Source organism: Flavobacterium sp., from assembly GCF_027484205.1.
Lineage (GTDB): Bacteria > Bacteroidota > Bacteroidia > Flavobacteriales > Flavobacteriaceae > Flavobacterium.
Genome location: NZ_JAIXUB010000015.1, coordinates 1 through 57,671 on the forward strand (window position 1 = coordinate 1; position 57,671 = coordinate 57,671).

The 57,671-nt window shown below is 30.4% G+C and carries 55 protein-coding genes and 1 tRNA gene (1 of these 56 running past the window's edge); 21 read left to right on the plus strand and 35 right to left on the minus strand.

Annotated features, from left to right (window positions below):
- On the minus strand, positions 1-686 hold a 686-nt coding region (locus Q0049_RS05960; RefSeq protein WP_298117614.1), incomplete at its 3' end, for a choice-of-anchor J domain-containing protein.
- A 187-nt stretch (positions 687-873) separates the two neighbouring features.
- On the opposite strand from Q0049_RS05960, the gene hflX reads away from it, so the two are divergent.
- The gene (gene hflX, locus Q0049_RS05965; RefSeq protein ID WP_298117616.1) at positions 874-2,100 is read left to right on the plus strand and encodes a GTPase HflX; all 1,227 of its coding nucleotides are present in this window, start codon (positions 874-876) and stop codon (positions 2,098-2,100) included.
- Positions 2,101-2,152: 52 nt separating this feature from the next.
- Here the strand turns inward: hflX and Q0049_RS05970 are convergent, their stop codons facing one another.
- The 6 genes from Q0049_RS05970 to Q0049_RS05995 all read right to left on the minus strand — a co-directional run bounded on the left by Q0049_RS05970 (position 2,153) and on the right by Q0049_RS05995 (position 6,102).
- Complete coding sequence (locus Q0049_RS05970) at positions 2,153-3,040, minus strand: DUF3078 domain-containing protein (protein ID WP_298117618.1); 888 nt, start codon at positions 3,038-3,040, stop codon at positions 2,153-2,155.
- Positions 3,041-3,134: 94 nt separating this feature from the next.
- Entirely contained in the window at positions 3,135-3,644 is a 510-nt protein-coding gene (locus tag Q0049_RS05975; protein WP_298117620.1) for a DUF2480 family protein, read from the minus strand.
- Position 3,645: 1 nt separating this feature from the next.
- Positions 3,646-3,969, minus strand: coding sequence for an SUF system Fe-S cluster assembly protein (locus Q0049_RS05980; protein WP_298117622.1), 324 nt, complete (start codon positions 3,967-3,969; stop codon positions 3,646-3,648).
- Between the two features lie 6 nt (positions 3,970-3,975).
- Positions 3,976-4,395: a SufE family protein gene (locus Q0049_RS05985; RefSeq protein WP_298117624.1), complete on the minus strand. Its 420-nt coding sequence runs from the start codon at positions 4,393-4,395 to the stop codon at positions 3,976-3,978.
- Between the two features lie 7 nt (positions 4,396-4,402).
- On the minus strand, positions 4,403-4,876 hold the full coding sequence (locus Q0049_RS05990) for a hypothetical protein (protein WP_298117626.1): 474 nt from the start codon (positions 4,874-4,876) through the stop codon (positions 4,403-4,405).
- 11 nt (positions 4,877-4,887) lie between these two features.
- Complete coding sequence (locus Q0049_RS05995; protein WP_298117628.1) at positions 4,888-6,102, minus strand: aminotransferase class V-fold PLP-dependent enzyme; 1,215 nt, start codon at positions 6,100-6,102, stop codon at positions 4,888-4,890.
- A gap of 286 nt (positions 6,103-6,388) precedes the next feature.
- Between Q0049_RS05995 and Q0049_RS06000 the strand changes: the two genes are divergently transcribed.
- Together Q0049_RS06000 and Q0049_RS06005 are read left to right on the plus strand one after the other, a co-directional pair.
- Complete coding sequence (locus Q0049_RS06000) at positions 6,389-7,738, plus strand: serine hydrolase (RefSeq protein ID WP_298117630.1); 1,350 nt, start codon at positions 6,389-6,391, stop codon at positions 7,736-7,738.
- A 57-nt stretch (positions 7,739-7,795) separates the two neighbouring features.
- The gene (locus Q0049_RS06005) at positions 7,796-8,506 is read left to right on the plus strand and encodes a hypothetical protein (protein ID WP_298117632.1); all 711 of its coding nucleotides are present in this window, start codon (positions 7,796-7,798) and stop codon (positions 8,504-8,506) included.
- 49 nt (positions 8,507-8,555) lie between these two features.
- On the opposite strand, the gene sufD is transcribed toward Q0049_RS06005, so the two are convergent.
- The 4 genes from sufD to Q0049_RS06025 all read right to left on the minus strand — a co-directional run bounded on the left by sufD (position 8,556) and on the right by Q0049_RS06025 (position 12,617).
- The gene (gene sufD, locus Q0049_RS06010; protein ID WP_298117634.1) at positions 8,556-9,872 is read right to left on the minus strand and encodes a Fe-S cluster assembly protein SufD; all 1,317 of its coding nucleotides are present in this window, start codon (positions 9,870-9,872) and stop codon (positions 8,556-8,558) included.
- 69 nt (positions 9,873-9,941) lie between these two features.
- A complete protein-coding gene (gene sufC / locus Q0049_RS06015; protein ID WP_298117636.1) occupies positions 9,942-10,691 on the minus strand; it encodes a Fe-S cluster assembly ATPase SufC in 750 nt (249 codons plus the stop codon).
- 137 nt (positions 10,692-10,828) lie between these two features.
- Positions 10,829-12,277, minus strand: a complete 1,449-nt coding sequence (gene sufB / locus Q0049_RS06020; protein ID WP_298117638.1) for a Fe-S cluster assembly protein SufB — start codon at positions 12,275-12,277, stop codon at positions 10,829-10,831.
- Positions 12,278-12,287: 10 nt separating this feature from the next.
- Positions 12,288-12,617 carry an iron-sulfur cluster assembly accessory protein gene (locus Q0049_RS06025; protein WP_298117640.1) on the minus strand — a complete coding sequence of 110 codons (330 nt, stop codon included), beginning with the start codon at positions 12,615-12,617 and terminating at the stop codon, positions 12,288-12,290.
- Between the two features lie 166 nt (positions 12,618-12,783).
- On the opposite strand from Q0049_RS06025, the gene Q0049_RS06030 reads away from it, so the two are divergent.
- The 9 genes from Q0049_RS06030 to Q0049_RS06070 all read left to right on the plus strand — a co-directional run bounded on the left by Q0049_RS06030 (position 12,784) and on the right by Q0049_RS06070 (position 22,325).
- A complete protein-coding gene (locus Q0049_RS06030; RefSeq protein WP_298117642.1) occupies positions 12,784-13,644 on the plus strand; it encodes an MBL fold metallo-hydrolase in 861 nt (286 codons plus the stop codon).
- Between the two features lie 68 nt (positions 13,645-13,712).
- The gene (locus tag Q0049_RS06035; RefSeq protein WP_298117644.1) at positions 13,713-15,311 is read left to right on the plus strand and encodes a S8 family peptidase; all 1,599 of its coding nucleotides are present in this window, start codon (positions 13,713-13,715) and stop codon (positions 15,309-15,311) included.
- Positions 15,312-15,375: 64 nt separating this feature from the next.
- Complete coding sequence (locus tag Q0049_RS06040) at positions 15,376-17,256, plus strand: M1 family metallopeptidase (protein ID WP_298117646.1); 1,881 nt, start codon at positions 15,376-15,378, stop codon at positions 17,254-17,256.
- Between the two features lie 85 nt (positions 17,257-17,341).
- Positions 17,342-17,746, plus strand: a complete 405-nt coding sequence (locus Q0049_RS06045; RefSeq protein WP_298117648.1) for a hypothetical protein — start codon at positions 17,342-17,344, stop codon at positions 17,744-17,746.
- A gap of 8 nt (positions 17,747-17,754) precedes the next feature.
- Positions 17,755-18,135: a ribonuclease P protein component gene (gene rnpA, locus Q0049_RS06050; RefSeq protein ID WP_298117651.1), complete on the plus strand. Its 381-nt coding sequence runs from the start codon at positions 17,755-17,757 to the stop codon at positions 18,133-18,135.
- Between the two features lie 40 nt (positions 18,136-18,175).
- Complete coding sequence (locus Q0049_RS06055; RefSeq protein WP_298117653.1) at positions 18,176-19,045, plus strand: DUF4349 domain-containing protein; 870 nt, start codon at positions 18,176-18,178, stop codon at positions 19,043-19,045.
- On the plus strand, positions 19,038-20,672 hold the full coding sequence (locus Q0049_RS06060) for a S41 family peptidase (protein WP_298117655.1): 1,635 nt from the start codon (positions 19,038-19,040) through the stop codon (positions 20,670-20,672). Before Q0049_RS06055 ends, Q0049_RS06060 begins: the two co-directional genes overlap by 8 nt.
- 1 nt (position 20,673) lies before the next feature.
- A complete protein-coding gene (locus tag Q0049_RS06065) occupies positions 20,674-21,489 on the plus strand; it encodes an OmpA family protein (RefSeq protein WP_298117657.1) in 816 nt (271 codons plus the stop codon).
- Positions 21,489-22,325, plus strand: a complete 837-nt coding sequence (locus Q0049_RS06070) for an OmpA family protein (RefSeq protein ID WP_298117659.1) — start codon at positions 21,489-21,491, stop codon at positions 22,323-22,325. Before Q0049_RS06065 ends, Q0049_RS06070 begins: the two co-directional genes overlap by 1 nt.
- On the opposite strand, the gene Q0049_RS06075 is transcribed toward Q0049_RS06070, so the two are convergent.
- From Q0049_RS06075 to Q0049_RS06100, 6 genes are all read right to left on the minus strand, one after another.
- Positions 22,322-22,771 (minus strand): GNAT family N-acetyltransferase, encoded by a 450-nt coding sequence (locus tag Q0049_RS06075; protein WP_298117661.1) that lies wholly within the window; start codon positions 22,769-22,771, stop codon positions 22,322-22,324. The two genes, Q0049_RS06070 and Q0049_RS06075, sit on opposite strands and share 4 nt — an antisense overlap.
- 1 nt (position 22,772) lies before the next feature.
- Positions 22,773-23,756: a DUF4837 family protein gene (locus Q0049_RS06080; protein ID WP_298117663.1), complete on the minus strand. Its 984-nt coding sequence runs from the start codon at positions 23,754-23,756 to the stop codon at positions 22,773-22,775.
- Positions 23,757-23,955: 199 nt separating this feature from the next.
- Positions 23,956-26,289, minus strand: coding sequence for a LysM peptidoglycan-binding domain-containing protein (locus Q0049_RS06085; protein WP_298117665.1), 2,334 nt, complete (start codon positions 26,287-26,289; stop codon positions 23,956-23,958).
- 104 nt (positions 26,290-26,393) lie between these two features.
- Entirely contained in the window at positions 26,394-27,581 is a 1,188-nt protein-coding gene (gene pgk, locus Q0049_RS06090; RefSeq protein WP_298117667.1) for a phosphoglycerate kinase, read from the minus strand.
- Positions 27,582-27,653: 72 nt separating this feature from the next.
- The gene (locus Q0049_RS06095) at positions 27,654-27,830 is read right to left on the minus strand and encodes a hypothetical protein (protein ID WP_298117669.1); all 177 of its coding nucleotides are present in this window, start codon (positions 27,828-27,830) and stop codon (positions 27,654-27,656) included.
- Positions 27,820-29,622 (minus strand): hypothetical protein, encoded by a 1,803-nt coding sequence (locus Q0049_RS06100; RefSeq protein WP_298117671.1) that lies wholly within the window; start codon positions 29,620-29,622, stop codon positions 27,820-27,822. The genes Q0049_RS06095 and Q0049_RS06100 overlap by 11 nt, the downstream gene beginning before the upstream one ends.
- Positions 29,623-29,858: 236 nt before the next feature.
- Between Q0049_RS06100 and Q0049_RS06105 the strand changes: the two genes are divergently transcribed.
- Both Q0049_RS06105 and Q0049_RS06110 read left to right on the plus strand, forming a co-directional pair.
- The gene (locus tag Q0049_RS06105; protein WP_298117673.1) at positions 29,859-31,007 is read left to right on the plus strand and encodes a DNA polymerase III subunit delta'; all 1,149 of its coding nucleotides are present in this window, start codon (positions 29,859-29,861) and stop codon (positions 31,005-31,007) included.
- A gap of 58 nt (positions 31,008-31,065) precedes the next feature.
- Positions 31,066-31,449, plus strand: coding sequence for a DoxX family protein (locus Q0049_RS06110; protein WP_298117675.1), 384 nt, complete (start codon positions 31,066-31,068; stop codon positions 31,447-31,449).
- 3 nt (positions 31,450-31,452) lie between these two features.
- Here the strand turns inward: Q0049_RS06110 and Q0049_RS06115 are convergent, their stop codons facing one another.
- The 6 genes from Q0049_RS06115 to Q0049_RS06140 all read right to left on the minus strand — a co-directional run bounded on the left by Q0049_RS06115 (position 31,453) and on the right by Q0049_RS06140 (position 41,400).
- Positions 31,453-33,723 (minus strand): helix-turn-helix domain-containing protein, encoded by a 2,271-nt coding sequence (locus tag Q0049_RS06115; protein ID WP_298117676.1) that lies wholly within the window; start codon positions 33,721-33,723, stop codon positions 31,453-31,455.
- A gap of 99 nt (positions 33,724-33,822) precedes the next feature.
- The gene (locus Q0049_RS06120) at positions 33,823-34,404 is read right to left on the minus strand and encodes an OmpH family outer membrane protein (protein WP_298117678.1); all 582 of its coding nucleotides are present in this window, start codon (positions 34,402-34,404) and stop codon (positions 33,823-33,825) included.
- A 274-nt stretch (positions 34,405-34,678) separates the two neighbouring features.
- Entirely contained in the window at positions 34,679-35,515 is an 837-nt protein-coding gene (locus Q0049_RS06125) for a class I SAM-dependent methyltransferase (RefSeq protein WP_298117680.1), read from the minus strand.
- Between the two features lie 124 nt (positions 35,516-35,639).
- Entirely contained in the window at positions 35,640-37,511 is a 1,872-nt protein-coding gene (gene mnmG / locus Q0049_RS06130) for a tRNA uridine-5-carboxymethylaminomethyl(34) synthesis enzyme MnmG (RefSeq protein WP_298117682.1), read from the minus strand.
- 78 nt (positions 37,512-37,589) lie between these two features.
- Entirely contained in the window at positions 37,590-38,009 is a 420-nt protein-coding gene (gene ybeY / locus Q0049_RS06135) for an rRNA maturation RNase YbeY (protein ID WP_298117683.1), read from the minus strand.
- Complete coding sequence (locus Q0049_RS06140; RefSeq protein WP_298117685.1) at positions 38,002-41,400, minus strand: DUF4175 family protein; 3,399 nt, start codon at positions 41,398-41,400, stop codon at positions 38,002-38,004. Before Q0049_RS06140 ends, ybeY begins: the two co-directional genes overlap by 8 nt.
- Positions 41,401-41,613: 213 nt before the next feature.
- On the opposite strand from Q0049_RS06140, the gene gltX reads away from it, so the two are divergent.
- Positions 41,614-43,128, plus strand: coding sequence for a glutamate--tRNA ligase (gene gltX, locus Q0049_RS06145; protein WP_298117687.1), 1,515 nt, complete (start codon positions 41,614-41,616; stop codon positions 43,126-43,128).
- A gap of 41 nt (positions 43,129-43,169) precedes the next feature.
- On the opposite strand, the gene Q0049_RS06150 is transcribed toward gltX, so the two are convergent.
- The 4 genes from Q0049_RS06150 to Q0049_RS06165 form a co-directional block, all read right to left on the minus strand.
- Positions 43,170-43,862, minus strand: coding sequence for an outer membrane beta-barrel protein (locus Q0049_RS06150; protein ID WP_298117689.1), 693 nt, complete (start codon positions 43,860-43,862; stop codon positions 43,170-43,172).
- Between the two features lie 10 nt (positions 43,863-43,872).
- On the minus strand, positions 43,873-44,454 hold the full coding sequence (locus Q0049_RS06155) for a hypothetical protein (protein ID WP_298117691.1): 582 nt from the start codon (positions 44,452-44,454) through the stop codon (positions 43,873-43,875).
- Positions 44,454-45,170, minus strand: coding sequence for a hypothetical protein (locus tag Q0049_RS06160; protein WP_298117693.1), 717 nt, complete (start codon positions 45,168-45,170; stop codon positions 44,454-44,456). Before Q0049_RS06160 ends, Q0049_RS06155 begins: the two co-directional genes overlap by 1 nt.
- A gap of 83 nt (positions 45,171-45,253) precedes the next feature.
- On the minus strand, positions 45,254-45,913 hold the full coding sequence (locus tag Q0049_RS06165; protein ID WP_298117695.1) for a PorT family protein: 660 nt from the start codon (positions 45,911-45,913) through the stop codon (positions 45,254-45,256).
- Positions 45,914-45,988: 75 nt separating this feature from the next.
- On the opposite strand from Q0049_RS06165, the gene Q0049_RS06170 reads away from it, so the two are divergent.
- Positions 45,989-46,975, plus strand: coding sequence for an SPFH domain-containing protein (locus tag Q0049_RS06170; protein WP_298117697.1), 987 nt, complete (start codon positions 45,989-45,991; stop codon positions 46,973-46,975).
- A 48-nt stretch (positions 46,976-47,023) separates the two neighbouring features.
- Here Q0049_RS06170 and Q0049_RS06175 read toward each other — a convergent pair whose 3' ends face one another.
- From Q0049_RS06175 to Q0049_RS06190, 4 genes are all read right to left on the minus strand, one after another.
- A complete protein-coding gene (locus tag Q0049_RS06175) occupies positions 47,024-47,278 on the minus strand; it encodes a DUF6327 family protein (RefSeq protein ID WP_298117699.1) in 255 nt (84 codons plus the stop codon).
- A 3-nt stretch (positions 47,279-47,281) separates the two neighbouring features.
- Complete coding sequence (locus Q0049_RS06180) at positions 47,282-47,632, minus strand: competence protein (protein WP_298117701.1); 351 nt, start codon at positions 47,630-47,632, stop codon at positions 47,282-47,284.
- Positions 47,632-47,961: a YtxH domain-containing protein gene (locus Q0049_RS06185; RefSeq protein ID WP_298117703.1), complete on the minus strand. Its 330-nt coding sequence runs from the start codon at positions 47,959-47,961 to the stop codon at positions 47,632-47,634. The genes Q0049_RS06180 and Q0049_RS06185 overlap by 1 nt, the downstream gene beginning before the upstream one ends.
- A 277-nt stretch (positions 47,962-48,238) precedes the next feature.
- Positions 48,239-49,924, minus strand: coding sequence for a glutamine--tRNA ligase/YqeY domain fusion protein (locus Q0049_RS06190; RefSeq protein ID WP_298117706.1), 1,686 nt, complete (start codon positions 49,922-49,924; stop codon positions 48,239-48,241).
- Between the two features lie 116 nt (positions 49,925-50,040).
- Between Q0049_RS06190 and folB the strand changes: the two genes are divergently transcribed.
- Both folB and Q0049_RS06200 read left to right on the plus strand, forming a co-directional pair.
- Positions 50,041-50,400, plus strand: coding sequence for a dihydroneopterin aldolase (gene folB / locus Q0049_RS06195; protein ID WP_298117708.1), 360 nt, complete (start codon positions 50,041-50,043; stop codon positions 50,398-50,400).
- 105 nt (positions 50,401-50,505) lie between these two features.
- Positions 50,506-50,576, plus strand: a tRNA-Cys gene (locus tag Q0049_RS06200).
- A 474-nt stretch (positions 50,577-51,050) separates the two neighbouring features.
- Here Q0049_RS06200 and Q0049_RS06205 read toward each other — a convergent pair.
- From Q0049_RS06205 to rnr, 4 genes are all read right to left on the minus strand, one after another.
- Complete coding sequence (locus Q0049_RS06205) at positions 51,051-51,701, minus strand: GldM family protein (protein WP_298117710.1); 651 nt, start codon at positions 51,699-51,701, stop codon at positions 51,051-51,053.
- Positions 51,685-52,392, minus strand: coding sequence for a LysE family transporter (locus Q0049_RS06210; protein WP_298117712.1), 708 nt, complete (start codon positions 52,390-52,392; stop codon positions 51,685-51,687). Before Q0049_RS06210 ends, Q0049_RS06205 begins: the two co-directional genes overlap by 17 nt.
- An 89-nt stretch (positions 52,393-52,481) precedes the next feature.
- Positions 52,482-53,150 (minus strand): head GIN domain-containing protein, encoded by a 669-nt coding sequence (locus Q0049_RS06215; RefSeq protein ID WP_298117714.1) that lies wholly within the window; start codon positions 53,148-53,150, stop codon positions 52,482-52,484.
- 76 nt (positions 53,151-53,226) lie between these two features.
- Positions 53,227-55,407 (minus strand): ribonuclease R, encoded by a 2,181-nt coding sequence (gene rnr, locus Q0049_RS06220; RefSeq protein ID WP_298117716.1) that lies wholly within the window; start codon positions 55,405-55,407, stop codon positions 53,227-53,229.
- A gap of 110 nt (positions 55,408-55,517) precedes the next feature.
- Between rnr and Q0049_RS06225 the strand changes: the two genes are divergently transcribed.
- From Q0049_RS06225 to Q0049_RS06235, 3 genes are all read left to right on the plus strand, one after another.
- Positions 55,518-55,751, plus strand: coding sequence for a DUF2007 domain-containing protein (locus tag Q0049_RS06225; RefSeq protein ID WP_298117718.1), 234 nt, complete (start codon positions 55,518-55,520; stop codon positions 55,749-55,751).
- 662 nt (positions 55,752-56,413) lie between these two features.
- Positions 56,414-56,845 (plus strand): ribose 5-phosphate isomerase B, encoded by a 432-nt coding sequence (gene rpiB, locus Q0049_RS06230; protein ID WP_298117719.1) that lies wholly within the window; start codon positions 56,414-56,416, stop codon positions 56,843-56,845.
- A gap of 335 nt (positions 56,846-57,180) precedes the next feature.
- Positions 57,181-57,671, plus strand: partial view of a Tex family protein gene (locus Q0049_RS06235; RefSeq protein ID WP_298117721.1) — the beginning only. 1,636 nt of this gene lie beyond the right edge of the window; only the first 491 of its 2,127 coding nucleotides appear in the window; it begins with the start codon at positions 57,181-57,183; its stop codon lies off the right edge, out of view.

Here is a 57,671-nt window from a genome sequence, read left to right on the forward strand (position 1 = left end):
GTTGGGTCTAAACACTTTTGAGCAATTCTAACATTGTCTAAAAGCCATCTATCACCACTAATTCCAGTTGTAGTTTGAGTATATTTCATTACAAAGGCAACATAAACTTGTTGACCAATTAATGAAGCAGGAAAATCAATTACTTTCTCTGTGTAAACATTAAAAGCGTTTTGAACTCCGTTAGGATCGAGAGTCAATTGATCTTCATTATATTCTGCAAGTAAAGTTGTGTATGCAGCAGGTAAATTTTGTACTCCTGTTGCTGGTGCGATTTTAACTTGATATAAAGTTCCTGTATTTCCATTTGAGAATGTACGTGCAAAAAAACGTAATTGACCATTAGTTGGAACGGTTAATAATGGAGTTGCTAAATAATCTTCAGATGTATTTCCAAGACCAATATTTTCTCTATTGATGTAAGCAGCATTTGTTCCTGCATAAACAATTGGTGGAGAAGCAGTTGCGTTGTTAATTCCCCAACGTTGCCCTAAACCAACACCGTTATCAAAAACGGCCCATTGGTTTCCTGTAACTCCTGTTCCAAGTGTCCATGGAGTCGGAGTTGTTGGCGCAGCAAGATCTGCACCTGTTGTTCCTTCAAAACCTTCAGTTCCAGGTGTAGGAAATTGAGCATATCCGACAAGTGAAAGAAATAATGAAAGGACTAGTAAAGTAATTTTCTTCATTAAATAAGGAAATTTAAGTTAATTATAATTTGAGTTTGTTTGATTTTAATCTTCAAATTTAACAAATTTTACAAATAAAGCTATAAAATTGCAGTTTTTAACTAAATAAAATTATGTTTCAGATTTTAATTTGCAGATTGTCGATTATTTGTGCGTTTTGTCTATTTTTGTGCTAGATAATTTAATTATGTTAGAAAAAGAAAAAATAGATTTTGAAAAAACAGTCATTGTTGGTATTATAACTCAAAATCAAAATGAAGAAAAACTTGTTGAATACCTCGATGAACTTGAGTTTTTAACTTTTACAGCTGGAGGTGAAGTGGTGAAAAGATTTTGGCAAAAAATGGAACGCCCAAATCCAAAAACATTTCTTGGAACTGGTAAAATGGATGAAATTGCACTTTACACCAAAGAAAATGAAATTTCTACTGTAATTTTTGATGACGAATTATCACCTTCTCAACAAAAAAACATTTCAAAAATCCTTGATTGTAAAGTTTTAGATAGAACTAATCTTATTCTAGATATTTTTGCTCAACGTGCAGAAACTTCTTATGCCAGAACACAAGTAGAATTAGCCCAATGTCAATATCTACTTCCAAGACTTTCAGGAATGTGGACACACCTTGAAAGACAAAAAGGTGGTATTGGTCTTCGTGGTCCAGGTGAAACCGAAATTGAAACTGATAGACGTATCGTTAGAGATAGAATTGCTTTATTGAAAGATAAAATTAAAACTATTGACAAACAAATGTCTATTCAAAGAGGAAATCGAGGCGCAATGGTTCGTGTAGCTCTTGTTGGCTATACAAATGTTGGGAAATCAACATTAATGAACGCAATAGGCAAAAGTGATGTTTTCGTCGAGAATAAGTTATTTGCAACATTGGACACAACTGTTAGAAAAGTTGTAATTAGAAATTTACCTTTCTTATTATCTGATACTGTTGGATTTATTAGAAAACTACCTACACAATTAGTAGAATCATTTAAAAGTACATTAGATGAAGTTCGTGAGGCTGACTTATTACTTCATGTGGTTGATATTTCTCATCCTGATTTTGAAGATCATATTGAATCTGTAAATCAAATTTTGATGGATATCAAAAGTAATGATAAACCTACAATTATGGTTTTCAATAAAATTGATGCTTATAAACATCTTACTATTGAAGAAGATGATTTAATGACTGAAAGAACAACTAAACATTATACTTTAGAGGAATGGAAACAGACTTGGATGAGTAATGTAGGTGAAAAAAACGCTCTGTTTATTTCGGCAACAGAAAAAGAAAATTTTGAGCAATTTAGAGAAATAGTTTATGAAGCTGTAAGAGAAATTCATATTACAAGATTTCCATATAATAAGTTTTTATATCCAGATTATAAAGATGCTGTTGAGAAAGAAGAATAAAAAAATGCCTTTAGAAATTCTAAAGGCATTTTTAAAATATGTTTATTAAGAATTAAAATCCATAATTCACACCTAAACCAATAACTTGTCTTGTTTGAAAACCTCTAAAAGCATTATCATCATAAATAGTTTGGAAAGCTAAATTAGTTGATAAAGCTTTATTAATTTTCATGGCAACATTTAAAGTATAATCAATATCAACATTTTGTGGATCTTCTAAATAGTTTGAATATAAATTTAAGATGTTTTCAACAGAAACATTTTCCATTAAATTAAATTTATAATAACCATTTACAGCTGCTCCAAATTCAAAACGAGAACTATCACCTTGCTCAACTCCAAAAGATGGTCCTAAATCAGTAAAGTGAGGATGAACAATGATTAACTTAGAAGTTGCAGGAGCAATATTTACTTTCAAATTATCACTTTTTTTCCACATCATACCTGGTCCAAATTGAAAAAATGCAGGTGAAAAGAAATGAGAAGTTTTTATACCAGAAGCTAAATCAACACCTGAATCAAATTGTGTTTTGAAGTTAAAAAATGCAGAATAAAACCAGTAACCTGAAGCTTTTTTTCCTAATAATGAATTGAATTCTAATCGATCATCAGATTTTTGCATTTCTTGATCTTTTATTTTTGTAAGACCATAAGCAGCCAATAATCTGTTGTCCCAATTCCAATCTCCGCTTTTGTAATTGAATTCATAATTTAATCCCACATTTCCTGAGATATTACTTTGTCCACCTGCTAACCAATTGTTGAAAGATGCTTGATTTGCTAAAAATGTAAAAGTGCCTTTTTTAACCCATCCATTAGGTTTATCAGCACCAACTTTAGCAGCTTCTTCTGTCTTTTTTAAGTTCTCTTTTTCTGTAGTTTGAGCCGTTGATAAACTCACAGTCATTAAAAAAACTATTGAAAGTAAAATTTTCTTCATTTTGTTTTGTTTTAAAATTTTCGAGTGCAAAGGTATAAATACATTTCACTTTAACAAATTTTAACCAAAATGTAAGTCGTTGGTTTTGTAGAATTTAAACTACTTTTTTAAAAAGAGGAACAGCAGAACAAGCTTCGCCATACATGACACTTTTTGCGACCCGTTGTAGTTTTTGAATTGCAATGATGTAAGCGCTTTCGGGAACAGGTTTTTTAGAACAACCTTTTAAAATGACTGGCTTATCTTGATATATAGAATAATCAATATCTGTCAAAACCTCTTGATATAATAGTGTATCCAAATCAGATAAATTACCCAAAACAACTTTCCTTGCTAAAGGCGAAACATAAACTGTAACCAAAATACTTGCCCAAGCTGGAATTATAGCATCAGTAGAACAATTAACTGCAACTAAATGTCCTTGATATTGTGACCAATCATGATTTTTTAATGCTTCACGAAAATCTTTTTCTTTCAAAAGAAATCCTTCATAAAGCCATTGTGAAATGTCTATTTGTGTTCGAACTCCATTTGGATAATAATCTTCTAAATCGAAAACTTCGAGAACAGAATTGGCAACTTTATTTATTATTTCCTCCGACATTTTACAACATTCCTAACTCTAACTTTGCTTCTTCACTCATCAAATCTTTACTCCATGGTGGATCAAAGGTGATTTCAACTTCGCATGATTTTACAACATCAATTTTAGTAACTTTTTCCTCAACTTCACGAGGTAGCGTTTCTGCAACAGGACAATTTGGTGAAGTTAATGTCATTAAAACTTTAACTTCATTGTCTTCATTAATCATCACATCGTAAATCAAACCCAACTCATATATATCAACAGGTATTTCAGGATCGTAAATACCTTTTAAAACCTTAACAACGTTTTCTCCTAAATTAATTTCGTCTTTAAATTCTTCCATAATTATTTAATTTTTAGCACTAAAAGCTAAAGCATACATTTTTATTTGTTTTATCATTGAAACCAATCCGTTGGCTCGAGTTGGTGATAAATGCTCCTTCAATCCAATTTCGTCAATAAAATCAGTATTTGCATCTAAAATATCCGACGCTTTTTGATTTGAAAATGCCCTAATTAAGATAGCAATTATTCCTTTTGTCAAAATAGCATCGCTATCGGCTGTAAATACAACCTTTTCATCATTTTGCTCTGCATGAACCCAAACTTTTGATTGACAACCTTTTATAACATTATCTTCAGTTTTAAATTGTTCTTCGATTATTGGAAGTGATTTGCCTAACTCAATTATATATTCATAGCGTTGCATCCAATCGTCAAACATTGAAAACTCATCAACTATATCGTCTTGTATTTCTTTAATTGTCATTCTTTAATTATCTTTTTGTTCCGAATGAGGTTATTTTATTTACCAAATTTTGAATTTCTAAAGGTGGATTTCCGTGGTCAAAATCAACCGTTTGATATTCTTTCCCATTTGAAATAATTTTCAAATTTGCAATTGCAGCACCATCATAAAATCGTTTTTGAGTTGGATCTTTGTATGTTGCTAACTTGTCAAGATTTACAGAATTCAAATAACTTGATAATTCTTTATTTACATCATCAGGAATTTTTGTTTCCTCACCATTTGTCTTGTCTTCACGATTGTTTGTAACCCATACTGATTGATTTTCTATGGTTATTTTTTCATAAAAACCTCTAGTATTTGCTACATACTCTATTTTTGGTAAATTATATTCTTTAACATTTGAAGTTGTTTCTTTTTTTGGTTCCTCAACAATTTTCTTTTGACAATTACACCCAATAATTGCAAAAACAACAGATAACAAAAGTGAAAATTTTTTCATGTTTTTATGTTTTAAGACAACATCATTTTAGCTTTCTTAACGGCTTCGACAAAGATATCAATTTCTTCTTTAGTATTGTAAAAAGCAAAACTAGCTCTAATTGTTCCTGGAATACAGAAAAAATCCATAATGGGTTGAGCGCAATGATGACCTGTTCTTACCGCTATTCCTAATTTATCTATTATCGTGCCAATGTCGTAAGGGTGAATTCCTTCGATATTAAATGAAATCACCGAAGCTTTTTCTTTAGCTGTTCCATAGATTTTTAATCCTTCTATTTCTAAAAGTTTTTTTGTTCCGTAGTCTAGTAATTCTTGTTCATATACAGCAATATTGTCAAAACCAATTTCATTCATGTAATCAATGGCAGTTCCAAGTACGATTCCTCCTTCAATATTAGGTGTTCCTGCTTCAAATTTATGAGGCAAATCGGCATAAGTAGTTTTTTCAAAAGAAACCGTAGCGATCATTTCGCCACCACCTTGATATGGAGGTAGTTTTCGAAGCCATTCTTCTTTTCCATATAAAATTCCAACTCCTGTTGGCCCACAAATTTTATGTCCTGAAAACACATAAAAATCACAATCTAAAGCTTGAACATCAGGTTTTAAATGTGGAGTAGCTTGAGCGCCATCAATCAAAATAGCAGCTCCAACTTCATGCGCTTTTTTTATCATATATTCAATAGGATTAATCGTTCCTAAAGCATTTGAAATATGATTTACAGTTACAATTTTAGTTTTATTTGAAAGCAAATTGTCATATTCTGATAGTATTAATTCACCAACTTCGTTCATCGGAATCACTTTCAAAACAGCTCCAGTTTTTTCACACAACATTTGCCAAGGCACAATATTACTATGATGTTCTAAAGCAGAAACCAAAACCTCATCACCTGTTTTCAAAATTGAAGCAAAACCATTCGCCACGGCATTTATAGCATGTGTAGTTCCTGAAGTAAAAATTACTTCGTATGGAAATTTAGCGTTAATATGATTTTGAATTTTACCACGAGAAACCTCATACGCATCAGTAGCGTCTTGACTTAATTTATGTACACCTCGATGAATATTCGCATTCAAATTTTCATAATATTTTGTAATAGCATCAATCACCACTTTAGGCTTTTGAGATGTAGCACCATTATCAAAATAAATCAACGGTTTACAATAAATCTGTTGCGATAATATTGGGAAATCAGCTCGTATTTTATTTATATCTAACATTTCTTTATTTAGAATTTTTCTAAATACAAAAGTAATAAAATTGAAACTGATTTCTACCAAACAGATGTTAATAATTATCCAAGATTTTTAACCCGCATTTTCTATTTGAAACCACATAGAAACATAGATTATAAAGTATGAAAAGATTGAATACAGAAAACTTTGTTTTTAAACATAGCTATGTATACTTTGACAAAACGAAGTGACTACAAATTTTAAAATCAAAATCTATGTTTCTATGTGGTTAAAAAAATAATTTCCTAAATTGCATCAAAATCTATTTAAAATGAAAAAAATCTTCAAAATATTCGCGATTTTACTAGTGTTAGTTTTAGTTTATCTTCGAATAGAAATTTATCCGCAACTTGATTTAATCTCGGGTTTCTCTGCTAAAAGTGTTACTTCTGGACATTTTTTAGACAATCGTTCGCTGGAAACTATTCAACAAGGTGATAATGATATTGATAAAATAGATTGGGCAACCAACGAAATTAATGATAAAGAACGATTTGTAACTTCAAAAGTTTATGGTTTTAAAGAACGAAAAGCCATCTATCGTGAAGGTTTGGGTGCGACTTTAATCAATGATGATTTTGATGTTTCAAAACCGTACAATGTTCCGAAAAGAACTAAAATTAACACTAATTTACCTTTTCCTTATGGAAATTTAGAACCAAAAGACACTGTTTTTTCAAACATTGATTATGCCAAATTAAACGCTGTTGTTGCCAATGCTTTCGACAAAAAAGGTCAAAAAGAGAAACGAACTCGTTCTGTAATTGTAATTTATAAAGACAAAATTATTGCTGAAAAATACACTGATGGTTTTAATAAAAACTCTAAAATATTGGGTTGGTCGATGACAAAAAGTTTGACGGCAACTTACTTTGGAATTTTGCAAAAACAAGGCAAATTCGACATTATGAAACCTGCGCCAATTGCAGAATGGGCAACCGATGAACGTTCAAAAATTACCACAAACGATTTACTTCACATGAATTCTGGTTTGGAATGGGAAGAGAATTATTCTAAAATTTGTGATGCTACCAAAATGTTATTTATTGAAGAAGACATGACCAAATCGCAAATCAACAAACCATTAGTTGGAAAACCGAATAATACTTGGAACTACTCTTCTGGAACAACCAATTTATTAAGTGGTATTTTGAGAAAACAATTCAAAACGCATCAAGAATATTTAGATTTTTGGTACAGCAGTTTGTTTGATAAAATAGGCATGAATTCAGCTATCGTTGAAACCGATATGGCTGGAAATTTTGTAGGTTCTTCTTATGGTTGGGCAACAACTCGCGATTGGGCAAAATTTGGCTTATTATATTTACACAAAGGCAATTGGAATGGCGAACAAATTTTTGATGAAAGTTGGGCAAAATACGTTGCAACTCCAACCAATTCTTCTAACGGACAATATGGTGGGCAATTTTGGTTAAACGCAGGCGGAAGATTTCCAAATGCTCCTAAAGACATGTATTACGCAAGTGGTTATCAAGGACAAATGGTTGCTATTTTCCCAAGTCATGATTTAGTAATTGTTCGAATGGGTTTAAAAGAAGATCCTGAATTTGATTTTAATGGATTGTTGAGTGGCGTTGTTGGGAGTTTGAAGAAGCAATAAACCCAATAAAACAACGTTTTCCTTTTAAATATTTATACTTTTGCCAAAATTATTAAAATGAAAAAATTCAACATGAAAAAGACTACACAATTTATTTCGATTCTTTTACTATTTACATCATTGTTTTTAACTTCTTGTAGTAGTGATGATAGCGGCGAATCTAATGGAACTACTACCGGAGATTATTTTCCAATGAAATTAAATAACGTATGGAATTTTAATGCCAATGGAAACACGGAACAACTAAAAATGATTGGAACAGATGAATTCGGCGGAACTACTTATTATGAACTTCAGGATGAAGGTGATGATTCTGGTTTAAATACTCAAAATTGGGTAACCAAAAAAGGAGCTACTTATTATCAAAAAATTGCTGATATAACGACAGTTCAAAGTGGAGTTACCATAAATATTAAAGGTTACCAAATGCCTATGTTTAAAGATGATTTAGCTGTTAACGAAACATGGTCTGGAACACTTCGTCCTAAAGTAACTTTTAGTTATAATGGCAACAACGGTTCACTGCCAACAACGGTTACATATACAGGTAAAATAACTGCAAGAGATGTTACAGAAGTAATCAACGGTGTAACTTATACGAATGTAATCAAAACGACAATGGATGCAGAAACAAATGTTGATGGAGAAATTAATAGTGTATTTTCAGAATATTGGTTTGCAAAAGATATTGGTCCAATAAAAGAAATTCAGATTTTAAATGGAGGTGTTTCAAATGAGAGAACATTAATTAATTATGTTCTTAATTAAGAAAAACTAAACTTTACAAAAAAAGGTTGTCAAAATTGACAACCTTTTTTTATAAATCAAACCCTAAATTAACACCTAATTTGTTGGCGATAATCTTAGTAATTCGTTGTTTTAATTCGGGTATTTTGATACTTTCTATTACTTCGTTGGAGAAAGCATACATCAATAACGCTTTGGCTTCTTTCTTTGGAATACCACGTTGTTGCATGTAAAACATGGCACTTTCGTCTAATTGACCAATGGTGCAACCGTGCGAACATTTTACATCATCGGCAAAAATTTCTAATTGTGGTTTGGCATTGATTGTGGCTTTATCACCTATTAAAATGTTGTTGTTTTGCTGAAAAGCATCGGTTTTTTGCGCTTCTTTTTCTACAAATATTTTTCCGTTGAAAACTCCTGTTGAACTATCAGCAAGGATAGTTTTATAGTTTTGATGGCTTTCGCAATTAGGCGTTGCATGATTTACCAATGTGTAATGATCAACATGTTGCTTATCACCAATAATGGTAATTCCTTTTAAAGTCGAGTCGATTCTTTCACCAAAATGATAGAAATTCAAGTTATTTCTAGTGATGTTTCCACCAAAAGAAAACGTATGAACTGAAACTCTACTTTCTTGTTTTTGAGAAATATACGTATTATCAATCAAATTTGCCGATAGCAAATCGTTTTGAATTTTATAATAATCTACAATGGCACGTTTTTGAGCAAAAATCTCCGTAACCGCATTGGTCAACACCGGGTTTTCATTCAGTGATTGATGTCTTTCAATAATTTGAACGTGAGCATTTTCGCCTACAATTACCAGATTTCGAGGTTGAACCATCAAAGCGTTTTCAACTCCAGTAGAGAAATAAATGATTTCAATTGGTTTTTCAACAACTTTACTTTTCGGAATGTTGATGTACGCACCTTCATTTGCGAAAGCGGTATTCAACGTAGTTAAAGTCTCGTCTTTGCTCGCAATTTTGTTGAAATACTCATCAATAACCATTTTGTATTTTGGTTTGGTCAATGCCGATGACATTAAGCAAACATCAATTCCATCATGAGTAGTTGCCGATAAAAACGAAGAGAATTTTCCGTCCACAAAAATCACTTTATACGTATCTATTTCGTGCAAGAAGTATTTTTTAACGGCAGCAAATTCAATCGCATTTTCGTGTTTTGGAAAAACGGTGAAGTCATTTTTTAAGATGGGGTTCAACGAAGTATATTTCCATGCTTCCTCTTTTTTAGTTGGGAAACCTTTATTTTCAAAGTTTTTTATAGCCGAAGTACGCACATCATGCAACTGCGAAGTCACATCGATTTGCTCTTCAAATGCCATGAAAGACGATACTAATTTTTCTTTTAAATCCATAATTTTGTTGTCGGTTGTCAGTTGTTTTTGTTGTCAGTTTGAAACCGATAACAGACAACTGATAACTTTTTAAACTAATTCACTTTTAATCCAATCGTATCCTTTTTCTTCCAACTCGTAAGCCAATTCTTTTCCTCCTGATTTTACGATTTTTCCGTCCATTAAAACGTGAACGAAATCTGGAATGATATAATCTAACAAACGTTGGTAGTGCGTAATTACTAGAACAGCGTTGTTTTCATTTTTCAATTTATTTACACCATTGGCCACAATTCGTAGCGCATCAATATCCAAACCTGAATCGGTTTCATCTAGAATCGCGATTTTTGGTTCCAACATTGCCATTTGGAAGATTTCATTACGTTTCTTTTCTCCGCCAGAAAAACCTTCGTTTAACGAACGTGATAAGAACTTTCTGTCCATTTCCAATAATTCTGATTTTTCACGAATTAATTTCAACATTTCGTTGGCAGGCATTTCCTCTTGTCCGTTAGCTTTTCTCTTTTCGTTAATCGCTGTTTTGATAAAATTCGTAACAGAAACTCCAGGAATTTCTACTGGATATTGAAACGACAAGAAAACTCCTTTATGAGCTCTTTCTTCTGGTGCTAATTCAGAAATATCTTCGCCTTCTAAAAGGATTTCGCCTTCAGAAACTTCATAGTTTTCATTTCCTGCAATTATGGAAGAAAGTGTTGATTTTCCGGCACCATTTGGTCCCATAATGGCATGAACTTCTCCTGCTTTTATCTCAAGATTAATTCCTTTTAATATTTCTTTGTCTTCAACTGAAGCGTGTAAATTTTTTATTGATAACATGTTTTATTTTGTTTCAGGTTTCAAGTTTCAAGTTTTTTACAACTTAACGTTGAAACATTCATTATATTAAAATTTTAATTTATTCAAAGTTTATATCAGTTTAGGAATCAACTTGAAACCTTAAACTTGAAACCAATTTATCCAACTGATCCTTCCAAGGAAATTTCTAATAATTTTTGTGCTTCAACCGCAAATTCCATAGGCAGTTTATTCAAAACTTCTTTACTAAAACCATTTACAATCAATGCAATAGCTTTTTCGGTTGGAATTCCTCTTTGATTGCAATAGAATACTTGATCTTCACCAATTTTAGATGTGGTTGCTTCATGTTCGATTTTGGCACTTGAATTTTTACTTTCGATGTACGGAAAAGTATGTGCACCACAATTATTTCCCATTAAAAGAGAATCACATTGCGAGAAGTTTCTAGCATTATCTGCATTAGCACTAATTCTAACTAATCCTCTATAACTATTTTGCGATTTTCCTGCAGAAATTCCTTTAGAAATAATAGTTGATTTAGTGTTTTTTCCTAAATGAACCATTTTAGTTCCTGTATCGGCTTGTTGGAAGTTATTAGTTACTGCTATTGAATAAAATTCTCCTATAGAATTGTCTCCTTTTAAAACCACTGATGGATATTTCCAAGTTACAGCCGAACCTGTTTCTACTTGCGTCCATGAAATTTTTGCATTTTTTTCGCAAATTCCTCTTTTTGTAACAAAGTTAAAAACACCACCTTTTCCTTCTTTATTTCCAGGATACCAGTTTTGAACCGTTGAATATTTTATTTCAGCATCGTCCAATGCGATTAATTCTACAACTGCTGCGTGTAATTGATTCTCGTCACGACTTGGCGCTGTACAACCTTCTAAATAAGAAACATAACTACCTTCATCGGCAATAAGAAGTGTTCTTTCAAATTGACCTGTTCCTGCTTGATTGATACGGAAATAGGTTGATAATTCCATAGGACAACGAACGCCTTTTGGAATATAACAGAAACTTCCGTCAGAGAAAACTGCTGAGTTTAGAGCTGCATAAAAATTATCTCTTTGTGGCACAACTGTTCCTAAATATTTTTGAACCAGTTCCGGATATTCGCGAATAGCTTCGGAAATACTCATGAAAATAATTCCTTTTTCTGCCAATGTTTTCTTGAAAGTAGTTGCTACAGAAACAGAATCTACTACAATATCCATTGCAACATTGTTCAATTTCTTTTGCTCGTCAATAGAAATTCCTAACTTTTTATACATTTCTAAAAGGTCTGGATCAACATCGTCAAGGGTTTTGTTTGGATCCGCTTTTTTTGGAGCAGAATAGTATGAAATTGCTTGAAAATCTGGTTTTTCATAATGCACATTTGCCCATTCTGGCTCTATCATTTCTTGCCAAGCACGAAAAGCTTCAATACGCCAATCGGTCATCCATTGTGGTTCCTCTTTCTTTTTAGAAATAGCACGAACAATGTCTTCATTCAATCCAATAGGAAACGTTTCAGAATCTAAATCGGTATAAAAACCATATTCATATTCTTTGTTTTCTAATTCGACTTTTAAATCTTCTTCTGTGTATTTTGACATAATTTTTTATCTAAAGTGAGAATGATTCTCCACAACCACAAGTTCTTGATGCGTTAGGATTATTGAATACAAATCCTTTTCCATTCAATCCGCCTGAAAATTCTAAAATAGTTCCTGCTAAATACAAAAACGATTTCTTCTCAACTGCGATTTTTACATTATTATCTTCAAAAACTTTGTCGTTTTCACCTAATTCTTTGTCAAATTTTAATTCATAAGATAAACCAGAACAACCACCACTTTTTACGCCTACTCTAACGTAATCTTTGGCAGCGTCAAAACCGTCATCTTTCATCATATCGATGATTTTTTTGCTTGCTGTGTCAGAAACTTTAATCATTGCTTATTTTGATTTTGTCTAAATTAAGCGCAAAGTTACTACAATTATCGATTTTATCAACAAACACTAACATTTTTATAACTAATGTTTTCATAGAAAAAATTGATTTTATCGTTTATCAAATCAACCTATTTAGTAAATTGCAACGTTTTAAAAAATAAAAATCATGAAACTTTACCCAATTGAAGCTGGTAATTTTAAATTAGATGGTGGAGCTATGTTTGGTGTAGTGCCAAAAACCATTTGGAATAAAACTAATCCTGCTGACGAAAAAAACCTCATTGATATTGCAGCTCGTTGTCTTTTAATTGAAGAAGGAAATCGGTTAATCCTTATTGATACTGGAATGGGAAACAAACAATCGGAGAAATTTTTTAGTTATTATTCGCTTTGGGGAAATCATTCGTTAGATAAGTCATTAGCTAAATATGGATTTCATCGTGATGATGTAACTGATGTTTTTATGTCGCATTTGCATTTTGATCATTGTGGTGGAAGCGTAAATTGGAACAAAGACAAAACAGGATATGAAGTTGCTTTCAAAAATGCTAAATTTTGGACCAATGAAAACCATTGGGAATGGGCAACCAAACCAAATCAGCGTGAAAAAGCTTCTTTTCTTTCAGAAAATATCATGCCGATGCATGAGAGCGGACAGTTAAATTTCATAAAAAGACCTGATAGTGATTTCTTAGAAAAGTCGGAACTTGATTTTGGAATTTTCTTTGTTGATGGACACACCGAAAAAATGATGATTCCGCATATTCAATACCAAGATAAAACAATCGTTTTTTGTGCCGATTTAATTCCAACAGCTGGTCATTTACCTTTGCCTTATGTCATGGGTTATGATACGCGACCACTTTTAACAATGCCCGAAAAATCAAAATTTTTAGAAAACTGTGCCGAAAACAACTTCTATTTATTACTAGAACACGATGCACATAACGAAATCATAACGGTAGAAAAAACAGAAAAAGGGATTCGATTGAAAGAAATTTTTAAATGTGAGGATATCTTAATCTAATGTTAAATAAAATATACCTTTGTAACTAAACTAAATACTTTTATACCAATTTTTTAAAAATAAAAATAATGAAATTAATAAAACCAATTTTTGTATCTGCTTTTGCTACACTTATCTTGTCAAGTTGTAATTCTGCATTAGCACCAATGGTAACAACAAATCCAGCTAATATTGATAAAACTCCATTAAAAACTACTCCATTAAAAGAAGAAGATTTGAAAAGATGGAGTCATTTAGATTTAGTGAAAGATACTATTCCAGGAATGAGTGTTGATAGAGCTTACGCTGAATTATTGAAAGGTAAAAAAGGAACAAAAGTAATTGTAAGTGTAATTGATTCTGGTGTAGATATTGACCACGAAGATTTGAAAGGTAAGATTTGGATAAACAAAAAAGAAATTGCCGGAAACAAAAAAGACGATGACAATAATGGATTCGTTGATGATGTAAACGGATGGAATTTCCTTGGCGAATCAACTGATGAAAATCTTGAATTGACACGTATTGTTAAAAAAGGTCCGTCTGATCCAAATTATACTGTTGCAAAAGCAGAACTTGATGCAAAATTAGCAGAAATGATGCAATACAAACCTCAAATGGATATGATTGCTAAAGCTGATAAAGAAATTAAAACTCATTTGAAAAAAGAAACATATACTATTGATGATTTGAAAAAAATTGTTACCACTGATGCTGCTTTAAATCAAAACAAAATGATAATGTTGAGCGTTGCGACACAAATTGGTCCAAATTTTCAAGAGGATATGAAAGGTCAAATAGATTATGTCTACGATCAAATTAACTATAACTTGAATGTAAATTTTGATGGAAGAAAAATAGTTGGAGACAATCCTGATGACATTAACGATAAAAAATATGGAAACGGAAATGTAAAAGGTCCAATCAGCGGTGACATTGAACACGGAACACACGTTTCTGGAATTATAGCTCAAGTTCGTGGAAATGGAAAAGGTGGCGATGGAGTTGCTCCAATTAATGTTGAAATCATGGCAATTAGAGCTGTTCCAAATGGTGATGAATATGATAAAGATATTGCTTTAGCTATTCGTTATGCTGTTGATAATGGAGCAAAAGTAATTAATGGAAGTTTTGGAAAAGATTATTCACCACATAAAGACTGGGTTTTTGAAGCAATTAAATATGCTGAAAGCAAAGATGTTTTAATAGTTCACGCAGCAGGAAATGATGGTAAAAACATTGATGTTGAACCAAATTTCCCAACCGATGAAGTAAATAATGTTGAATTTGCAACTAACTTCATTTCAATTGGTGCTATTGGGAAAGAATATGGTGTAAATATGGTAGCTGATTTCTCTAATTTTGGCTCATCAAATGTTGATATTTATGCTCCAGGAAAAGAAATTTATGCTACTGTTCCAAATAATAAATATAAATATGAACAAGGAACTTCAATGGCATCACCAAATGCTGCTGGTGTTGCTGCTATGATTCGTTCATATTACCCAAATCTAACAGCGCCACAAGTGAAAAAAATCCTTATGGATTCTGGAACGCCATTATCATCTCTTGAAGTGGTTTTAGGTGAGAAAAAAGAAAAACGTCCTTTTTCAAATGCATCTAAATCTGGAAGATTTGTAAACGCCTACAATGCTCTTTTGATGGCTGAACAACTGTCAAAAAAATAAAAAATAAACTGTTTACAAAATGGAAGGTTCGTTTGTTCCTTCCATTTTTTATTTAATAAATACTATGAGAAAATTACTTTTTTTATCAATTTCATTTTTATGTTTTTGCAATGTTTTTGCACAAAGTTCTACTTATTGGCAACAACATGTTGACTATAAAATGGAAGTTTCCATGGATGTAAAAACCTATATTTACAAAGGAAAACAAGAGCTTATTTACACAAATAATTCAAATGATACCTTAAAAAAAGTTTATTATCATTTATTCAACAATGCATTTCAACCAGGAAGTGAAATGGATATGCGATTGCAATCTATAAAAGATCCTGATGGCAGAATGTTTACCAAATTGAACAAAGATGATAAAGAAAAACAAAGCAGAATTGCTAATTTAAAACCAAATGAAATTGGGTATTTACATGTTACTAATTTTAAGCAAGATGGCGTTTCTGCAACTTCAAAAGAAATAGAAACCATTCTCGAGGTCGTTTTAAATCAACCGCTTTTACCAGGAAAATCTACTGTATTAACTTTAGATTTTGAAGGTCAAGTTCCTGTTCAAATTCGTCGTTCAGGAAGAAATAATAAAGAAGGTGTTGCTTTATCTATGAGTCAATGGTATCCAAAAATGGCCGAATTTGACTTTGAAGGTTGGCATGCTGATGCTTATATTTCTAGAGAGTTTCATGGCGTTTGGGGAAATTTTGATGTAAAAATTACTATCGATAAAAATTACGTACTTGGTGGTACAGGTTATCTTCAAAACCCAAACGAAATTGGATATAATTATCAAGAAAATGGTGTGAAAGTTGTTCTACCAAAAAAACAAAAAACACTTACATGGCATTTTAAAGCGCCAATGGTTCACGACTTTACTTGGGCTGCAGATAAAAATTATATTCATGATGTTGTAAAAACCGATTTTGGAACAACTTTGCATTTTTTGTACAAAAACAATACCGATATTGTTGAAAATTGGAAAGCTGCACAACAAAAAACAGTCGATTTAATGAAGTTTTATAACTCGTTTGTAGGTAAATATCCATACGAGCAATATTCAGTAATTCAAGGTGGCGATGGAGGAATGGAATATGCTATGTGTACACTAATTCTTGGCGAGGGAAAATTAGACGGTTTAGTTGGCGTAATTGCTCACGAAATGGGACATTCTTGGTTCCAACACATTCTTGCAAGTAATGAAAGTAAACACGGTTGGATTGATGAAGGTTTTACCACATTTATTGAAGATACGGCACTTTATGAATTATCTGATAAAAAAGGAGAAAATCCTATTCTTGGTTCGTATAAAGCATATACTAAATTGGTCGATTCAGGAAAAGAACAACCACTTTCTACACATGCTGATCGATTCGATGAAAACAGAAGTTATAGCGTTGCATCTTACATTAAAGGCGAGTTATTTTTGTCGCAATTAGAATATTTAATTGGACGTAAAAACCTTGAAAAAACCATTAAACGTTTCTATAATGAATTCAAGTTTAAACATCCAACGCCAAATGATATTAAAAGAACTGCTGAACGTGTTTCGGGCGCAATTTTAGATTGGTATTTAGTAGATTGGACGCAAACCACAAACACAATTGACTATGCCATTACAAATGTTGAAGGTGCAACCGATGGTGTTCAAAAAACAGGAGTTTCTTTAGAAAGAATTGGTAGAATGCCAATGCCAATTGAAGTTGAGGTTGAATATACTAATGGTACAAAAGAAAACTTTTACATTCCGTTGCGAATGATGAATTTTGAAAAAGAAAACCCAACACCAAATATTAAAAGAACAGTTTTGAAAGATTGGGCTTGGGGAAATCCGAAATACTTTTTTGAAATAGATAAAAGTAAAACTACCATCAAGAAAATAACCATTGACCAAAGCGGATTAATGGCTGATGTGAAAAGAGATAATAATGTTTATGAAATAAAGTAAATGAAAAAAAGCGTTCTCAAAAATAAGAGAACGTTTTTTTTGGAATAGAATTTGTAGTTTTACAACCTATTAAAATCAGAAACATATGAAAGCAATTCGATTCGTATTATTTTTCTTTTTGTTGAGTTTTTCGGCTATTTCAAATGCACAAGCCATTCGAATGAAAACAAGTTCAGTAAGCTACAGCGAGAAAAGTCAAACAGGAAAATGGTCAAATTGGTCAGAATTTGTTAAAGCAGATATCATCATTACCATCGACGGAAAAAAGAATAGAATTGTTGTAAATTCACCTGAATTACAAGTTTTTACTATAAAAGCTTATGGTGAAAAAATAGAAAACGATGACGAAAAAATTGTTCCTTTTGAATGTGTCGATCACAATGGTTCAAAATGTAATATTTTAGTAATTACTAGAAAAAAAGAAGATAACAGAATGCAATTTTACATCAACTATTCTGAAGTGAAATTTGTTTATAACATCTACAATTAAATCTTTTTATGGATTTTTCTTATCCGAAAAACGAAAAATTAAAAAGTAGAAAAACGATTGATTTACTTTTTACGGAAGGAAAATCGGTTTCGAAATTTCCATTGCGTTTAGTTTACATTCCTTTACAAGAATCGGATGAAAAAATAAAGTTTGGCGTTTCCGTTTCAAAAAAACATTTTAAAAAAGCTGTTGACAGGAACTATTTTAAAAGAGTTTTAAGAGAATGTTATCGATTGAATAAAAACCTCATCCTAGATAAAATCAATCAACCTTTTGCAGTAATGTTTTTTTATCAAACAAAAGACCGACTGAGTTATCAAGAAATCAATGAAAAAACAATTTTGCTTTTTGAAAAGTTCATTACGGCAATACATTCGGAACAACAATAATTTTATCATTGTAAACGTTTTATTGTTAAAATTCTTTATTATGAAAAATTACTTTTATTCATTGTTACTTGTTTTTTCAATTATAAGTTGTAAAAATGATGCTTCGTCTGAAGCATCTGAAGACAGATTTATGTCTGTTCAATTGCCTGCAAAAGAAATAAATTATAATGCTGTAGCAGTTGATTCTGCAGCAGTAGCTCTTGAAGAACCTTCATCAAATACTTCAGATGATGGATTGGATAAAATCAAACCACAAATAATTAAAAATGGTGATTTACGTTTTGAAACAGAAGATTTAGAAAAAACCTATGAAACTGTTCAAAATGCAGTTAAAAAAAATAGTGGAAATATTCAAAATGATAATGAAGGCAAGGATTATCAAACGCATTTTAGAAATTTAACAATTAGAATTCCTAGTAAAAATTTTGATGCTTTCATTAAAGAAATTTCAACTGGAGTAAACTATTTTGATAGAAAAGAAATTTCATCAGAAGATGTAACCGAGGAATATATTGATGTTGCAAGCAGAATAAAAACTAAAAAAGCATTAGAAGAACGTTACCTAGAACTACTTAAAAAAGCCACAAAAGTATCTGAAATGCTTGAAGTAGAAAGACAACTTTCAGAAATTAGAGAAGAAATAGAATCTAAAGAAGGACGATTAAAATATATTAAAAATAGAGTTTCAATGAGTACAATAACTCTTGAAATATATAAAACCGATGCAGAAAAAAGTGGTGCAACTGTATCATTTGGCTCAAAAATTGTTAATGCTATAAAATCAGGTTTCAATGCAATATCAACTTTCTTTATTTGGTTAATAGAAATTTGGCCTTTTATTGTTATTTTAGTAGCCATTATTTATTTCGTTAAAAAACGATTCAAGAAAAAAACACAAAAAGATGTTTAAATACTTAAAAAAAAGATATGTAATTCCTGTTCTTGCGAGCGGATTTTTCTTTGTTGCGGTTAGTTTTAAAAGCGATTTTTTTGAAATTGCTAAACAAATAGAAATTTTTACAACACTTTTTAAAACCGTTAATACTAATTATGTTGATGAGGTAAATCCTGCAGAATTAATGGATAAAGCCATCAAAAGTATGCTTGCCGATTTAGATCCATACACCAATTATTTCAATGAATATGATGTGGTGAAATTCAAAATCAATAATACTGGCGAATACACCGGAATTGGCGCAATGATTACTCGAAAAGAGGATAAACTAATCATCAAAGAACCATACAAAGGTTATCCTGCTGACAAAGCTGGACTAAAAGCTGGTGATGCTATTGTTCAAATTGGCGATGTATTACTTTCTGATTTTAAAGAAGATGCCTCACAACTAATGAAAGGTGCAAAAAACACTAAAGTTGAAGTAAAATATATTCGTCAAGGAAAAACATTAACGGCTCAAATTATTTTAGACGAAGTAGATATCAAAGCAGTTCCTTATTTTGCTAAAATTGACGATAAAACAGGTTATATTGTCCTGTCTGCCTTTAACAGAAAAACCACTCAAGAAATGAAGGAAGCACTTGAAGCATTAAAAGCTGATGGCGCGGAAAGAATTATTCTTGATTTAAGGGGAAATCCCGGAGGTTTATTGAATGAAGCGGTAAATGTTTGCAACCTTTTTGTGCCAAAGAACGAAGTCATTGTAACTACAAAATCTAAAAACGAAAAGTATAATAACGTTTATAAAACTACAAGAGAACCTGTCGATTTAGAAATTCCATTAGCCATTATTGTTGATGGAAAAAGTGCCTCTGCATCAGAGATTGTTTCTGGAGCTTTGCAAGATTTAGATAGAGCAGTTGTCATTGGAAGTAGAAGTTTTGGAAAAGGATTAGTGCAACGACCATTTGATATGACTTATGGAACACAAGTAAAAGTTACTATTTCAAGATATTACACACCATCTGGAAGATGTATTCAGGCATTAGATTATTCTAAAAAAGATAAAGACGGAAAAGCGATAAAAACAGATGCTTCAAAATATAATGCTTTCAAAACCAAAAAAGGAAGAACGGTTTATGATGGTGGTGGAATTTTACCCGATATTGAACTTGATGAAACAAAAACAAGTACGATTGCTCAAGCATTGCAAAAAAATGATGGAATTTTTAATTATGTAACTTACTATTATTATAAAAATCCAAACCTTGGCGATAAAATTCCAACAATTACTGATGCTGATTTTGCTGATTTTAAAGCTTTTTTAAAAAGAGAAAATATTTCATTTGATACTGAAACTGAAGTGGCATTAAAAACGACTTTAGAAAAAGCTCAAAAAGAAAAAATTGATGAAACCATTAGTGCTCAATATGAACAATTGATGGCTGCAATCAAAAAAAGTGAGGAAGTTCTTTTAGATAAAAATCAAAAAGAAATCAAGAAATTAATACTAGATGAAATTATTAAACGTTATCAATACAAAGAAGGATTGTATAAATATTATACAAAAAATAACGCCGAAATTATAAAAGCTACCTCTATTTTAGCTAATTCATCTGAATATAATAAAATTTTAAACTAAGATGTTTCGTATTATAAAGTTTACACTATTATTTTTCTGTGGGTTTATTTTTGCTCAAGAAGAAGCTGTTCATTCTGTTTATTTTGAATTTGATAAATACTCATTGGACGAAAAACAAGCAAAAGAAGTGGTTGATTTTATCAAAAATGCCGATTCTACTCGAATAGAATCCGTTGAGATTTTTGGATACACTGACGATATTGGCAAAGATGATTATAACTTTAAATTATCTACTAACAGAGCAACAACCATTCAAAATCAATTATTAGAAAATGGTATAAAAAACAAAATCATTGTTACTATTGAAGGAAAAGGTAGAATTTTAATTGATGATGATATTGTTGATAATCTTCCAGAAAAACGTTCGAAAAACCGAAGAGTTGATGTCGTTTTAAATTTAAAAGAATTACCAAAAATAGTTCTTCCTGGGTTTTATAATACCATTCAAAAAAACCATGTCGTAGGTGATCATGTTTATCTAGATAACATTCTTTTTGAAAAAGGAAGCAGCAAATTAACTTCTAAAGCTAAGGCTGAATTAGATAAAGTTGCATTACTTCTTGTTCGTTATAAAAACATACAATTTGAAATTCAAGGTCATGTTTGTTGCACGCCAAGAAATCAAAAAGAAGCTATTGACAAAGACACAAAAAAACGTCAACTTTCAACAAACAGAGCACAATCCGTTTACAAATATTTAGCTTTTAGAAGGGTTTTAAAAACAAGAATGACCTTTAAAGGTTATGGAAACACCGTTCCGCTAGGAAAAGATCCACAATATGACCGAAGAGTGGAATTAGTAATTACGAAGATTTAATGAAAAAAGTTATATGCTTTTATTTAATTATTTCTTCTTCATTGTTTGGACAAACAGCAAAATATTCATTAATAACTTATTTTGAAACCAACAAATCTGAACTATCGAATAGAGATATCGAAAAATTATCTGATTTTTTAATAATGCATTCTAATTGTGCAAAAAAAATATCGATTAATGGATTTTGTGATGATGTTGGAACCAAAGAGAGTAATTTAATCTTATCATCTGAAAGAGCAAAAAATGTATTTCAACTTGTAAAAAATAAATATCCCAAAGAAAAAATAAGTGTACGAGGAAATGGAGAAATTTCTTTGATATCAAACACTAATATTGAAGAACAAAGAGCAAACAACAGAAAGGTAATTTTTGAAATAGATTGTTCATTTGTTTCTGAAATAAAGGAAGCTGAAAACAGAATTATTGACAGCAACACTGTTAGATACAAAACACTCAGTGATAAGCTTGAAATAGGCGATAAAGTTATTATCAAAAAACTTCAATTTGAAGGTAGCAAAACCAAATTTGTAAATGAAGAAGAGGCGATTGCTGAGCTTGAACAAATTGTTGATTATTTAAAAAATAATCCAAACACAAATATTGAGATTCAAGGTCATGTTTGTTGTATAAAGAACAATAACAGTGATGCCTATGATAAAATTTCTGGGAAATTAAACTTATCTCACACTAGGGCTAAAAAAGTTTTTGATTATATAGTTTCAAAAGGAATTTTGGCAGAAAGAATGTCATATATGGGTTACGGCAGAAAATTTCCTATCCCAAACGGAAATGAGCCTGAAAATAAACGCGTTGAAATTTTGATTACAAAAATTTAATTTCTTTTCATTTCGATATGTGGAATGTCATCTTCAAGATACATTTCACTCGTTTGGATAAAACCATTGGTTTCATAGAATTTCTTTAAATACAATTGCGCCGAAATGGTTATTTTGCTTTCGCCAAAATACTTTTCAATACCTTCAATGGCGTTTTTCATCAAATCATGTCCAAATTTTTTATCTCTATAATCAAGATGAACAATTACTCTACCAATGGAAGCATTTTCAAAATAATCTGCTTTATTAAATAATCTTGCGTAAGCAACAATTTTTCCTTGAAACTCACCTAGTAAATGCAATGCTTTTTCGTCTTTACCGTCAATGTCTTGATAAACGCAATTTTGTTCCACTACAAAGACTAAAGAACGCAATTGCAATAAAGAATATAATTCAGCAGTAGAAAGTTCGTTAAATCGCTTTATTTTCCAAATTATAGTTTCCATTTTATTTCTTTTTCAAAAATTGAACCGATTTGATTATTGCTTCTAATTCAAACATTAAATCTCTTTTTTGTTTTGATGGCGCATAACAAAAACCCTCAATCATTAGAATTCTATTATTTGGCTTGTCAACAATGGCATAATTTATAAATGGTCCATTCATAAAATCGTGCAAAAGTTCCCAATTTCCTTTGGTTTCAAATGTTTCTCTCCCAAATATCTTAGTTTTTAAAAGATAAGGTGAAAAAGCAGGTTCCGTAATCATTCGCGTTTTTGCAACAGCACCATGAATGTATCTTGCTCCAACAGAATCTCTAATTTTTGTAATTCTGTTTATAATATTGTTATCATTTTTGATACTGCTTAATGGAACTTGATAGAAAATCAAACTCATGTTTCCGCTTGTGATTTCTTTTTTGTACCAAATAAATTTCTTGCCAATCATCACCATTCTATATCGCAATGGAATGTCAATTTTTATTTTAAAAGCATCTGTAATTTTTTGAGAATCGACTAATGAATCGGATTTGATTTTTTGTTGCAATACTTTAATTTCCGATTTTTTAATTTTGTCAACAATCAACGAATCATTTGCTTGAATGGTATCTAATAATTCCTGAACTGTTTTACCAGAAATGTGAACCACTGTTTGTGGTGAAGAATATTCGTTAGTTTCAATTCTAAACTGACTTTTAGCTTCTTTTTTTATGACAATAATATTTCTACTATTGGACATAAACCCTTCTAAAAGCTTTACTGGATATTGATTTAAAGAAAATATAGGTTCTTCTTGAGGTAAACCGATTACTGGCGATGCAAATTTATTTCTAACACTATCGCCAACTTCTCCATTCCAGAGTTGGTCGTCAATAATCACTGCAACTTCATTAGTTTTTCCCGATGTTTGAATTGTGGGATTGTCTTTTTTAGAATCGCAAGAAACTAGAAAAGAAAACACTAACGAAAATAAAAAAAGGGTTTTATTCATTTTGAAATAATACCAATTACAGATATAAAAATAGACAAAAAATGCGAAGTTATTTTTTTTCAAGGCAAATAAAAAAAATTATCTCATAGTAATTCTATGAAATAATTTTTTTATGCTGTTTTGGAAAAAAAGAACAAGTAGATTTGGCTATTATTTTTTGAAATTGGTATAATACCCAAATTTATTGAAGATTCTTGAATTATCCACCTATTTTTAATTTCATTCCGGGTTGGATATTTTCATCTTTAATTCCGTTCCATTTTTTTATGTCGGCAATCGTAACGCCAGGAAACTGTTTCGATATACTTGTAAGTGTATCGCCTCGTTTCACTTGATATAATTTTGCTTTTGCTTTTTTAGTAGTTTCGGCATAACTATCGTTTGATTTTTTAATGGTATTGTCTTCTTTACCAACAATCAATTTATCACCTTGTTTTATGTTAGTGTCTGACAAGTTATTTAATTCTAACAAATCATTAATAGTTGTATTATATTTTCTTGCAATAGTTCCTAAATATTCGCCTTTTCCAACAACATGTTCAATTATTTTACCTTCTGATTTTGAAGCAACTTGCTCAACATTTTCATTGGTTAAACCATCTTTTGAAACTATTAATTTTTCACCAACTACAACATTATAATCAGATAAATTATTCCATTGCTTTAAGTTTTCTACTGTTGTTTTGTAGTTTCTTGCAATGGCAGATAAGTTATCACCTTTTACAACAACATAAACATTTTCTTGTTTTTGAGTTGTATCAACTTTTACTTCTTTTTTAGTTTTAGAAACTTTGCTTTCAACAGCTACAACATCCTGATTTCTCTCTGTAATTGGTTGTTTAACCTCTTTTTTAACAGTCGTCGTAACTTTTTCGTTTTTAATAATTTTTAAATTATCACCAAGACCAATGTTGTTTCCTTTTAACTTATTCCATTTTTTTATATCAGCAACAGAAACATCATATTTTGAAGCAATTTCACCAAGAACATCACCTTTTTTGACTTTATGATATTTAGTTACATCTTTGTTTACAGTAACTTTTTCTGTTTTGAAAACTTTTTCAAATTTTGGTTCAGAAACTGCAACTTCTGTTGGTGTTTCTTTTACTGCTTTTGGAGCAACTGCTTCAGAAGTAGCTACGTCTTCGTTAGATTTATAAGCAATTTTTTCTGTAGAAAGAATTTTTAAATTTCTTCCAAGTGGTGCGGTATTGCCTTTTAAGTTGTTCCAATCTTTAATATCTGAAATTGTAACATTGTATTTATCTGCAATTTTGCTTAAATTATCTCCTTTTCTAACCTTATGGTATTTTGTTCTAGTGGTAAAATCACTATTTGTTGTAGCAACACTTGAAGTGTCTTTGACTTTTGCTACAGCAATTCTTTCATAAGGTTTTTCTCTTTTGCTTGCTTCATAATCGATATAGGCATAAACTTTATCTTCGTTTGAAGTAAAAATTGCAATTTTATCTTTTGGCAATCTCAAGAAATTTTTCTCTCCTGAAATTGCTGGAATTTCATTTCTTTTATACGAAGGATTAAAAAACTGCAATTCTGCGACCGGAACATCAAGCAAACTAGAAATTTGTTTGAAAGTCATGTGTTTTTTAATCATTATTGTATCTGTAGCAAAATGATTTGCCACTGCTTTATTTGGAACAATGCCATGTTCTTTATGGTATTCAAAAATATACATTGTAGCAAGGAAAGCAGGTAAATATCCTTGTGTTTCCTTTGGAAGATTTTTTCTAATATTCCAATAATTTTGTTGACCGCCAGAACGTCGAATGGCTTTTGCAACATTTCCTGGACCAGAATTGTATGATGCTAAAACCAAATCCCAATCGCCAAAAATTTTATACATATTTTGCATATATTTTGACGCTGCTTGGCTCGCTTTTAAAGGATCACTTCTTTCGTCAACGTAAGATGTAATATTTAATCCGTACTGTTTTCCTGTTTGATACATAAATTGCCACAATCCAGTAGCGCCAACGCGTGAAACGGCTAACGGATTCAATGCTGATTCAACAACAGCAAGATATTTTATTTCTAAAGGAATATTGTTCTTTGCTAATTCTTCTTCAAAAATTGGGAAATAGAATTGGGAAATTCCCATCAATCTTTCAAAACCTTTCTTTCTGTTTTTTAAAAAAGATTTAATAACATTCTCTAAACCAATATTGTATTCAATATTAAACGGTGATTTTTCATCTAAAAGTTTCAATCGTTCTTTCAATAAATCAGTAGGAAGTTCATATTCTACAGTTTTATCAACATCTACGTTTTTAATATCTTCAAGCAAAGTGCTATAAACATCAAGAGAAACTAATTCTTTCATCCATAGACTATCAATACAACTTGCCATTTCATCATGAACAAAAGTGGCTTTTATCGAATCTAAGTACGAAATTTTAATTTCAGCTTTCGGTTCTGTTTTCACAATGGAATCCTGCTGTGAAGTTACTTCTTGTCCGAAAACGGAAGCCGAAGCAACTAAAAGAAACGTTGTGATTTTATTTTTTATATTCATATATATTCTTTTCTCAATAATTTATTAGTCAGCATTTTATGCTAAATTGCAAACTTACAATTGGATAACGTAAAATTCTGTTTAATTATTGTTAAATTCTGTTTTTAGTCTAAAATTGCTTGAATTCCAGGTAAAACTTTACCTTCAAGCATTTCTAACATTGCTCCACCACCAGTTGAAACATAACTCATTCTGTCTTCTAAACCAAATTGTTTCACTGCCGAAACAGAGTCGCCACCACCAACAAGTGAAAAAGCTCCGTTTTCAGTAGATTCTGCGATATATTCACCTAATGTGATTGTTCCATGAGCAAATTTTTCCATTTCAAAAACACCTAATGGTCCATTCCAAAGAATTGTTTTTGAATCCATTATGATTTTTTTAAAGTTTTCTAACGATTTTGGTCCAGCATCAAGTCCTTGCCATCCATCAGGAATTTCGCGAACATCAACGATTTGAGTTTCCGCATCGTTTGAAAAAGCATTTGCAGCTACAACATCAACAGGAATGTGGATGTGAACATTTTTTTGTTTTGCTTTATGAAGAATCTCAATTGCTAAATCCAATTTATCGTCTTCACAAATCGAATCACCAATTTTTCCGCCAAGTGCTTTAATGAATGTAAAAGTCATTCCTCCACCAATAATCATGTGATCTACTTTGTCTAAAATGTTTTCTATTACAGTAATTTTTGAAGAAACTTTTGATCCACCAAGTACCGCTGTTACAGGTTTTACAGAATTATTTAAAACTCTATTTAAACTATCTATTTCTTTAGCTAAAAGTAGTCCGAAGCATTTTTCGTTTGGAAAAAATTGTGCAATTATTGTGGTTGAAGCATGAGCTCTGTGTGCTGTTCCAAAAGCATCATTTACATAAATATCTCCAAGTGAAGCTAGTTCTTTTGCAAAAGCAACATCGCCTGCTTCTTCTTCAGCATAAAATCGTAAGTTTTCAAGAAGTAAAACTTGCCCTGGTTTTAAATTTGCAGCAGCAGTTTGTGCAACTTCACCACAACAATCTGAAGCAAAAAGAACTTCTTTACCCAATACGGCTGAAACGGTTGAAACGATATGTTGTAATGAATATTTATCTTCTTTGCCTTTTGGTCTTCCAAGATGAGACATCAAAATTACACTTCCACCGTCAGCAAGAATTTTATCAATGGTAGGTTTAGCCGCTTCGATTCTATTGGCGTCAGTTACATTGAAATTTTCATCTAATGGAACATTAAAATCTACTCTTATTATTGCTTTTTTGTTGTTGAAGTTGAAGTCGTTTAGGGTTTTCATCTAATTTGAAGTATTAATTGATATTAATCTGCAAATATAGTTATTTTGTTTTTTATCAAAAAACGACAAAAATTAAGTCTTTTTTCTGTCAAAGAATTTTTTTGGCTTTTCCGATGCAGGAACAGTTCTGAATCCGTTTTTTGTATAAATAAAACCACCTATTTCAATTCCGTGAAATAGTGATGGAAACATGTTTTTTTTATGTTTTATTGACTTAATGGTTCCGTGAAATAATACACTAATAATCATTGTTTGTAAGTTGTGAATTGTTGTTCTTTTTGTTTACTGATAAAATCCAAATTTGTTCTTGGTATGTATTGTTAAGCTTAGATTGATAAAGATTTATTGCTTCATTTTCATCATCTGTTTTTGAAATATAGACATAACGAAAATTGTTTGCTTTGTTTATAAAATAATTTGCGTTAATACCTTTGTCTTTCAAATATTTAATAAAATTTGTTGCGTTGTAAGGTTTTTCAAAAACGTTTGCCACTATATAATATCCTTTTTCTAAATCATCAACAGCAATATCTAAAATTTCAATTTTTGCAATTTCGGAATCTTTATTTTTGTTTCTTCTTTCTTTTTTAAGCTGTTTTAATCTTGATTTTTCAGCGTCGGCAAGCATTTTTTGTTTCTCTTTTTCAGCTTTTTCAAGCGCTTTTTTCAATTTCTTTTCCTCCTTTTTTTGAAGTGCTAATAGTTTCTTTTCTTCTTTAGCTTTTGCCTTTTCATTTTCTTTTACTTCTTTTTCATTAAACGCAATGCTTTCTTTTTCTGTAATTTGTTCTTCTTTTTTGATTTCCTTTTGTGTAGTTACTTTTTCTATTTTAGAGATTACTACTTCTTTAGATTCAATTTTAGAGGAAACTATCAAATCTTTATTTGCTTTTTTAAGTTTTACAGCTTCTTCTGTAACTTCAACATTGAAAGCAGTAAAAAACATCATATATCTATCTCCAGATGATTTTAATCGAAGTGTTGCTTCGTTTGAATTATTTCCTATAACTGCGTTGTTTTCATTAGGAATTGTAATCAAACAGGTGTCATATCCTAATGTGTTTTTACTGTCAGGAATTCGTTTTGTAAAGAATTTATCCTCAATTGTTATTGAACTATTGAAAAAATTATTTGTCTTTCTGATAGCATTTGTCAACGGAATAAAATCTCTAATATTTCCTGTTGTGTTGAATAATAATTGATCACCCATCATGTTACTGTCGCCTTCAAGAGCTGCACACGCAATTTTTGCATTTACATTACCTTTCGGAAGTGTTTCAAATCCATTGAAAAGAATATCTGTTGAACGATCTGTTACTGAAGCAAATCCATCAAAACTTGTTATGAATTTTCCTGACATTTTTTCGTCTTCATAAACAAAAAACAAAGTCCATCCTGATGCAACTCCACCACTTATCATTCCTTGTGTTGCTTTAATGTTTGCAACAGTATATATTCCTGAAGGGGTTTTTAATTCTTTTACAAACTTTGTTACATCCGCATAAACCACATATGGTGCAAACTCCTTTAGTTCTTTATCTTTGATACCATCATAAAGAATTTCTCCAATAATTGGTATGTAATTTTCTTGATTAGGAAGTTTTATTTTTACTTCGTTAAAAGATTCTCTCTCTTTATCATCAGCAACAAATTTTCCTTGTTTCTTTTGATAACCACTATTATATTTGTACGTAGCAGACCAATAAAGTCCTGCGTAAACTATTTTCTTATTTTTACTATTTTCAAGTATTAACTCGGCACTACTGGAGGAAAATGTGGAGTTATCGTCATCAATATCAATATACTGCATCGTAAATTCGTCATTTAATTGAGCCGAACTTGTTTGATTATAATAGGCAACATTTGCCGAATTACTAATGTCAACTCTATTAGTATTGTTGTTCGCAATTACTGACATATCGCCTTTTACAAAATCCTGAAATCGCATTTTAAAAGGAACTGAAAGTTGTGCAAAACAATTATTATTGAAAAAAATTACAACCAAAATAAAAGTTGAAAATTTAATAACTTTAGTATTCATTGTTTGTTCGTTTTTTAATGTTTTTAGAAATAGTAAACTGACTTTCATATTGATTACAGATTTCAAAAATAAAATTAAATATCGATTAAAAGCATATTTCATCGATAAAATGCATTTTAAAGCAATTATCACATCTTTTTTCTTATGAAATATATTTTTTTGTATAAAAAAACTTACATGAAATATTTTGAACATTAAAAATCATTAATAATTTTTCTTTGCCTTATATTTGTCTTATGCAATTTTCAGAAATACTAGGTCACGAACACATAAAAAATCATTTGATTTTAAGTGCAAGCAAAGGAAGAATTCCTCATGCACAATTATTCATTGGTCCTGAAGGCTGTGGCACTTTACCAATGGCTATTGCTTATGCTCAATATATTGTTTGTCAAAATACCGGTAACGAAAATTGTGGAGAAAACGAAGCTTGCAATATTAAATTTGAAAATTTAGCTCATCCAGATTTGCATTTTGTTTATCCAACTGTGACTACTGAAGATGTAAAATCTAAACCTAAAAGCATTGATTTTATTCAAGATTGGCGACAATTTATAAGCGAAAATCCTTATGGAGAATTGTCAGACTGGTATAAAGTTCTGGGTGTAAACAACAAACAAGGAGAAATTCGTGTTGATGATGCTCAAGAAATTTTAAAATCTTTATCACTTAAATCTTTAGAAGGAAGTTATAAAATAATGATTATTTGGATGGCCGATAAAATGAATATTGCGGCTTCCAATAAGCTATTAAAACTTCTTGAAGAACCAACAGATAAAACGGTTTTTATTTTGATTTCTGAAAATGAGGAAGACATAATTCAAACTATACGTTCCCGTTGTCAAGTACTTCATTTTAATGGTTTACCAGAAAATGTAATTACTGAAGCATTAGTTTCACGTGAAAAAGTTGAAGAAAAATTGGCTTTTAAAATTGCACATCAATCTCAAGGAAATTATAATAAAGCATTACATATTTTGAAAGAAGATAATGATGAATTGCCTTTTGAAAAATGGTTTGTAGATTGGGTTCGAGCAGCTTTTAGAGCAAAAGGAAATGCTGCTGCTATTCAAGATTTAATTGCTTGGAGTGATCAAATTGCCAGTTTGGGTCGAGAAGCTCAAAAGAAATTTTTAAATTATTGCATTGATATGTTTCGTCAAGCTTTATTACTTAATTATCAAGCAGATAAATTAGTTTACATGGAACCAACTGTTGACAAATTTAAATTAGAAAACTTTGCGCCCTTTGTAAATGGAAATAATATCTCTGAAATTTTCAAAGAACTTTCTGATGCAACCTACCATATTGAACGCAATGGAAATGCTAAAATAATTTTAACCGATTTGTCCATAAAATTAACTCGTTTAATTCATAAAAAATAAGTGTTTTCTCAACAAATTTGTTTATCTTTAATTGTTACTAATATTTAATAAAATTACAATGAACAATACAGCATCGGTTTTAGTGTTAGTTTTTTTGGCAATAACTTTTATCATGTCTGCCCATGACAAAATTTTTCATTGGAATGATAATATGTCATGGATGAAACCTCATTTTGAAAAAACCATTATGAAAAATTATGTTCCACAAGCAACAGGAATCTTACTTTTCTTTGAATTAATTGCCGGAATTTCAAGCGTTGTAGGAGTTGTTGAACTCTACATTAATGGCGGAAGAATGTTTGGTTTTTACGGATGTGTTTTTTCATGTATTTCACTTTTGATGATGCTTTTTGGTCAACGATTAGCTAAAGAATATGATGGTGCTCGTACGATTGCTATTTATTTTGTTCCAGCAATATTAGGTGTGTATTGGTTGAGCTAAATTCTAAACGTTCAAGCTTGCTTTAAACATTCTTAACTCTTCCCAAGAAAAATCATCACCAAGTTGTTCTTTCATTGGTGTTAGTGATTCTTCTTTGTATCCATAAAATGCTTTTGTTAATGCTTCTATTTTATCTTCAGGCATGACGTCATCTATTCTAACTGCTTCGTCTTGAATTAGTTTTGTAAAATGTGATAAAATTGTATTGACCGTTAACTTTCTCAAATTAGCAATTTCTTCTATTGAATTTTTTTCTACCCAAAGCTCGTAAGTAATCTGTGTAGTAGCTTTTTTTGGTGTTTTTTCTGCTTTCTTTTTCTTAGGTTCGTAATAGCTTACCTCTTCTTTGTCTTCTATCAAATTTTGATTGTTTCGTTTAAAATCTTCAACTACTTTATCAATCATTTTTAACTTATAGTTCTTTATTTCTGAAGAATTTAAATTAGATTTTGTAATGGTTTTTCTACTGATAATAGTTTCCATGAGCAACTTAGCTTTCATTAATTGCATGACAGCTTTGGTTTGCAAATCTTCTAAATCAAGCAATTCATCGTAAAATTGTTTTACCTGCTTTATCCTTTTAACTTCTTCAATTTTATACAAAACTTCGTATTCTAATTTGTCTAATTTTTCGAAAAAATAATTGTAAGCTGCAAGAATTCTTTCATTAATAAACTGATAATCTGCATTTTCTTGAAAAAATAATTTATTCAGTTGTGACATAAATTTTGAAGCGGGTTCAATTAATGAATCACAACGTTCAAGTTGCTCTGTTGCCCAATGCGCATGTTTTGCCTTAGCGGATTTATCACTTTCTAGATAACTAAACTTATGATTGCGCCATTGTTGTGCTAAATCAGCCCAATCAAAACTATTAATCAAATAGTTACGAATGAAATTTTTTGTGTCTCTTTGCAAAGTTGTTTCAAGAAGTTCTTCTGTTGCTTTGTTCAAAGAATAATCCATGACATCTTGATCGTTAGAAATGCCGTTCATTTGCAAAGGAGAAAGCAAAATTAAGCCGTTTAAAGAACGTAAACGCGAAAGCGCAACATAAGCTTGTCCTGGAAGAAAAACTTGCGAAACATCGAGCGCTGCTTTATCAAAAGTTAATCCTTGACTTTTATGAACGGTAATTGCCCAAGCTAATTTTATAGGATAATGAACAAATGTTCCTAGAACTTCTTCTTCAATTTCCTTAGTATTTTCATTTACCGAATATCTAATGTTTTGCCATTCATATTTTTCAACCTCAATGGTCGTATTTTCATCAGGAAAATGCACCAAAATTTCTTTATCTGAAAGCGATTTTACAATTCCCATTTTACCATTGAAAAATCGCTTTTCAAACGCCAGATCATTTTTAATAAACATTACTTGAGCGCCAATTTTTAATTCTAAATTTTCTTCCAAAGGATAAATTTTATCTGGAAAATCATCTGTAATTTCGGCTTTATAAACTCTTTTTATTCCTTCTAAATCCTCAAGCGATTGTTGGTTAATGCTATCTGCTTTGTTGTTGTGTGTTGTTAAAGTGATGTATCCTTTATTTGCTTTCAAATCGAAATTAGGTTGTACAAATTGATTTAAAACTTGAACATCATTTTGTGTTATTTTGTTATTTCTCAAATTGTTAAGAACCGAAATAAATTGCTCATCTGTTTGACGAAAAATTTTAGACAACTCAATATACAATGGTGGATTTTGTTCTATTACATGCGAATGAAAAAAGAATTTACCTTTGTAATAATTTCTTAAAGTTCGCCATTCTTCATCACGAACCACAGGTGGAAGTTGTAATAAATCTCCTATAAATAAAACTTGAACACCTCCAAATGGGCTATTTTTTTTTCTGACCGATTGTAACATAAAGTCCATAGCATCTAGCAAATCAGATCGTAACATACTGACTTCATCAATGATAAGTAACTCCATATTATTAATTACGGCTTTCTTTATTCCACTCATTCTGAAGTGTCTACGCAAAGTTGCGCGTGTTTCAAACTTAGAATTTTCGTTAAATTGCGCAACAGAGTTATCGGGAATGAATCCACCAAAAGGCAATTGAAACATGGAATGGATAGTAACGCCACCAGCATTTAAAGCAGCAATACCTGTTGGAGCAACAACAACACAATTTTTGTGCGTTGTTTGAATAATTTCCTTAAGAAGAGTGGTTTTTCCTGTTCCTGCTTTTCCAGTTAGAAAAACGGAACGATTGGTTTGATTGATAAATTGCAAAACGTATTTTGCTTCAGCTGATATAAATTCCATTGGCGTATATTTTAGATAGCAAATATAAAATATTGTCAATCAATTACAAAGAAAAAACGCCTTCGGTTAGAAAGGCGTTTGATTATTATAAAAAGAAAATTACTTTTTAGCTTCTTCCTTTTTAGTTGTAGTTTTTTCTTCATTTTTAGCTTCCGATTTGTATTTATCGTTTACTAACTTGATTAATTCTTTAGTGATATCATAGCTTTCTTTTGCATATAAAACAGTTGCTGCTTCACCTGTACCGAAAACATAATCGTAACCTTTATCTTTTCCAAATTCTTTAAAAATTCTTTTATATTTTGTTACTAAACTGTCCATTTCAACGCCACTTTCACCTTGTAATTGTTGTAACATTCCTTGTTGTGCATACTGCAATTGTTGCTCTCTTTGTTGTAATTCTGCTCCTTTTTGTTGTGCCCATGCTTGACCATTTGCCATTGCATTTTTCTTAAAATTTGCAGCTTCATTTTCAAATTTTGCAGCTTCAGCTTTCAACTCTGCACCCATTTCTTCAGCTTTTGATTTGTATTTTTCTTCGATATCTTTAGCTTCTGTACTTTCTTCCATTAATTTAGAAGTGTCAACATAAGCTGTTTTAAACTCTTTTGTAGTTCCTGTTTGGTTACAAGAAATTATTGAAACTGAAAGTGCAAGAATTGCGATTATTTTTTTACTCATGATTTTATTGACTTTAATTGGATTTTGTAAATCTTAGATTTAATTTTTTATTGATTTTTTAATATTTGCCAAAAGTATAAAATTTTAATGGGAAAAGGTAAAAAGTTATAAAATTGACGTTTTTTACTTCTATAATTGATTGTTATTGTATCAAAAATACAAATAAGATTTATCTATTAAAATCGACCTTTATAAATTCGATTTAAGAAAGGTTCTTTTTTTGGTAATATTCTTTTGTGTTTATACTTATTTTGATTAAAATTTCGCTTTTATTTTAGTTTTTAGCGTTTTTTAGAACATAAATATGCGATGAATACTCTGAATTTTTACTTCCGTAGCGATTTGACTTCCATCCGATGAAAAAAGCTTTGATATAATTCATTTTTCCTGTTTTATATTTTTCTGAAAGTAAGCTAACATAAAAACTGTCAAATTTCATTGGAAGCACTTTTACTAACTCTAAATTTTCTACAGCAAATAATTTTTTAATCGCAGTTTTTGAAAAATGCCATAAGTGAATTGGCACATCAAATGCTGCCCAAAACTTTCCGTAATAATTAGCATCAAAGGAATTGAAATTTGGAACTGCAATAATAATTGTCCCATTTGGTTTTATTAAACGTTTTAATTCTTTGATTTGATTTTCTAAATCTGGAACATGTTCTAAAACATGCCACATAGTAATTATATCAAATGAATGATCTTCAAGTTCTGATTGATTTTCTACAAATGACACGCCTTTACCTTTTGCAATAGTTTTAGCTTTTTCACTTGGTTCAATTCCGACAGTTTGCCAACCATCATTTTTACAAACCGATAAAAAATCGCCAACTCCTGCTCCAATGTCTAAAATTCGTCCTTTTGCAGATTGTGAATTAATTAATTTTAATTTATTCTTTAAAGCAATTCCTTTTACAAATTGATACATTTTTTCAAACAACGATTTGTTTCCATCGGTATGAGAAATATAATCTACACTTTCATAATAACTAGGAAGTTTTTCTAACGAAGGTTGCGGATTCGTAATCAACATATCTAGTTCTTCGTTGTGAAGTAAATCGAACGTTTCTTTTGAAACAGAATAATCTATTACTTTTAAAAAGTGTTTCATTTATGAAATATGAATTAAAAATTATGAATTACGAATTAAAGTAATTCTAAAAATTGATAAATTATCAACAAAAACAATACCTGAAAAGGTAAGTTTCACGTGGAACATAATACTATTTGATGTTTTATCTTCCAAGATGAATTAGCAAAACCGAAATATCGCTAGGTGAAACGCCGCTTATCCTTGATGCTTGTGAAATGGTAACCGGTTTAATTTTTGATAATTTTTGTTTTGCTTCAATAGACATTGACTTAATTTGATTGTAATCAAAATCAGTTGGGATTTTGAAATTTTCTAATCTTGTCATTTTTTCTGCATTATTTCTTTCCTTATCAATATATCCAGAATATTTAACGTGAATTTCTGCTTGCTCTAAAATTTCTCTGTCGAGATTATTTGCTTCAGCGTAATCTCTTACTTTATCAAATTTTAAAAAATCTTCCAATTCCAATTGTGGACGTGTAAAAATCTTAAACATCTTATCGGATTGAACAATTGGAGAACTTCCTTTTTCTTCTAATACAGGATTTGCTTCTGCTGTCGTCAAACTTGTTTCTTTAAAAAAATTCACCATTTTATCTGAAGCTTCAAATTTTTCTTCCATTCTACGAAGACGTTTCTCTGAAGCTAAACCAATTTCATATCCTTTTGGTGTTAATCTGAAATCGGCATTATCCTGACGCAATAGCGTTCTGAATTCGGCACGTGAAGTAAACATTCTATATGGTTCTTCTGTTCCTTTAGTAATTAAGTCGTCAATTAAAACACCAATGTAGGCTTCATCTCTTTTTAAAATCAACGGATCTTTTTCTTGAACTTTTAAAGCTGCATTGATTCCTGCCATTAATCCTTGAGATGCCGCTTCTTCATAACCAGTTGTACCGTTAATTTGACCTGCAAAATATAAACCTTCAACCAACTTGGTTTCTAACGTATGCTTTAATTGTGTAGGTGGAAAATAATCATATTCGATAGCATATCCTGGACGGAAAAACTTAACTTTTTCAAAACCTTCAACAGAACGTAATGCTTTAAATTGTATATCTTCTGGTAACGAAGTAGAAAATCCGTTGACGTAAACTTCAACAGTATCCCATCCTTCTGGTTCAATAAACAATTGATGTCTTTCTTTATCAGCAAAACGATTTATTTTATCTTCAATTGACGGACAATATCTTGGACCAAGTGATTTGATTCTACCATTAAACATTGGAGAGCGATCAAAACCTTCACGAAGAATATCATGTACGTTCAAAGAAGTGTATGTCATATGACACAATCTTTGATGAGTTAAGGGTTTGGTTTCATCTGAATAAGAAAATTTATCAGGACGTTCGTCACCAGGTTCTTCTCTCATTTTGGAATAATCTAAAGAACGTCCATCAACTCTTGGTGGTGTTCCTGTTTTCATTCTTCCTGATTCAAAACCAACTTTAATTAAATCCTCAGTAATTCCATATGCGGCACTTTCTCCTGCTCTTCCGCCACCAAATTGTTTATCACCAATGTGTATTAAACCATTAAGAAAAGTTCCATTAGTAAGCACTACGGTTTTAGCTTTAATCTCAATACCTAAAGAAGTTTTTATTCCTTCAATTTTGCCATTTGAAATACTTAAACCCGAAACCATTTCTTGATAAAAATCAACATTAGGTGTTCGCTCTAACATTAAACGCCACTCTTCAGAAAAACGCATTCTGTCAGATTGAACTCTTGGTGACCACATTGCTGGACCTTTTGATTTATTCAACATTTTAAATTGAATAGCGGTTTTATCAGACACAATTCCTGAATAACCTCCAAGCGCATCGATTTCACGAACAATTTGACCTTTTGCAATTCCACCCATTGCAGGATTACAAGACATCTGTGCAATATTCTGCAAACTCATCGTGACCAACAAAGTAGAGCAACCTAAATTTGCGGCAGCAGCAGCAGCTTCACATCCAGCATGACCAGCACCAACAACTATAACATCATATTTTTCTAAAAACATTTCTTATTTTATTAAAATCAAAATTGATTTATGATAATGTTCCACGTGGAACTATTATTTGTAATTTGAAAAAGTTGCTTAATGTTCCACGTGAAACATCTTGATTTTTTCATCTTCTTTTTGACGCATCAATTGCTCGTCTTCAATTGATTTATCTTTATATCCACAGTAATGTAAAACACCATGAATGATAACTCTTTTAAGTTCATCTTCAAATGTGGTATTAAAATCATTGGCATTTTCGCGAACCCTATCAATAGAAACGAAAACATCACCGTGTAATTCGTTTCCTACGGAATAATCAAAGCTAATAATATCAGTATAATAATCGTGTTGTAGATATTGCTTGTTAATTTCAAGTATATATTCATCATCACAAAAGATATAATTTATATCACCTTCTTTCTTGCTTTCAGATAAAATTACATTGGAAATCCAAGAAGAAAATTGTTCTTCATTTGGTAACTCAAAATCTGTTTCGTAATTAAAACTAATCATTCTTTTTAAAATATTCTTGAACCTTTTGATTAAAATTCGAGCGCAAAGGTAAGGTTTGTCTATTTAAAATTTCAACACTATTTAAATATTCTTGCAAACGTGTTGGAAGTGTATTAGATGTGTTGATATAATCTTTCTTATTGGTTTCAGCTTGACGCTTTTGCTCTTGACCTTGTTCTTGAGTAGCTTTTTCAAGTTTTAGCATTTCATATTTAAGGTTCAACATCTTTTGCAAAACCTCATTATTAAAACCTTTATTCAATAATTGCTTTTCAATTTGTTTCATTTGATCAATAGCGTTTTGACCTGCGCCACCAAGACCTTTTTTATTTAGTTCGTTTTGCAAAGCTTCACGAAGCTGTTGTTGCTCTTTATAAATTTCCATAATTTTTTCTGCATCGCCTTCACCATCTTCATCATTCTCACCATTATTGTTTCCTTGAGAGTTTCCATTTCCTCCAGAACCTTGACCCGTTTTTCCATCCTTACCTTTACCATCCTTTCCTTCTTTTCCTTTGCCCTCTTTTCCACCTTCCTTTTCGCCGTCTTTACCACTTTGTCCATCACCAGGTTTTTGTCCTGGTTTCATTCCTTTCTTCATTTTTTCACCAAGACCTTCTTGCTTCTTAATAATATCTGGCAATTGCATTCCTGAACCTTGACCTGGTGATGGCTTTCCTTTTCCTGATCCAGACATAGGCATTGACATCGACATTTGCATGGAATTCATAATTGAAGCAAGCATGTCAGCAAGTTTATTAGCAGACGAAACGGCAAATTGTTGGTGAGAAACGCCTTTTACAACATTTGCTTCAGCTAAAGTTTCTAAAGCTTTATCAACATTATATTGAACATTACCTACTTCTTTAGTTACATCTTCTGCGATTTTTGGATTACGTAAAGACATTGCGAAAAGACTATCATCAACATGCTTGAACTGTTGTTTTAAATTTTGTTGAATTTTAAGGTTTTTATTAAAAGATGGAGAACCTCTTTTTAAACCTTTAAATTCCTTCATTACGTCCTCTTGTGAAAAAGAATAAGCTAAAAGATTGTCTAATATCTGACGTAACATTGCCACATCTTCCTCCATTTGTTCTTGCTCGCCAGCTTCCATGCTTTCTTGCATATCTTGACTCATTTGCTTCATTTTCTTTGAAGCACTTTTTTGTTTTGGTTTTGCACCAGCTTTTGATTGCTTCTTCAATTCATCAGAAGCTTTATTCAAATCTTCATCAATACTTTTCTCTTTTGGAGCAGTTTCAGGTAAGTCAACTGGAGATTTTAACTCTTCATTGTCTTTCTTTAAATCTTGTAATTCTTTTTGAATTTCGTCAAACTCCTTATTAATTTCTTCTTGTTTTTCTGTAGAATTTTCCTTTTCATTTTCAGATAATTTATCTTGTTTCTCAGCTAATTTTTCTAATTTATCAGCAATTTGTTCAGCTTTCTTTTCTACATAATACTTTTTAGTAAGCTCTACTAATTGTTCTAAACTTTTAGTTTGATTTTTACTTTGCTGTTTAAGCTTATCCATTTTTTCGAACAATTCTTCCTTTTGAATTTTATCGTTCAACTCTTTTAATTCATCAAGAAGTTTTTTATTTTTTTCGAAATCTTTATCAACCTTTTCAAGACGTTCTTTCAATAATTCTTTCATTTCGTCCTTCTTGTCCGTCTTCACTTTATCAAGATTATCTTTCATTTTTTCGGCAAATTCCTTCATCATTTCATCTTGTTGCTTTTGACGTTTAATGAAATCATTTACCTTTTGTTGCTCTTTAAATTCAAGATTATCTTTCTCCTTACCCATTTTTTGAAGCTTATCCATTTCATTAAATTGCTTCTCTTGTGTTTTGAGTGATTTTTCTAGTGAATTGATGTTATCGTTTTGTTGTTCAAGCAATTGATCTTCTTTTTCAACATCGGTTGCTTCTCTATGAGAAAAAACAGAAGATTTAGTACTTTTATAATTATGAATAGCATCATTGTCAAAAATTTCAAAATAATATTCGTAAGATACGCCTTGTTGAATTGGTAAATTGCTTGGAAAAGCGAATACAAATTGGTCATAAACATCACGCTTAACATTAATTGTTCCACGTTTAGCGTTAGAAGGATTATCTTTTGGATAGTAAATAATTTGAAGCTTAGAAAGCCCATAATCATCTGAAACTTGTCCTAAAACATAGTTTTTAGCAATCTTTAAACTATCTGGAGCATTTCCAACAGCAATTGTTGGATATTGATCTTTGATAACCGAAATTTGATAGTTTAATTTTTCGTAATTCTGAACCTTATTATTTGATGTAATAATTTGGTAATCTGTATTTTGAACAATACTTTTAGATAATAAAAATTGATTTTCGTTTTTAGAAAAAGAAAACTTAGAATTAGCGCCAACCCAATCCACTTTTTGAGTTGCCAAAGTATTCATACGCCAAGTTATTCTTGTTCCTTCTGGAATAACTGCATTTCCTGTACCCTTAATCACTTCAGATTTTTTATTCAAATAACTTGGGAAGTTTAAAACCATTTCAAAGTTAGCAATCGATGGAACGGTTACTACTTTAAGTTCATAAACAGCAGATGAAACCTCATTTGCTTCTATGTGAAACTCAATATTCTGTTTAGGTTTTGGTATCACAAATTGAAATTCTCCAGGTTTACTGCTTTCCATAAAATAACTTTCGTCATCTATAAAAATCATCGCGTTTTCAGGAACAATTTTACCATTCGTTTTAACTTTCAAAACGAAATCTTTGTTCTGTTCTGTTTGTAAATTTTTATTTAATATTTGAAATTCAAATGGTGCTGGTGGCAAAAATTGTTGCTTATAATTTACCACACGATTAAAACTTTGAGAAATAATATCGCTTTGTCCTGATATCATAAAAAATAAAAAGAACAAAATTGGTATAATCGCTAAAGGCAAATATTTTTTATTCGTTCCGAAGTTGATGGCGTTACCAAAAGGAATAGGTTGCAATGTATTTGCTTTTTGTTCAATAGAAGCAACTAACAACTCTGATTTATTTTTATCTTGAGACAATTGTAAAAAATTAGTAAGCTTGTCGCCCACTTCACTAAAATGATTTCCAATAATTTTTGAAGCATCATCATAGTTAATTCCTTTTTGAAGTTTGAATAGTTTAAATAGAGGAAATAAAATAAATCGCAATAGCAGGAAAAGTTCCACTACGATAAATGTCCAAAATAAAATGGTTCTAGCTGTAGGTTTTAACCAAAGGAAATACTCAACAAAAAGCGTAAAAAGAAAATAAAGCAACCCAATTCCAACGAAGAAAATGGTTCCACGAAGTAGTTCGTTTGTGTAAAACTTCTTAATAAACTGTTCGAGTTTATCGAATATAATGTTTTGATGTTCCAAAATTGTTGATACTATGTTTATAACCGATAAAAATACAAATTTATACTTAGGATAAAAGTTAAATCTTTCTAAAACACAAAAAGCAATGTCAATAACAATTTCAAAAGTCAACAATGAGAGTAACCACTTTACGATTTTGAAATTGATTTTTGAAATTGAAATTGATTTTTGAAATTGTATCTTTGCATATTGAATTAATTTTATACAAAAAAAATGTCTAAACAAGTTCGTGTGCGTTTTGCACCAAGTCCAACTGGACCATTGCATATTGGTGGTGTAAGAACCGCTTTATTTAATTATTTATTTGCAAAAAAACATGGTGGTGTTTTCTATTTGCGAATTGAAGATACCGACCAAAATCGGTTTGTTCCTGGAGCAGAAGAATACATTATGGAAGCTTTAGAATGGTTAGGAATTGCTCCAAGTGAAACCATTGGGAAGAACGAAAAATTTGGACCTTATCGTCAATCGGAAAGAAAAGATTTATATAAACAATATGCTGATCAATTAATTGAGTCAGGAAATGCTTATTACGCTTTTGATTCTGCAGAAAGTTTAGATTCTTTGAGAAAACAATATGAATCAGAAGGAAAAACTTTTATTTATAACTGGTCTATTCGTGAAAAATTAGATACTTCTTTAGTAATTTCAAAAGAAGAAACAGATAAAAGAATTGCATCTGGTGCTGATTATGTTATCCGATTTAAAACTCCTGTAAATGAAACGTTGCATTTGAATGACATCATTCGTGGAGACATTAAATTTGAAACTAATTTATTAGACGATAAGGTTTTATTCAAATCGGATGGAATGCCGACTTATCATTTAGCGAATATTGTTGATGATCATTTAATGGAAACTTCTCACGTTATTCGTGGTGAAGAATGGTTGCCAAGTATGCCTTTACACGTTTTATTGTACAAAGCATTTGGTTGGGAAGCACCAGAATTTGCGCATTTACCGTTGATATTAAAACCAATTGGAAACGGAAAATTATCAAAACGTGATGGAGATAAAATGGGATTTCCAGTATTTCCATTAGAATGGAAAAGCGAAGAAGGAATTTCATCTGGTTACAGAGAGAAAGGTTTCTTTCCTGAAGCTGTAATTAACTTTTTGGCTCTTTTAGGATGGAATGATGGAACCAATCAAGAGTTATTTTCATTAGAAGAATTGTGTGAAAAATTTGATTTGAACAGAGTTCATAAAGCTGGTGCTAAATTTGATCCTGAAAAAAATAAATGGTTTAATCATCAATATTTACAAAAACAAAGCGATGAAAGTTTGGCGAAAGCCTTTGCTCCTATTTTGGCAGAAAAAGGCATTTCTTCCGAAGTTTCGGGAGCGCTCAATGTGACAAAAATAACATCGTTGATTAAAGAACGCGCTAATTTCGTATCCGATTTCTGGGAATTATCAGATTATTTCTTTGTTGCTCCAACATCTTACGATGAAAAAGCAGCTAAAAATTGGAAAGAAGAAACACCAAATTTAATGCAACAGTTGATTTCTATATTAGAGAATATTGGCGATTTCACATCCGTAAATATTGAAACGATTGTAAAAGATTGGATGACTAAAAACGAAATTGGAATGGGTAAAGTAATGCAACCTTTTAGATTGAGTTTGGTCGGTGCTTTAAAAGGACCACATCTTTTTGATATTGTAGAATTGATTGGAAAAGAAGAAACCATCAAACGATTAGAAAAAGCGATTGCTAGTTTATAGAAAAAAGTCCCGATTGATTCGGGACTTTTTTTTATAATTTATCAATTATTTGTACTTGTCAAAAGCATATAACTCACACCAAAAGTTAAGCTACTCGTTTTTCCAGAAAGTGTTGGACCAGTATAGATATTATTCTCGTCATAACTATTTGTTTTAAATTCTGCAAGCATGTTTGGCAAACCCATACTATATCTGATGTCAAATCTAAATTTGTTATAACCGCCAGTTAATCCAGCTCCAAAACCATAATTTATCTTTGCAAAATTATCAAATTCACCACTTTTGATTAAATAGGGTAAATAATTTTGTCCATTTTGATCTTCATTATTTGAGGATAATTTATTTCCAAATGAAGCAAAAATACCTGCTTGTGGACCAAAAAAGAATTTGCCTTCATCTGGCTTAATGATGTAATAATTCAAATAAAAACCTAATTCAGTTGTTGCATATTTTAAATCTGCTTCTCTAACTTGAGAAAAAGAATTGTCAACATATTTAGCACCCATAGTATTATTTTTATAAAGTAACTCTACTTGATAATTATAAGACTCATGATAACCAAAGTTAAAATTAGTTCCTACAAAAAAACCAGGCTTTGATTCGGATAAAAAATCAGAAGATTTTAAACTAGTTTGACTATATCCAGCTGCTAGATAAAATCCTCTTGGTGCTTGACTATAAGTATAAAAACTAGTTAATATTATGCTCAAAAAAAGTAAAATTTGTTTTTTCATTTTAGTAGTATTATTTACAGTTTATATATTCTGTATTATTAAATATGGAGAGTATTTGATCGTTTACTTTAACTGAATCAAGCAAATCCATTAATTTGACACAATCAGAAAAATGCTTTTTAATTAATGCATAAACTGATGCTTTTAGCTCAACTTGTTTTTTGTCAGAATAAAGGAAATTAAATGATTCAATTATGTTTTCCTCTTTATCAATAACATACATTTCATATTGACCACTTGAGTATGACATTCTGCCACTAGGTGAAGATGATGTTACAGTAATACATCTAGCAATTAAAGTTTTTTCATTATTTTCACCTAAAACAAAATAAACCTGTGATTTTTTAGATTTATTTAAATTAATTGATTTTAATAATTTTCCGTTAACATTAGCATAATCTAAATCATCAAACTTTATATATTTTTCCCAAGTTTTACCAACTAACGAATATGAAATTCTTTTATCAATTAAAATAACGTTAATAACATCATCTCTTACGATTGTCTTTGTTCCTTTTTTATCAACGATAAATGAGTTTTGCGAATATGCAACTACTGTAAAAAAAAGGGAAATAAATAGCAAATTTTTCATTATGGAAGAGTAATTTTAGTAAATGAATTTAATGTTATTCCAGATTGATTAAAAACAATATCACAGAATCTTGCTGTAATTTTTCCATTTTCAATTGTAATATACACATTGCCAGTATTCGCATAACTGAAACTAAGGTAATTAAGTGATACACAAACCTCGTTTGATGTCAAAAATGACGTTGGACAACTATTTGAAATTTGATAAACTCCAGGAGTTGGAATAGCATCATTAGGAAAAGTAATAGTTAAATCGGCATTTAAAGAACCTGCTCTAATCTGATATTCTCCAGTACTTGTTGATGAATAAACAGAGTTAAAATTAATACTAGTACTAGTTTGAGTAAAAGTCAAAGTGTTGTTACTTGGATCACAAGGAAAGTTTGGAGCAGTAATTTCAACTGTAGTGGAAACTTCAGTAGATTCACAAATTCCTTTTACTACTTTTACTCTATAATCACCAGACATTTCAGGCGTAACATTTTCAACTGTTGGATTTTGTAAAGTAGATTGAAAATTATTTGGTCCTGACCATAAATAACTAGCACCTTCTGCATAAATGGGAGTGTTTAATTGTAATACTGCTCCAGTTATTAGAGGAGAATTACTAGAAATTTGTGGTTCTGGTAAATAACAATTAATTGACTCACTTGATGAGCAGCCGTATAAAAATGTTAAGTAAAGAATACACAATGAAAGGCGTAATGTGTTTTTCATAATGTTTTGGTTTATAATTAAAAAATGCTAAAATAAATATATATTTTAGCATTTTCCATTTTTTATGAATATTTTCTATTTTCTTACAAATTAAAAATAATCTGTCCGCTTAAAGTTCCTATATTTCCTTTGAATTTATCGTTGTTGTTTAATAAAATTAAACTGTCTTCATTGTTTAATTTATTTAAAATATTGGTGAATCCATATTCATAAAAAACAACAGCTCTAACCACTTTACTTCCTGCAGAAAACCCAACGTAGAAATTTCCGTTAATTCTTGAAATATCAGAAATTTGTTTTGCTTGAAGCAGTGTTCCGTTAATAATGTTGTTTTTGTCTTCTTCTTTAGTCGTTAATTCAGAGTTGATTTGTAAAACCGGTCCAAAATCAAATGATACATGATCTTCAACAACATTATAACTCAACAACAAACGAACTTGTGCACCTGAAACACTAAATTGAGTATCTTTTTTAGCAAATGTTGGTGTTGTAGTTTCTAATGAAAAATTATTAATAAAAAACTGCATTCCATAAATCATACTCCAATTATTGTAATAATTTCCTCTTACAGAAAGTCCGCCTGCAAAACCAATTTCAGGTTTTGAATCGAAATTTGATGTAAATAGAGTTGATTGAGAAACTCCGGCCGACAACCCTATTCTGTTTCCATCACGATTTCTATATTGTGCAAAAATTGTTGTGGTTGAAACCAATAGCAGTAAGGTGAAAAATAATTTCTTCATTATAAAAATATTAATTTGTAACAAACATACATTATTCTCGTATAATAACTGTATTAACAAACTAAATATTATACAATGGATGTCTTTTTAATTGTTTTGGCAGTCTTCGGATTGATTATTTTATTCTCCTCTTTCTTTACTGTAAAGCAACAAACTGCGGTAGTTATTGAACGTTTTGGAAAATTTACAAGTATTAGAAACTCAGGTTTACAACTTAAAATTCCAATTATTGATAGAGTTGCTGGAAGAGTAAACTTAAGAATTCAACAACTTGATGTATTGATTGAAACTAAAACTAAAGATAACGTGTTTATCAAAATGAAAGTTTCTGTTCAATTTAAAGTAATTCAAGATAAAGTTTATGAAGCTTTTTATAAACTTGAATATCCTCACGATCAGATTACGGCTTATGTTTTTGACGTAGTTCGTGCCGAAGTTCCTAAATTAATTTTGGACGATGTTTTCGTAAGAAAAGACGATATTGCCATTGCAGTAAAACGAGAATTGAACGAAGCTATGACTACTTATGGATATGATATTATCAATACTTTAGTAACAGATATTGATCCAGATATTCAAGTTAAAAACGCGATGAACAGAATCAACGCTGCTGATAGAGAAAAAACGGCTGCTGAATTTGAATCTGAAGCACAAAGAATTAGAATTGTGGCTAAAGCAAAAGCTGAAGCAGAAAGTAAAAAACTTCAAGGTCAAGGTATTGCCGACCAAAGAAGAGAAATTGCTCGTGGACTAGTAGAAAGTGTTGAAGTACTTAATTCTGTTGGAATTAATTCGCAAGAAGCTTCTGCTTTGATTGTAGTTACACAACATTATGATACTTTACAAGCTATTGGTGCTGATACAAACTCTAATTTGATTTTGTTACCAAACTCACCACAAGCCGGAAGTGATATGTTGAACAATATGGTAGCAAGTTTTACAGCAAGTAACCAAATTGGTGAAACGATGAAAAATCAACCAAAAAGAGTAAAATCTAAAAATGATACTACTTCTACAGATTATAATCCTTCAGATACTTCTAATCCGACTGATGAAGTTTAATGAGTAATATCTTTCAAAGTTTAAGAAATTTTTTAAAAAAAAAGAGGCTTAATCGCCTCTTTTTCTGTTTATAAACCAATTAATAACATACGGAATTGCTATTTTTAAAAGTGTTCCATAAGTTCCTGAAAATACTTTTTGATATAAATTTCCAATAAAAGAAACTGATTTTGAAGGAAGAATACTTTCTTTCGTTTTATCAATACTTAAAAGCATTTTTTGATAATAAAGTTCTTTTTCTAATTTCAGAATTTCTAAATCCTGCTCAATTTCGGCATAGGACGAATATTTCTTATTTTCCATAATTTAGTCGTTAAAAAATATTTCTGAAAATTTCTCTAAAATAGGACCTTCCACAATTTTATCTTTTACTAAAAATAATAACAAAGCTAAAAATAAATAGATTCCAGCAACAGCAAGAAATCCTAAAGGATAACTATCAAATAATTGTCCTAACGCCATTGCTCCTGCTATTGAAACAAATAATAAAACAATCATCAAACACAATGCAATCAATAAAAACTTGACTAGCAAAGTAGTCGATTTCATAGCAACCTTGAAACCCCAAAGTTTGTAGTAAGCTAAACTGCTTTCTACATAAGCTTTAGCATTTTCCTGAATCGCTTCGGTATTTTCTTTTAATTCTTCAAAAGCCATTATTTCTGAAGTTTTGCGTTTTGTTTTTTTAACTCCGCTAATTTTTCTTCAAGAAAAGTAATTGCTTCCTCAGCTTTGTAACTTGAGCTAGAAAGTAAATCATCGATGGTTTCTTTCAACTCGTCTTTAGTCTTAGAAAATTTCTCTTTGGTTTCTTCTTCAAGAGCATCCCATTTTGTTTTGGCTTCTCCTTTTAAATCATCAAAACCATCTTTTAGTTTTTCCCTAGTTTTTGAACCTTTGTCAGGAGCAAATAAAATTCCTAATCCAACTCCAATTGCAGCACCAGCTAAAATTGCTAAAATGCTATTTCCATTTTTACTTGACATAACTTTAATTTTAATTATTCTAAAATTACGAAATTTTATCGAGAAACTCTGTTAAATCATAGTTAAAGGAAGAAAACTTATTTTAAAGCGTAATAATAGAAGTTATTTTTTTAAATGATAATTATATTGTCGGAATTAAAAAAATCGCTTAAAAACAAAATATGAAAGCTGTTTTTAATAGTGAATTTCTATTAAAAATAAATAATTATAGAAACTATATATAATAGAAAAACCCAACAAAAAATGTTGGGTTTTATAAGAAAAAACTATTTATTAATTATTCTTTACTTTCGACTTTTGCCCAAGTATCTCTTAAGCCAACCGTTTTATTAAAAACTAATTTTTCGGAAGAAGAATCTTTATCAACACAATAATATCCTAATCGTTGAAATTGAAATCTATCACCATCTTTTGCAGAAGCTAAACTTGGTTCAAGATATCCTGTAATTACTTCTAACGAATTTGGATTGATATATTCTTTAAAATCTACTTCTTTATCGCCATCTGGATTTTCATGTGTAAAAAGCCTATCATACAAACGAACTTCTGCTTCAATTGCGTGATTAATTGAAACCCAATGAATCGTTCCTTTTACTTTTCTTTGACTTGCCTCTGTCCCACTTCCGCTTCGTGAATCTTCATCATAAGTACAATGAATTTCAGTAATATTTCCTTCAGAATCTTTTACAACTGATTCTCCTTTAATGATATAAGCATTTTTAAGACGAACTTCTGTACCTAAAGTCAAACGGAAAAATTTCTTGTTAGCTTCCTCTTGAAAATCTTCTCTTTCGATGTATAATTCTCTAGAAAATGGTACTTGTCTAAAACCTAAACTTGCATCTTCTTGACTGTTCTCAGCTTCTAAACTTTCTTCATTTCCTTCTGGATAATTTGTAATTACCAATTTCACAGGATTCAAAACCGCCATAACTCGTGGTGCCGTTTTATTCAAATCTTCACGAACACAGAATTCTAAAAGTGAAACATCAATTAAATTAGTTCGCTTTGCAATTCCTATTGTATTAGCAAAATTTCTTATTGATGCAGGTGTATAACCACGTCTTCTCATTCCGGAAATAGTACTCATTCTTGGATCATCCCAAGCGGTAACATGCTCTTCTTTAACTAATTGCAATAATTTTCTTTTAGAAACTACAGTATGTGAAAGATTTCTACGAGCAAACTCTCTTTGTTTTGGACGAACCTTAGTGCTATCATAAATTTGATCTAAAAACCAATCGTATAATTCTCTATGAGGCAAAAATTCAAGTGTACAAAACGAATGCGAAATTTGTTCTAAATAGTCACTTTCACCATGAGCCCAATCGTACATTGGATAAATACACCAATCATTTCCTGTTCTATGATGGTGTTTTTTTAGAATTCGATACATAATTGGATCACGCATCAACATATTGTTAGAAGCCATGTCAATTTTAGCTCTTAAAATATGAGAACCTTCTTCAAATTCTCCATTTTTCATTCGAGTAAAAAGATCTAAATTCTCTTCAACAGAACGATTTCTATAAGGAGAATCTGTTCCTGGAGTTGTTGGAGTTCCTTTTTGTTTGGCCATTTCTTCCGAAGTTTGGCTATCTACATAGGCTTTTCCATCTTTTATAAATTGAACTGCCCAATCGTATAAATCTTGAAAATAATCAGAAGCATAACATTCATTAGCCCATTTAAATCCAAGCCATTCCACATCTTTTTTAATTGCGTCAACAAATTCCTGTTCTTCTTTAGCAGGGTTGGTATCATCAAAACGTAAATTTACAGGTGCTTGATAATCAATTCCTAAACCAAAATTTAAACAAATAGCACTAGCATGGCCAACGTGTAAATAACCATTTGGCTCAGGTGGAAAACGAAAACGAAGTTTATCTTTTGATAATCCGTTTTTTAAATCTTCTTCTATGATTTGTTCAATAAAATTCAGAGACTTTTCTTCTGTTGACATAATTATTTTGTAATTTTAGCAAAGATAAAAAAGTTTACAGTTTTCGGTTTACAGTTTACAATTTTCTTTTAGAAACTTGTTACTGAGACTGAAAACTGAGACTGAAAACTAAAAAAATGGGAACTATTAAATTACAAAATATTAGAACTTTTTCCTTTCACGGATGTCTTGAAGAAGAAGGAAAAATTGGTTCAGATTATAGAGTTGACCTCGAAATTAAGACTGATTTACGAAAATCTGCACTTACAGATGAGTTGAAAGATACGGTTGATTATGTACTTTTAAATCAAATTGTGGTAGAAGAAATGGATATTAGAGCGAAACTTTTAGAACATGTAGCGCATAGAATCATTACGAGAATCTTTAAAGAAATTCCATCAGTTTCAAGAATTTTATTGGCAGTTTCTAAACTAAATCCGCCTATTGGTGGTGATGTTGAGGCTGTTACTATAGAAATGGAAGAATATAGAAATTAGTTTTTTGGTTTCAAGTTTCGGGTTTCGAGTTATTTTAGAAACTTTTTAAACTTTAAACTTTTAAACTTTAAACTTTTTTATATATTTGCAATCCAATAAATAATTGGCGTCGTGGCCGAGCGGCTAGGCTGGGCTCTGCAAAAGCTCCTACTCCGGTTCGAATCCGGACGATGCCTCAAGAAGAGATACAGAAATGTGTCTCTTTTTTTTATATTAAATTTTTAGAAAAAATTAATTAAAGTTGTGTTCGAATCCGGACGATGACTTCATAAAACAAATATAATCGAGAGGATTTTTTTATTGTAAATTTTTAGAAAAAATTAATTAAAGTTGTGTTCGAATCCGGACGATAGTTTAATAAAACACATTCAATCGAGAGAATTTTTTTATTGTAAATTTTTAGAAAAATTGATTAAAGAATAGCAAAAGCTCCAACTCCAGTTCTCCCGAAACTTCGGGACAGACAATGCCTCAAGAAGAGATACATTTCTGTATCTCTTTTTTTGTTTTGAATTTTTAGAAAAAAATGATTAAAGTTGAATTATAAACTGGATTTTCAAAAAAAATTTGTCATTCAGAGGAACAAAGAATAACGTAAAATAATATAAGAAGTTATTGGTATTAATTCTTGTTAATAGAAATAGCAAAAACTAATAAATTTTAATTATAATTGGATTTATTTTACAAATTAATGCATTTATGTTTACTATAAATCTTATGTCGCTTATAACTATTTCGTCACCAATTTTTATTTTACTGACAATTTTTTTATAATATTCTTCTTTAATTTTATTTCCCTCTATATGAATTGAACTAGAACCAGGTATTCTTAGTTCAAAACTTTTAATTGTACATTGCAAACCAATGTGTTTATCAGGAAAACTTCCTTTTATAACAGCATTTAAGAGACTATGTTTTTGCATTCTAACTTGAAATCCATTTAGGTTATTAATGTTCATTTGAAGATTTGGAACATTTTTAATTTTGAAAAGTTGATTTTCAGAAAACTTTTTTCCGTTTTTTAAAACTCCTGAAATGTTAATAATAACTTCTGTTCCTGAAGATGGACTAATATTATAAATGTTCTTTTCTTTTTTGGAAACACCAATTCCAACTACTTCAAAACATTTTGAATTAGGAACATCAATAAAAATTTCATTTAAAAATCCTCTGTAAACTATTTTAGCTGTTTTTGGAATAACAAAGTCCTTATCTGTATGTCTAACAATCGAAATCGTATCATTTTGACCGTAAAATGAAATTGTAAAAAGAAGAAAAATTACATTAATTAAACTTTTCATTCGCAACAGGTTCTTTGATTCCGAACTTCTCTTTTATCATTTCTTTTTCTTTTGGAAAGAAACCTTGTGCCATTAAAAAACCTCCAAAAATCATTAGAATAATACTGATTACTCTTTTTATTTTGTAGATGTTATGTGGTGTCATTCTTGATTTTAGTTGTTTGGCAACCATTATTTTAATGATATCAACCGCAAAATAAGTAAGTATAATACAAGCTATAAAAAGTACAATTCTGTTGGTTTCCATGTTTAGTTTTGGACCAAAAACAATGATAATTCCCATCCAAAAAGCAAGTACTCCAATATTGATAAAATTTAATAGAAATCCTTTGAAAAATAAACCTAAGTAGTTGTTTTTTTGGATATTATCATCCTCAAGTTCATCTTCAAGTTGTTTTTTGTAATTCTTTTTTTCTTTTACATAAGAAATGATTCCGTAGGCCAACATAATAGCGCCACCAAAGATGAATAATCCTGGATCGTCTTTAAGTTTTTGAAGTATTTGATTAGTAGAAAAATAAGCAATAAGAATGAATATAAAATCAGCAAAAACTACACCTAAATCAAAAACCATTGCTGCTCTAAATCCTTTTGTAATACTGGTTTCAAGAAGGACAAAAAAAACTGGACCAACAGTAAATGCAAGTAAAATTCCCCAAGGTAAGGCAGATAGAATATCGTTAAAAAGCAAGTGACTAGTAATTAGTAATTAGTAAATAGAAATTTGAATATTTAACAAAAATAAAAAAACTAATCACTAATCACTAATTACTTTTCACTTTAATCATTTCCTTCTTTAATCGTTCCTCCAGCTATAATTTTTTGATTGATTTGTTTCGGTTTTCCAAAAATTCTAATATCGCCACCAGCACGAACTTTTGCATCTACTAAATCTGTCGCATAAACGTCAGCATCACCACCAGCATTTGCAGTAATTATAGTTTGGTTTGTTTCAAGTCTTTCAGCTTCATAAATTCCGCCAGAATTAATCAAAACATCTTGATTTTTAGCAGTTCCTGATATAGTTACAGTAGAACCATTTCCTATTCTAGCAGTTAGTCTATCTACGTTAATTTTGATTTTAATTTGTGATCCTTCTTTAGCTTTTATATCAAATATTGTAGCTTCAAAAGTTGCTTCAGATGAAATTCTTGAACCTTCATTCGCTTCTACAGCATCAATATTTTTGTAATAAACCGTTGCTGAAATATTATCACCTGAAAGCATTTTTGTTAAACGCATTCTGATTTTTAATTCGCCATTTTTATTTACAATTTCAACATCTTCTGAACCAGAACCATCGAGAACTACTTTATTTTCATCGGATGGAATTAGTAAAACGTCTATTTGATCAAAAGAAGTTACTTTGTTAAAATCACCAACATTTTTTTCTGTTTGTGAAAAAGCGATTGAACTAACCAATAACAAACTATAAATTATTTTTTTCATAATATTTTTTAATTAAAGACAATAAGAAAACTGAATTGTTACAGTAAAATTTAAAAAAAATACTGAACACTAAATTTTACTCATTCTTTCTTAAAAAAGTAAAATCTAATTGTTTTTTAACCAAATCAGCATTCTTTACTTTAACGTAAACTTCGTCGCCTAATTGTAATAAACTCTTAGAAATTTCACCAACTAATGCATATTGTTTTTCATCAAAGGTGTAATAATCGTCTTTTATTTCTCGAATTCTGCACATTCCTTCGCATTTATTAGATACAATTTCTACATAAATTCCCCATTCGGTTACACCAGAAATCACACCAAGAAATTCTTCGTCTTTATGATCTTGCATGTATTTAATTTGCATGTACTTAATCGAATCACGCTCGGCATTTGTTGCCAAACTTTCCATATTACTGGAATGCTCACATTTTTCTTCAAAAATTTCTGCATCTGCGCTTTTTCCGCCATCTAAATAATATTGAAGTAATCGATGTACCATTACGTCTGGATAACGTCTAATTGGTGATGTAAAATGGCTGTAATAATCGAAAGCTAATCCATAATGACCAATATTTTCTGTTGAATATTTAGCTTTACTCATCGTTCGAATAGCTAACGTATCAATTAGATTTTGCTCTTTCTTTCCATTGACATCTTCCATTAATTGATTTAAAGATTTGGAAATGTTTTTATTATCGCGTAAATCTAACTTATAACCAAATTTCATAATTAAAGCTTGCATTGCAAAAAGCTTGTCTTCATTAGGTTCATCGTGAATTCTATAAACAAAGGTTTTCTTTTGTTTTCCAATAAATTCGGCTACTTTTCTATTCGCTAAAAGCATGAACTCTTCAATCAAATGATTGGCGTCTTTTGAAACTTTAAAATAAACACCTTCTGGTTCACCATTATCATCTAAATTGAATTTTACTTCAACTTTATCAAATGAAATTGCTCCAGCACTCATTCGTTTTCTTCTTAGAATTTTAGCTAATTCATCTAATTTTAAAGTTGCTTCTGTAATTTCATCGGATGCTTTATATTCTTTTCCAGTTAATGAAATTTCTGCTGGAATTGTTGCAGCTTTAGTTTCAATAATAACTTGCGCTTCTTCATAAGAAAAACGTTGGTCAGAATTAATTACCGTTCTACCAAACCATTGATTTAAAACAGTTGCCTTATTATCAATTTCGAAAATAGCTGAAAACGTATATTTTTCTTCATTCGGACGCAATGAACAAGCAAAATTGGATAAAACTTCAGGTAACATTGGTACAACTCTATCTACTAAATAAACCGAAGTTGCTCTGTTATAAGCTTCATCATCAAGAATAGTTCCTTCTTGTAAATAGTGCGAAACATCGGCAATGTGAATTCCGATTTCATAATTTCCGTTTTCTAATTTCTTGAACGATAAAGCATCATCAAAATCTTTAGCATCTTTTGGATCAATGGTGAAAGTTAACGTATCACGCATGTCACGTCGTTTTGCAATTTCTTCTGGATGAATAGCAGTATCTAATTTTTGTGCAAAAACTTCCACTTCAACCGGAAAATCATAAGGTAAACCATATTCAGCTAGAATCGCATGAATTTCAGTATCATGTTCGCCAGGTTTTCCTAAAACATTGATAACCGAACCAAATGGTGAATCGGCTTTCTTAGGCCAATCTTCAATTTTTACAACAACAACATCACCTTGTTCAGCTCCGTTATATTTATCTTTTGGAATAAAAATATCGGTATACATTTTAGCATTGGCTGTAGTTACAAAAGCAAAATTCTTTTGAATATCAATAACACCAACAAATTCTGTTTTACTTCTTTCAAGAACTTCAATTACTTCACCTTCAGGTTTTTTACCACGACGACGATTATAAACATAAACCTTAACTTTGTCTTTATCTAAAGCGTGATTTAAGTTATTAGTTGGTATAAAAACATCATCTTCAAACTCGTCGCAAATAAAATAAGCGGTTCGTCGAGAAGTCATGTCGATGGTTCCTTCATAATAATCTTGTGAAACAGCTTTTACTAAATATTTTCCTGGCTCGCTTTCAATAATTACTTTTTGAGCAGCTAGAATTTTTAAATCCTTAATAATTTCGTTTCTACTTTTGGTATCGTTCAATTCAAGAACAGCGCATATTTGTTTGTAATTGAATGGTTTATTTGCGTTTTGTGATAGTATCTTTAAAATCTTTTCAGAGAAAGTTTTCTCTTTTTTTCCAAACTTTTTTGGGAATTTACTCATAATCTTTTTTCTAATAAGGTTTAAAATTACGAAGAAGAAAATAGAAAATAGAAAATAGCGAATAGATTTATCGAAAATATAACTTTTGTATCTTTATAAAAAAATAAAAAATGTCTGAATTTATAACTATTGCTACATTCAATTTTGCTCACGAAATCATGGTTTTAAAATCTATTTTAGAAAATGAAGGTATTCCATATTTATTTCAAAATGAAAATTTAATAGCAGTTGATCCATTAGCTAGTTTCGCTTACGGCGGAATAAATTTAAAAGTTCATCCCAACGATATTGAAAGAGTAAAAGAAATTTTAAATAACTTGAATACAAATCTAGAAATAGTATAAATTCTATTTTTCTAAAAATTGAAAGTTTTCAACATCTATTAAAAACAACAAAAAGAAAATTTAAATTTAAATTAATTTATGATGGTTATTATAGTGTGTTAATTTGTACAATAACTTTAATTTTTAAAAGTTGATTTTCAAGTTATACTTTTTTATATTAATTTATCAACACAGTTTTAAGAAAGTAAATCATTCATTTTGAAGTAATTTTTAGTTTTCATTAACAGTTGTTAACAAGTAAAAAAACGAATATTTTGTAGATAACTTTGATTGTTAATTTCTGTTGAAAAAGTAGTTTTTAGTATTGATAACTTTTCTAAAAAAAGACCAAACTAAATTTGATATTCTCAACTCAATTTTTGATTACAAATTATACTGATACAACCAAGAAAAACTTCTAATTTTCTTTCTGAAGTTGTTAACAAAGGTTGTTAATTTAAAGTTAGCTGAATATCAACGAATTGTAAATCACTATTAACAATGTAAAATTTTAACATTTGAATTAAATAAAAAGCAATGATTTACAATTACTTATATAAATATGTTATTAACAACAAAACCTTACTATAAGTAAATCAAGCAGTTATATTTTTATAAAAATCAAATAGAAATACAAATAAGATTAACTAAATTTGTTTCCACAACTACAATTAAAAATAACTATGAAAATCTCTATCGGAAACGATCACGCTGGACCAGATTATAAAAAAGCAATTGTTGATTATTTACAATCAAAAGGACATGAAATTTTAAACCACGGAACCGATACTTTTGACAGTGTTGATTATCCAGATTTTGGTCATCCTGTTGCTATTGATGTTGAATCTGGAAAAGCTGATTTAGGAATAGTTATTTGCGGAAGTGGTAATGGAATTGCAATGACAGCAAATAAACATCAAGGAATTAGAGCTGCTCTTTGTTGGACTAAAGAAATTTCGGCGCTTGCGCGCCAACACAATAATGCAAATGTGGTAAGTATTCCGGCGCGATTTACTTCAATTCAACAAGCTGTTGAAATTGTTGATACTTTTTTAACTACAAATTTTGAAGGAGGAAGACACGCAACTCGAGTTAATAAAATAAGTTGTTCGTAAATTGATAGACAATCTATTCCATATCGACAAATTCATTTCAACTTCAAGAAAAGTTGCTTTTTTAACTTTCTTAGTTGCTTCTATTTTACTGTTAATATTCTATTTTACAGAATTTAACGGTATGATTTATTTTAGTTTGTTATTTACTATTTCTGCTTTATTTATCAATGCATATTATTTTTTGAAATTAATTTTATTTTTCAATGAAAAAGTAAAAAGAAATCAAATTTTACTTTCACTATTTGTTATGCTATTAAACATTCCTTTAGGTTTATTATATTTAGAAATAGGACTAAATATATATTCACATTCCAACCCCATTTAACAAAGATTTCATGACCAACATCCAATTCATTCAAAGCCAAGTAAGTACTTTACCTAAAAACATTGAAGCGACTCTAAAATTACTTTCAGAAGATTGTACCATTCCATTTATTTCTCGTTATCGAAAAGATCAAACAGGAAATCTTGATGAAGTGGTTATTGAGCAAATCGCTAAACTTTCTAAACAATATGATGAAATTGTAAAACGAAAAGAAAGCATCCTAAAAACTATTGAAGAACAAGGCCAACTTTCCCCAGAATTAAAATTAAAAATCACCAATTCTTTTGATTTACAAGAAATTGAAGATTTGTATATGCCTTATAAAAAGAAGAAAAAAACACGTGCCGATGTGGCTCGCGAAAACGGATTAGAACCATTAGCAACTTTGATTTTGGCTCAAAAAAATGATGATATTGATTTCTTATCAACACAATATATCAATAAAAATGTGCCCAATGAAGAAGAAGCGTTACAAGGTGCGAGAGATATTGTAGCCGAATG

Excerpts from the sequence above, each read along its gene's own strand:
- Q0049_RS06125 (WP_298117680.1), bottom strand. The coding sequence starts at position 35,515 with ATGAAACACTTTTTAAAAGTAATAGATTATTCTGTTTCAAAAGAAACG.
- Q0049_RS06165 (WP_298117695.1), bottom strand. The coding sequence starts at position 45,913 with ATGAAGAAATTATTTTTCACCTTACTGCTATTGGTTTCAACCACAACA.
- Q0049_RS06045 (WP_298117648.1), top strand. The coding sequence starts at position 17,342 with ATGAAAGCAATTCGATTCGTATTATTTTTCTTTTTGTTGAGTTTTTCG.
- Q0049_RS05970 (WP_298117618.1), bottom strand. The coding sequence starts at position 3,040 with ATGAAGAAAATTTTACTTTCAATAGTTTTTTTAATGACTGTGAGTTTA.
- Q0049_RS06205 (WP_298117710.1), bottom strand. The coding sequence starts at position 51,701 with ATGAAAAGTTTAATTAATGTAATTTTTCTTCTTTTTACAATTTCATTT.
- Q0049_RS06215 (WP_298117714.1), bottom strand. The coding sequence starts at position 53,150 with ATGAAAAAAATAATTTATAGTTTGTTATTGGTTAGTTCAATCGCTTTT.
- Q0049_RS05985 (WP_298117624.1), bottom strand. The coding sequence starts at position 4,395 with ATGACAATTAAAGAAATACAAGACGATATAGTTGATGAGTTTTCAATG.
- Q0049_RS06160 (WP_298117693.1), bottom strand. The coding sequence starts at position 45,170 with ATGAAAAACACATTACGCCTTTCATTGTGTATTCTTTACTTAACATTT.
- Q0049_RS06025 (WP_298117640.1), bottom strand. The coding sequence starts at position 12,617 with ATGATTAAAGTTTCTGACACAGCAAGCAAAAAAATCATCGATATGATG.
- sufD (WP_298117634.1), bottom strand. The coding sequence starts at position 9,872 with ATGGATTTAAAAGAAAAATTAGTATCGTCTTTCATGGCATTTGAAGAG.
- Q0049_RS06005 (WP_298117632.1), top strand. The coding sequence starts at position 7,796 with ATGAAAAAATTCAACATGAAAAAGACTACACAATTTATTTCGATTCTT.
- Q0049_RS06095 (WP_298117669.1), bottom strand. The coding sequence starts at position 27,830 with ATGATTATTAGTGTATTATTTCACGGAACCATTAAGTCAATAAAACAT.
- mnmG (WP_298117682.1), bottom strand. The coding sequence starts at position 37,511 with ATGTTTTTAGAAAAATATGATGTTATAGTTGTTGGTGCTGGTCATGCT.
- Q0049_RS05995 (WP_298117628.1), bottom strand. The coding sequence starts at position 6,102 with ATGTTAGATATAAATAAAATACGAGCTGATTTCCCAATATTATCGCAA.
- hflX (WP_298117616.1), top strand. The coding sequence starts at position 874 with ATGTTAGAAAAAGAAAAAATAGATTTTGAAAAAACAGTCATTGTTGGT.
- Q0049_RS06030 (WP_298117642.1), top strand. The coding sequence starts at position 12,784 with ATGAAACTTTACCCAATTGAAGCTGGTAATTTTAAATTAGATGGTGGA.
- sufC (WP_298117636.1), bottom strand. The coding sequence starts at position 10,691 with ATGTTATCAATAAAAAATTTACACGCTTCAGTTGAAGACAAAGAAATA.
- Q0049_RS06110 (WP_298117675.1), top strand. The coding sequence starts at position 31,066 with ATGAACAATACAGCATCGGTTTTAGTGTTAGTTTTTTTGGCAATAACT.
- pgk (WP_298117667.1), bottom strand. The coding sequence starts at position 27,581 with ATGAAAACCCTAAACGACTTCAACTTCAACAACAAAAAAGCAATAATA.
- sufB (WP_298117638.1), bottom strand. The coding sequence starts at position 12,277 with ATGTCAAAATACACAGAAGAAGATTTAAAAGTCGAATTAGAAAACAAA.
- Q0049_RS06060 (WP_298117655.1), top strand. The coding sequence starts at position 19,038 with ATGTTTAAATACTTAAAAAAAAGATATGTAATTCCTGTTCTTGCGAGC.
- Q0049_RS06035 (WP_298117644.1), top strand. The coding sequence starts at position 13,713 with ATGAAATTAATAAAACCAATTTTTGTATCTGCTTTTGCTACACTTATC.
- Q0049_RS06055 (WP_298117653.1), top strand. The coding sequence starts at position 18,176 with ATGAAAAATTACTTTTATTCATTGTTACTTGTTTTTTCAATTATAAGT.
- Q0049_RS06115 (WP_298117676.1), bottom strand. The coding sequence starts at position 33,723 with ATGGAATTTATATCAGCTGAAGCAAAATACGTTTTGCAATTTATCAAT.
- Q0049_RS06170 (WP_298117697.1), top strand. The coding sequence starts at position 45,989 with ATGGATGTCTTTTTAATTGTTTTGGCAGTCTTCGGATTGATTATTTTA.
- Q0049_RS06185 (WP_298117703.1), bottom strand. The coding sequence starts at position 47,961 with ATGTCAAGTAAAAATGGAAATAGCATTTTAGCAATTTTAGCTGGTGCT.
- Q0049_RS06100 (WP_298117671.1), bottom strand. The coding sequence starts at position 29,622 with ATGAATACTAAAGTTATTAAATTTTCAACTTTTATTTTGGTTGTAATT.
- Q0049_RS05975 (WP_298117620.1), bottom strand. The coding sequence starts at position 3,644 with ATGTCGGAGGAAATAATAAATAAAGTTGCCAATTCTGTTCTCGAAGTT.
- Q0049_RS06040 (WP_298117646.1), top strand. The coding sequence starts at position 15,376 with ATGAGAAAATTACTTTTTTTATCAATTTCATTTTTATGTTTTTGCAAT.
- gltX (WP_298117687.1), top strand. The coding sequence starts at position 41,614 with ATGTCTAAACAAGTTCGTGTGCGTTTTGCACCAAGTCCAACTGGACCA.
- rnr (WP_298117716.1), bottom strand. The coding sequence starts at position 55,407 with ATGAGTAAATTCCCAAAAAAGTTTGGAAAAAAAGAGAAAACTTTCTCT.
- rnpA (WP_298117651.1), top strand. The coding sequence starts at position 17,755 with ATGGATTTTTCTTATCCGAAAAACGAAAAATTAAAAAGTAGAAAAACG.
- Q0049_RS06150 (WP_298117689.1), bottom strand. The coding sequence starts at position 43,862 with ATGAAAAAACAAATTTTACTTTTTTTGAGCATAATATTAACTAGTTTT.
- Q0049_RS06175 (WP_298117699.1), bottom strand. The coding sequence starts at position 47,278 with ATGGAAAATAAGAAATATTCGTCCTATGCCGAAATTGAGCAGGATTTA.
- Q0049_RS05990 (WP_298117626.1), bottom strand. The coding sequence starts at position 4,876 with ATGAAAAAATTTTCACTTTTGTTATCTGTTGTTTTTGCAATTATTGGG.
- Q0049_RS05980 (WP_298117622.1), bottom strand. The coding sequence starts at position 3,969 with ATGGAAGAATTTAAAGACGAAATTAATTTAGGAGAAAACGTTGTTAAG.
- Q0049_RS06075 (WP_298117661.1), bottom strand. The coding sequence starts at position 22,771 with ATGGAAACTATAATTTGGAAAATAAAGCGATTTAACGAACTTTCTACT.
- Q0049_RS06105 (WP_298117673.1), top strand. The coding sequence starts at position 29,859 with ATGCAATTTTCAGAAATACTAGGTCACGAACACATAAAAAATCATTTG.
- Q0049_RS06000 (WP_298117630.1), top strand. The coding sequence starts at position 6,389 with ATGAAAAAAATCTTCAAAATATTCGCGATTTTACTAGTGTTAGTTTTA.
- Q0049_RS06180 (WP_298117701.1), bottom strand. The coding sequence starts at position 47,632 with ATGGCTTTTGAAGAATTAAAAGAAAATACCGAAGCGATTCAGGAAAAT.
- Q0049_RS06085 (WP_298117665.1), bottom strand. The coding sequence starts at position 26,289 with ATGAATATAAAAAATAAAATCACAACGTTTCTTTTAGTTGCTTCGGCT.
- Q0049_RS06155 (WP_298117691.1), bottom strand. The coding sequence starts at position 44,454 with ATGAAAAATTTGCTATTTATTTCCCTTTTTTTTACAGTAGTTGCATAT.
- rpiB (WP_298117719.1), top strand. The coding sequence starts at position 56,414 with ATGAAAATCTCTATCGGAAACGATCACGCTGGACCAGATTATAAAAAA.
- Q0049_RS06120 (WP_298117678.1), bottom strand. The coding sequence starts at position 34,404 with ATGAGTAAAAAAATAATCGCAATTCTTGCACTTTCAGTTTCAATAATT.
- ybeY (WP_298117683.1), bottom strand. The coding sequence starts at position 38,009 with ATGATTAGTTTTAATTACGAAACAGATTTTGAGTTACCAAATGAAGAA.
- folB (WP_298117708.1), top strand. The coding sequence starts at position 50,041 with ATGGGAACTATTAAATTACAAAATATTAGAACTTTTTCCTTTCACGGA.
- Q0049_RS06065 (WP_298117657.1), top strand. The coding sequence starts at position 20,674 with ATGTTTCGTATTATAAAGTTTACACTATTATTTTTCTGTGGGTTTATT.
- Q0049_RS06070 (WP_298117659.1), top strand. The coding sequence starts at position 21,489 with ATGAAAAAAGTTATATGCTTTTATTTAATTATTTCTTCTTCATTGTTT.
- Q0049_RS06190 (WP_298117706.1), bottom strand. The coding sequence starts at position 49,924 with ATGTCAACAGAAGAAAAGTCTCTGAATTTTATTGAACAAATCATAGAA.
- Q0049_RS06080 (WP_298117663.1), bottom strand. The coding sequence starts at position 23,756 with ATGAATAAAACCCTTTTTTTATTTTCGTTAGTGTTTTCTTTTCTAGTT.
- Q0049_RS06225 (WP_298117718.1), top strand. The coding sequence starts at position 55,518 with ATGTCTGAATTTATAACTATTGCTACATTCAATTTTGCTCACGAAATC.